49 protein-coding genes and 2 riboswitches are annotated in these 57,262 nt (G+C 71.5%); of the genes, 16 read left to right on the top strand and 33 right to left on the bottom strand.

All coding sequences use genetic code 11. The features are described from left to right. Positions 1-181: 181 nt before the first annotated feature. Entirely contained in the window at positions 182-1,171 is a 990-nt protein-coding gene (locus tag ADK60_RS23780; protein WP_045939107.1) for a tetratricopeptide repeat protein, read from the top strand. Positions 1,172-1,213: 42 nt separating this feature from the next. Next, positions 1,214-1,852 (top strand): peptide deformylase, encoded by a 639-nt coding sequence (gene def / locus ADK60_RS23775; RefSeq protein WP_078896337.1) that lies wholly within the window; start codon positions 1,214-1,216, stop codon positions 1,850-1,852. 73 nt (positions 1,853-1,925) lie between these two features. Here the strand turns inward: def and ADK60_RS23770 are convergent, their stop codons facing one another. Next, positions 1,926-2,984, bottom strand: coding sequence for a ferritin-like domain-containing protein (locus ADK60_RS23770; protein ID WP_053648766.1), 1,059 nt, complete (start codon positions 2,982-2,984; stop codon positions 1,926-1,928). A gap of 167 nt (positions 2,985-3,151) precedes the next feature. Continuing rightward, entirely contained in the window at positions 3,152-3,586 is a 435-nt protein-coding gene (locus ADK60_RS23765) for an ATP-binding protein (RefSeq protein ID WP_045939108.1), read from the bottom strand. A 229-nt stretch (positions 3,587-3,815) separates the two neighbouring features. Between ADK60_RS23765 and ADK60_RS23760 the strand changes: the two genes are divergently transcribed. Further along, the gene (locus ADK60_RS23760; protein ID WP_045939109.1) at positions 3,816-4,673 is read left to right on the top strand and encodes a helix-turn-helix domain-containing protein; all 858 of its coding nucleotides are present in this window, start codon (positions 3,816-3,818) and stop codon (positions 4,671-4,673) included. Positions 4,674-4,675: 2 nt separating this feature from the next. Continuing rightward, positions 4,676-4,984, top strand: a complete 309-nt coding sequence (locus tag ADK60_RS23755; protein ID WP_353651770.1) for a DUF397 domain-containing protein — start codon at positions 4,676-4,678, stop codon at positions 4,982-4,984. A 64-nt stretch (positions 4,985-5,048) separates the two neighbouring features. On the opposite strand, the gene ADK60_RS23750 is transcribed toward ADK60_RS23755, so the two are convergent. From ADK60_RS23750 to ADK60_RS23715, 8 genes are all read right to left on the bottom strand, one after another. Beyond that, the gene (locus ADK60_RS23750; RefSeq protein WP_053648764.1) at positions 5,049-6,065 is read right to left on the bottom strand and encodes a ribonucleotide-diphosphate reductase subunit beta; all 1,017 of its coding nucleotides are present in this window, start codon (positions 6,063-6,065) and stop codon (positions 5,049-5,051) included. Further along, a complete protein-coding gene (locus ADK60_RS23745) occupies positions 6,065-8,515 on the bottom strand; it encodes a ribonucleoside-diphosphate reductase subunit alpha (RefSeq protein ID WP_502687450.1) in 2,451 nt (816 codons plus the stop codon). The genes ADK60_RS23750 and ADK60_RS23745 overlap by 1 nt, the downstream gene beginning before the upstream one ends. Positions 8,516-8,675: 160 nt before the next feature. Next, positions 8,676-8,837: riboswitch (cobalamin riboswitch) on the bottom strand. A 61-nt stretch (positions 8,838-8,898) separates the two neighbouring features. Beyond that, positions 8,899-10,146, bottom strand: coding sequence for a GH12 family glycosyl hydrolase domain-containing protein (locus ADK60_RS23740; protein ID WP_053648762.1), 1,248 nt, complete (start codon positions 10,144-10,146; stop codon positions 8,899-8,901). A gap of 97 nt (positions 10,147-10,243) precedes the next feature. Beyond that, positions 10,244-11,647 (bottom strand): glycoside hydrolase family 26 protein, encoded by a 1,404-nt coding sequence (locus ADK60_RS23735; protein ID WP_053648760.1) that lies wholly within the window; start codon positions 11,645-11,647, stop codon positions 10,244-10,246. Continuing rightward, a complete protein-coding gene (locus ADK60_RS23730; protein WP_053648759.1) occupies positions 11,647-13,668 on the bottom strand; it encodes a glycosyltransferase family 2 protein in 2,022 nt (673 codons plus the stop codon). The genes ADK60_RS23735 and ADK60_RS23730 overlap by 1 nt, the downstream gene beginning before the upstream one ends. A 226-nt stretch (positions 13,669-13,894) precedes the next feature. Further along, a complete protein-coding gene (locus ADK60_RS23725; protein WP_053648757.1) occupies positions 13,895-14,911 on the bottom strand; it encodes a DUF2510 domain-containing protein in 1,017 nt (338 codons plus the stop codon). A gap of 97 nt (positions 14,912-15,008) precedes the next feature. After that, positions 15,009-15,503 (bottom strand): GNAT family N-acetyltransferase, encoded by a 495-nt coding sequence (locus ADK60_RS23720; RefSeq protein ID WP_053648755.1) that lies wholly within the window; start codon positions 15,501-15,503, stop codon positions 15,009-15,011. Continuing rightward, positions 15,446-15,829 (bottom strand): hypothetical protein, encoded by a 384-nt coding sequence (locus ADK60_RS23715; protein WP_053648753.1) that lies wholly within the window; start codon positions 15,827-15,829, stop codon positions 15,446-15,448. The genes ADK60_RS23720 and ADK60_RS23715 overlap by 58 nt, the downstream gene beginning before the upstream one ends. A 93-nt stretch (positions 15,830-15,922) precedes the next feature. Here ADK60_RS23715 and ADK60_RS23710 point away from each other — a divergent pair, with 93 nt between their 5' ends. Continuing rightward, on the top strand, positions 15,923-16,894 hold the full coding sequence (locus ADK60_RS23710) for a helix-turn-helix domain-containing protein (RefSeq protein ID WP_053648752.1): 972 nt from the start codon (positions 15,923-15,925) through the stop codon (positions 16,892-16,894). 18 nt (positions 16,895-16,912) lie between these two features. Here the strand turns inward: ADK60_RS23710 and ADK60_RS23705 are convergent, their stop codons facing one another. From ADK60_RS23705 to ADK60_RS23690, 4 genes are all read right to left on the bottom strand, one after another. Continuing rightward, positions 16,913-17,722 carry a histidine phosphatase family protein gene (locus ADK60_RS23705; protein ID WP_107094701.1) on the bottom strand — a complete coding sequence of 270 codons (810 nt, stop codon included), beginning with the start codon at positions 17,720-17,722 and terminating at the stop codon, positions 16,913-16,915. Positions 17,723-17,894: 172 nt separating this feature from the next. After that, positions 17,895-19,508, bottom strand: coding sequence for a monocarboxylate uptake permease MctP (mctP, locus tag ADK60_RS23700; protein ID WP_053648750.1), 1,614 nt, complete (start codon positions 19,506-19,508; stop codon positions 17,895-17,897). Continuing rightward, positions 19,505-19,786: a DUF3311 domain-containing protein gene (locus tag ADK60_RS23695; RefSeq protein WP_078896340.1), complete on the bottom strand. Its 282-nt coding sequence runs from the start codon at positions 19,784-19,786 to the stop codon at positions 19,505-19,507. The genes mctP and ADK60_RS23695 overlap by 4 nt, the downstream gene beginning before the upstream one ends. A gap of 293 nt (positions 19,787-20,079) precedes the next feature. Then, a complete protein-coding gene (locus ADK60_RS23690; protein ID WP_030392873.1) occupies positions 20,080-20,877 on the bottom strand; it encodes a GntR family transcriptional regulator in 798 nt (265 codons plus the stop codon). Positions 20,878-21,213: 336 nt separating this feature from the next. Between ADK60_RS23690 and ADK60_RS23685 the strand changes: the two genes are divergently transcribed. The 7 genes from ADK60_RS23685 to ADK60_RS23655 all read left to right on the top strand — a co-directional run bounded on the left by ADK60_RS23685 (position 21,214) and on the right by ADK60_RS23655 (position 31,085). Further along, positions 21,214-22,512, top strand: a complete 1,299-nt coding sequence (locus tag ADK60_RS23685) for an extracellular solute-binding protein (protein ID WP_045939118.1) — start codon at positions 21,214-21,216, stop codon at positions 22,510-22,512. A gap of 89 nt (positions 22,513-22,601) precedes the next feature. After that, positions 22,602-23,630 (top strand): carbohydrate ABC transporter permease, encoded by a 1,029-nt coding sequence (locus ADK60_RS23680; protein WP_045939119.1) that lies wholly within the window; start codon positions 22,602-22,604, stop codon positions 23,628-23,630. Continuing rightward, positions 23,627-24,454 carry a carbohydrate ABC transporter permease gene (locus tag ADK60_RS23675; RefSeq protein ID WP_045939120.1) on the top strand — a complete coding sequence of 276 codons (828 nt, stop codon included), beginning with the start codon at positions 23,627-23,629 and terminating at the stop codon, positions 24,452-24,454. Before ADK60_RS23680 ends, ADK60_RS23675 begins: the two co-directional genes overlap by 4 nt. A gap of 7 nt (positions 24,455-24,461) precedes the next feature. Then, on the top strand, positions 24,462-26,015 hold the full coding sequence (locus ADK60_RS23670) for a glycoside hydrolase family 3 protein (protein WP_053648748.1): 1,554 nt from the start codon (positions 24,462-24,464) through the stop codon (positions 26,013-26,015). Positions 26,016-26,462: 447 nt separating this feature from the next. Beyond that, positions 26,463-27,755: a type 2 periplasmic-binding domain-containing protein gene (locus ADK60_RS23665; RefSeq protein WP_053648746.1), complete on the top strand. Its 1,293-nt coding sequence runs from the start codon at positions 26,463-26,465 to the stop codon at positions 27,753-27,755. A gap of 246 nt (positions 27,756-28,001) precedes the next feature. Beyond that, complete coding sequence (locus ADK60_RS23660; RefSeq protein WP_045939123.1) at positions 28,002-29,054, top strand: SIS domain-containing protein; 1,053 nt, start codon at positions 28,002-28,004, stop codon at positions 29,052-29,054. A 510-nt stretch (positions 29,055-29,564) separates the two neighbouring features. Continuing rightward, positions 29,565-31,085 (top strand): sensor histidine kinase, encoded by a 1,521-nt coding sequence (locus ADK60_RS23655; protein WP_234371228.1) that lies wholly within the window; start codon positions 29,565-29,567, stop codon positions 31,083-31,085. A 449-nt stretch (positions 31,086-31,534) separates the two neighbouring features. On the opposite strand, the gene ADK60_RS23650 is transcribed toward ADK60_RS23655, so the two are convergent. Both ADK60_RS23650 and ADK60_RS23645 read right to left on the bottom strand, forming a co-directional pair. Beyond that, a complete protein-coding gene (locus ADK60_RS23650; protein ID WP_014138019.1) occupies positions 31,535-31,786 on the bottom strand; it encodes a WhiB family transcriptional regulator in 252 nt (83 codons plus the stop codon). Positions 31,787-32,154: 368 nt separating this feature from the next. Beyond that, positions 32,155-33,126, bottom strand: coding sequence for a diacylglycerol/lipid kinase family protein (locus ADK60_RS23645; RefSeq protein ID WP_045939124.1), 972 nt, complete (start codon positions 33,124-33,126; stop codon positions 32,155-32,157). Between the two features lie 50 nt (positions 33,127-33,176). Here ADK60_RS23645 and ADK60_RS23640 point away from each other — a divergent pair, with 50 nt between their 5' ends. After that, on the top strand, positions 33,177-33,605 hold the full coding sequence (locus ADK60_RS23640) for a hypothetical protein (protein WP_053648744.1): 429 nt from the start codon (positions 33,177-33,179) through the stop codon (positions 33,603-33,605). Between the two features lie 79 nt (positions 33,606-33,684). On the opposite strand, the gene ADK60_RS23635 is transcribed toward ADK60_RS23640, so the two are convergent. The 7 genes from ADK60_RS23635 to sodN form a co-directional block, all read right to left on the bottom strand. Further along, positions 33,685-34,752, bottom strand: a complete 1,068-nt coding sequence (locus ADK60_RS23635) for an RNA polymerase sigma factor SigF (RefSeq protein WP_234325889.1) — start codon at positions 34,750-34,752, stop codon at positions 33,685-33,687. Between the two features lie 164 nt (positions 34,753-34,916). Beyond that, positions 34,917-35,327, bottom strand: coding sequence for an ATP-binding protein (locus tag ADK60_RS23630; protein WP_045939126.1), 411 nt, complete (start codon positions 35,325-35,327; stop codon positions 34,917-34,919). 316 nt (positions 35,328-35,643) lie between these two features. Then, positions 35,644-36,120 carry a GNAT family N-acetyltransferase gene (locus ADK60_RS23625; protein WP_045939127.1) on the bottom strand — a complete coding sequence of 159 codons (477 nt, stop codon included), beginning with the start codon at positions 36,118-36,120 and terminating at the stop codon, positions 35,644-35,646. Positions 36,121-36,190: 70 nt separating this feature from the next. Continuing rightward, positions 36,191-37,186: an ABC transporter substrate-binding protein gene (locus tag ADK60_RS23620; RefSeq protein WP_053648741.1), complete on the bottom strand. Its 996-nt coding sequence runs from the start codon at positions 37,184-37,186 to the stop codon at positions 36,191-36,193. Positions 37,187-37,277: 91 nt separating this feature from the next. Further along, positions 37,278-38,072, bottom strand: coding sequence for an ABC transporter ATP-binding protein (locus ADK60_RS23615; protein WP_502687449.1), 795 nt, complete (start codon positions 38,070-38,072; stop codon positions 37,278-37,280). Continuing rightward, positions 38,069-39,160, bottom strand: coding sequence for a FecCD family ABC transporter permease (locus ADK60_RS23610; protein WP_045939129.1), 1,092 nt, complete (start codon positions 39,158-39,160; stop codon positions 38,069-38,071). Before ADK60_RS23610 ends, ADK60_RS23615 begins: the two co-directional genes overlap by 4 nt. Positions 39,161-39,257: 97 nt before the next feature. Continuing rightward, positions 39,258-39,392: riboswitch (cobalamin riboswitch) on the bottom strand. A 98-nt stretch (positions 39,393-39,490) separates the two neighbouring features. Then, entirely contained in the window at positions 39,491-39,886 is a 396-nt protein-coding gene (gene sodN, locus ADK60_RS23605) for a superoxide dismutase, Ni (protein ID WP_030392857.1), read from the bottom strand. Positions 39,887-40,207: 321 nt separating this feature from the next. Here sodN and sodX point away from each other — a divergent pair, with 321 nt between their 5' ends. Then, positions 40,208-40,585 (top strand): nickel-type superoxide dismutase maturation protease, encoded by a 378-nt coding sequence (gene sodX / locus ADK60_RS23600; protein WP_078896343.1) that lies wholly within the window; start codon positions 40,208-40,210, stop codon positions 40,583-40,585. Here the strand turns inward: sodX and ADK60_RS23595 are convergent. From ADK60_RS23595 to ADK60_RS23575, 5 genes are all read right to left on the bottom strand, one after another. Then, positions 40,582-41,169, bottom strand: a complete 588-nt coding sequence (locus tag ADK60_RS23595) for a CGNR zinc finger domain-containing protein (RefSeq protein ID WP_053648739.1) — start codon at positions 41,167-41,169, stop codon at positions 40,582-40,584. The genes sodX and ADK60_RS23595 overlap by 4 nt on opposite strands. 121 nt (positions 41,170-41,290) lie before the next feature. Beyond that, complete coding sequence (locus ADK60_RS23590) at positions 41,291-42,103, bottom strand: amino acid ABC transporter ATP-binding protein (protein ID WP_353651769.1); 813 nt, start codon at positions 42,101-42,103, stop codon at positions 41,291-41,293. Then, positions 42,100-43,050, bottom strand: a complete 951-nt coding sequence (locus ADK60_RS23585) for an amino acid ABC transporter permease (protein ID WP_234325901.1) — start codon at positions 43,048-43,050, stop codon at positions 42,100-42,102. The genes ADK60_RS23590 and ADK60_RS23585 overlap by 4 nt, the downstream gene beginning before the upstream one ends. 57 nt (positions 43,051-43,107) lie before the next feature. After that, positions 43,108-44,043: an ABC transporter substrate-binding protein gene (locus ADK60_RS23580; protein WP_053648737.1), complete on the bottom strand. Its 936-nt coding sequence runs from the start codon at positions 44,041-44,043 to the stop codon at positions 43,108-43,110. Between the two features lie 418 nt (positions 44,044-44,461). Then, positions 44,462-45,385 carry an ABC transporter substrate-binding protein gene (locus ADK60_RS23575; protein WP_045939229.1) on the bottom strand — a complete coding sequence of 308 codons (924 nt, stop codon included), beginning with the start codon at positions 45,383-45,385 and terminating at the stop codon, positions 44,462-44,464. 622 nt (positions 45,386-46,007) lie between these two features. Here ADK60_RS23575 and ADK60_RS23570 point away from each other — a divergent pair. Together ADK60_RS23570 and ADK60_RS23565 are read left to right on the top strand one after the other, a co-directional pair. After that, on the top strand, positions 46,008-47,204 hold the full coding sequence (locus ADK60_RS23570) for an NAD(P)-dependent malic enzyme (RefSeq protein ID WP_045939228.1): 1,197 nt from the start codon (positions 46,008-46,010) through the stop codon (positions 47,202-47,204). A gap of 93 nt (positions 47,205-47,297) precedes the next feature. After that, positions 47,298-48,260, top strand: a complete 963-nt coding sequence (locus ADK60_RS23565) for a zinc-binding dehydrogenase (RefSeq protein WP_053648735.1) — start codon at positions 47,298-47,300, stop codon at positions 48,258-48,260. Between the two features lie 117 nt (positions 48,261-48,377). Here the strand turns inward: ADK60_RS23565 and ADK60_RS23560 are convergent, their stop codons facing one another. The 5 genes from ADK60_RS23560 to ADK60_RS23540 form a co-directional block, all read right to left on the bottom strand. After that, a complete protein-coding gene (locus ADK60_RS23560; RefSeq protein ID WP_045939226.1) occupies positions 48,378-49,457 on the bottom strand; it encodes a PadR family transcriptional regulator in 1,080 nt (359 codons plus the stop codon). Position 49,458: 1 nt separating this feature from the next. Beyond that, positions 49,459-50,388 carry a DUF4097 family beta strand repeat-containing protein gene (locus ADK60_RS23555; RefSeq protein ID WP_045939225.1) on the bottom strand — a complete coding sequence of 310 codons (930 nt, stop codon included), beginning with the start codon at positions 50,386-50,388 and terminating at the stop codon, positions 49,459-49,461. Positions 50,389-50,629: 241 nt separating this feature from the next. Further along, the gene (locus ADK60_RS23550; protein ID WP_030392846.1) at positions 50,630-50,809 is read right to left on the bottom strand and encodes a DUF6104 family protein; all 180 of its coding nucleotides are present in this window, start codon (positions 50,807-50,809) and stop codon (positions 50,630-50,632) included. A 47-nt stretch (positions 50,810-50,856) separates the two neighbouring features. Continuing rightward, the gene (locus ADK60_RS46875) at positions 50,857-52,896 is read right to left on the bottom strand and encodes a serine/threonine-protein kinase (RefSeq protein WP_053648733.1); all 2,040 of its coding nucleotides are present in this window, start codon (positions 52,894-52,896) and stop codon (positions 50,857-50,859) included. A gap of 291 nt (positions 52,897-53,187) precedes the next feature. Next, positions 53,188-56,952 carry a multifunctional oxoglutarate decarboxylase/oxoglutarate dehydrogenase thiamine pyrophosphate-binding subunit/dihydrolipoyllysine-residue succinyltransferase subunit gene (locus ADK60_RS23540; protein ID WP_053648732.1) on the bottom strand — a complete coding sequence of 1,255 codons (3,765 nt, stop codon included), beginning with the start codon at positions 56,950-56,952 and terminating at the stop codon, positions 53,188-53,190. Positions 56,953-57,262 lie beyond the last annotated feature (310 nt).

Genomic DNA, 57,262 nt, shown 5'->3' with positions numbered 1-57,262 from the left:
GGGCAGGCTGGGGTGGGGGCCGGTTACGGGCAACCTCGGCGGTGGGGAGCGCGGGCGGCGGCCGTCGTGGTTGGATGCGGTCGTAGCGTGGAACACCGACCCGGGGCGCCGGGCCCGTGACGCGGGAGCGGACACGGGAGCGGACGCGGGACTTGAGCGGACGACGACGGCAGGGACGAACGTGAGGATCTTCCACCGGGCACGGCACCGGCCGTCCGCCACCTGGCGGCAGACGACCGATCGGGCATTCACGCTGATCGGCGACGGACGCTACGAGGACGCCGGCGCGCTGCTGGTGATGGCGGCCGACCTGGAACCGTGGCTGTCGGACTCGTGGTTCAACCTGGCGCTGCTGCACAAGTTCCGCCGCGACTGGGAGCAGGCCCGGGCCGCCGGGCTGCGGGCGGTGGCGCTGCTGGACCGCGAGCAGGGCGCCCCCGACTGGTGGAACCTCGGCATCACCGCGACCGCGCTCCAGGACTGGCCGCTGGCCCGCCGGGCCTGGCAGGCGTACGGGCTGCGGCTGCCGGGCGGCCCGAACGCGCACGGCGACGGCCCGGTCAGCCTGGACCTGGGCACCACCCCGGTGCGGCTCTCCCCGGAGGGCGAGTCCGAGGTGGTCTGGGGCCGACGGCTGGACCCGGCCCGGATCGAGGTGCTGTCGATCCCGCTGCCGTCCTCCGGCAGACGCTGGGGCGAGGTGGTGCTGCACGACGGCGCCCCGCACGGGGAGCGGGTCACCGACGGGGTGGCGTACCCGGTGTTCGACGAGATCGAGCTGTGGGCGCCGTCACCGGTGCCGACCTACGTGGTGCTGCTCCAGGCGGCGACCGAGGCGGACCGGGACGCGCTGGAGCGGCTGGTCGCGGACGCCGGCTACGCGGCCGAGGACTGGACGTCCTCGGTGCGGCTGCTGTGCCGGGCCTGTTCGGAGAGCCGGATGGCCACGGACGACGGGCACACCGCCCACCACGACCCGCACGACGACGGGGACGCCGCGCACCCGGGCCACCTCAGCCATCTCAGTCCGGGCGCGGGCGGGATGTCCTGGCTGGCCGAACGCGAGTGCGGGATCGCCGCGCCCGCGCACCTGGTGCGGACCCTGCTGGACCGCTGGGCGGCGGCCGCCCCCGGGACCCGGGCGTACCGGGATCTCGAAGAGGTCTGCTGAGTACCCTGGTGAGGTACGCGTAGACCTATGGAAGCGGAAGACATGGCCGAGCAGCACGACCACGAGCACGAGCACGACGTGGAGGGGGCGGCGCCCGAGGCGCCCGTGAAGGTGGTCGGATCGGAGCCGGACCTGACCAAGGGCACCGCGCGTCCGATCACGGTCTTCGGCAACCCCGTGCTGCACCGTGAGGTGAAGGACGTGACCGCCTTCGACGGCGAGCTGTCCGCACTGATCGACGACATGTTCCAGTCGATGTACGCGGCGGAGGGCGTGGGCCTGGCCGCCAACCAGATCGGTGTCGACCTCAAGGTCTTCGTCTACGACTGCCCGGACGACGAGGGCGTGCGCCACATCGGGCACATGATCAACCCGGTGCTGGAGGAGTTCCCCAAGGACCGCCAGCGGGTCCTGGACGACGGCAACGAGGGCTGCCTGTCGGTGCCGACCGCCTACGCCGAGCTGCCCCGCCCCGAGTACGCCGCGGTGACCGGCCAGGACAAGGACGGCAACCCGATCCGCGTCGAGGGCACCGGCTTCTTCGCCCGCTGCCTCCAGCACGAGACCGACCACCTGTACGGCTTCCTCTACATCGACAAGCTGTCGAAGCGCGACCGCAAGGACGCGCTGAAGCAGATGGGCGAGGGCACGCCGCGCTACGCGACCGTCCCGAACGTGTAGTCGGAGCGCGGGAGCCGGCGAAGGCCGGTGCGGGCAGAGCGCCCGCACCGGCCTTCGTGCCTTTTGTGGTGCCCTAGGTTGTGACGAACAGCCACTCCGGGCCATAGGTGAAGTGGGGGCTGGCGGGGAGCTTGACGGCGTTGATCTTCTGGGCGGTGCGGCGCAAGTCACCCATCAGGCCGATGGCCGGGAAGATGTCCGCCGCGCTGGGGCTCCAGGCGTCCTCCAGGGCTCGCAGCATGTCGCTGTACTGCTGGTTGAAGGTGTGCAGCAGGTCCGCGGTGGTGGCGTCGGGCTCGTTGCCGGGGGAGTTGACCCAGCCGCCCTGGGGGACCCGGCCGACCGGGGAGGTGTCCGGCAGTGGCACGTCGGGGCCGACGAAGTCGAACTTCCCGTCCTGTCCGGTGGGGACGAACTTCTTGCCGACGGCGATCTCCTTGAACGCGTAGTAGTGGGCGAGTTCGCCCGGGGTACCGGGAAAGGGGTTCTCCGGGGAGGCGTCGGTGCCCTCGCCCTGGCTCTGGATGATGTGGATGGCGCCCAGGACGTCGTCGATGGTGTTCATCGCGACGATGTTGTTGCCGGCACCGTGGCCCGACCCGAGCGGGAAGGTCACCTGCTGGCGCCCGGTGAGCAGGTCGGCGAACTTGGGGAAGACATTGGCGATGCGCTGGTAGAAGGCGCCGATGGTGTTGCCGTCCGCTGCGAAGCCGAGCGGGTTCTCGGGCTTCTCGATGTCGGCGAAGAGCGCGGCGGACTCCCGGGTCAGCCCGCTGAGGAACACCTCCAGGCCGGGGTTCACGCCGCCGGGCAGCTCACCCGGGTACTTCGGGACTGTGAGCGGGTCGGTGAGGACGACCGTGCCGCCGATGCTGGTGAGCATGTTGCAGACCAGGCCGAAGTGCGACATCTCGTCGAAGACGATCTCGCGGATGGTGTGCCGGACCGGCTTGTTGTTGTCCGGGTCGGTGATCGACCAGAGGGCGGTGGCGTAGGGCGGGATGGTGGAGAGCTCCAGCATGATCGCCCGTTGGAGCGCGTCCTTCAGCTCCTGCTCCGTCCAGTCGTCCTCGGCGATGTTCATGAGCTGGACGATCGCGTCGCTCTCGTAGTCCAGGATTCCGCTCGTCACGGTGAGCCCCTTTCGTTCGGCCGTGGGGCGGACCGTAGTCGGGGGCGGGTCGTGTACGGACGCATGTCGCCGGTGCGGCCCGGGAGTTCATCCGGACGGGCGGCGTGAGGGGTCGTCGGGTGCGAAAGAGGCGCCCCCGTCCGGCGGCCCGGGCGGGGGCGCGTGCCTCAGGCGGCCGCCTCGGCGGAGATGTGGCACCAGACGAACTTGCCGATGCCGCCGGCGCGGGGGCAGCAGCCCCACTGGGCGGCCAACTCGTGGACGAGGAGCAGCCCTCGGCCGGCCTCGTCGGAGTCCGAGGCGTCGCGGAGGGCGGGCTTCTCACTGTCGGCGTCGTGGACCTCGATGCGGAGGAGGCTGTCGGCGAGGCCGAAGCGGATCTGGATCAGGCGCCCCCGGGCCGTGCGGGCGTGCTGGACGGAGTTGGTGACCAGCTCGGAGAGCAGCAACTCGCCGGTCGGGAGCAGGTTTTCGCTGTCGGGGTGGTCGGCGAGGAAGGAGCGCAGCTCCCGGCGGGCCGCGCCGGGGGACTTCCGGTGGCGGGGGAGCCAGCAGGTGTGTTCGGCGGGGGAGGGGGGAGTGGCGGAGACGGTTTCAGGCATGGCGGGGCCACCTCCGAGGGGCGTGGGGTGAAGACGGCTGAAGAAGGCATGGGAATGCCCGGGTGCCGAGCCGCCATGATCACCTTGTGTCATATGGCGGACTACGTTGAGTGGCATGCTCCTGGCGACTTCTAAGGTGCAAGTCCCCACTTTGGAAGTGATCAAAGATTGTTGACGGATGGCAGGGGAGGGCAGACTGGCAGATCACAGAAGTGGGGAGGTCGCGACGGTGCCCGTGAACCGGAATCCGACCGTTCGGCAGCGGCGGCTGGCCCGAACGCTCAAGGAGATGCGGACAGAAGCGGATCTGACGATCGCCCAGTCGGCCAGGCAACTTGCCTGCGCCGAGAGCAAGATCAGCCGAATCGAGGCCGCGCAGTCGGGTATCCGTCTGGTGGATCTTCGGCTGCTGCTTGATCTGTACGGGGTAGCGGAGCCGGCGACGCGAAGTCGGCTGGAGGCCCTATCGCGCGAGGGGCGTCTGCGCGGATGGTGGGATCGGTACTCGGACACACTGTCGCCGCTCTATGCCGACTTCATCGCGCTGGAATCCGATGCGTCGGACATGTACAGCATCCAGACGTTTCTGGTGCCGGGGCTGCTGCAGACGGAGGACTACACGCGCGCGGTGGTCCGTGCCCAGATAGAGGATGCGACTCCGGAGCAGGTCGAGCGGCTCACGAAGGTTCGTCAGGAGCGACGTGCAGTACTGACGCGGGAGGCTCCACTGCGGATGTGGGTAGTCCTCTCGGAATCCGTGCTGAAACACCGGATCGGTGGCCGGTCGGTCATGCGGGAACAGCTCGATTTCCTGGTGGCGAGTGCCGATCAGCCGAACATCAACATCCAGGTCCTGCCGGAGGAGTCTGACGTTCATGCCGCGCTCTTCGGACCTGTCGCGATCCTGAGCTTCCCCGAAGCGACGGAGACGGACGTGGTCTACGTCGACAGTCTCCTCAGCACGCTCTACATCGAGGAGCCGGAGGAAGTGTTCAAGTACACCAACCTGTTCCGCCGTGCCCTGGCGGAATCGCTGCCGCGCACCGAATCGGTCGCACTCATCGAGCGCGCAAAGGACAAGGTCTAGAAATGGCGAGTATGTTCCTGCTGTCTGCGTCCGCTGCCGGACTTGGGTGGCACAAGTCGTCCTACTCGGGTGCGCAGAGCGACTGCGTTGAGGTAGCGGAGGTCGTTCCCGCCATGATCGTCGGAGCTGGTTGGCGCAAGAGCAGTTACAGCGCCCAGGCGAACGACTGTGTGGAGACCGGGCCTTTGGTGCTGGGCGGTATGGCAGTCCGTGACTCCAAGGACCCGGACGGGCCCGCGCTGATGTTCCCCGCGGATGCGTGGGCAGCCTTCGTGGGAGCGGTAAGGGGCGGGGAGTTTCCGACCGGCTGAAACGACAGAGGTGCCCCGCACGGGCTGTGGCCGTGCGGGGCACCTCTATCAGTTCTTCTGCTTCTTAGAAGTCGTCGTCGAAGGCGACCGAGCCCTCGACCGCGACCTGGTACGCCGACACCCGGCGCTCGAAGAAGTTGGTCAGCTCCTGCACGTTCTGGAGCTCCATGAAGCCGAACGGGTTCGTCGATCCGTAGCGGATCGGCATCCCCAGGCGCGCCAGACGCTGGTCGGCCACCGCCTGGAGGTACTCCCGCATCGACGCGGTGTTCATGCCGGGCAGACCCTCGCCGCACAGGTCCTGGGCGAACTGGAGCTCGGCCTCGACGGCCTCCTCCAGCATCTCCGTCACCTGCTGGGCCATCTTCTCGTCGAAGAGGTCCGGCTCCTCCTCGCGCACGGTGTCGACCACCGACATCGCGAAGTCCATGTGCATGGACTCGTCGCGGAACACCCAGTTGGTCCCGGTCGCGAGACCGTGCAGCAGACCCCGGCTCCGGAACCAGTACACGTACGCGAAGGCGCCGTAGAAGAACAGCCCCTCGACACACGCCGCGAAGCAGATCAGGTTCAGCAGGAACGCCCGCCGGTCGTCCTTGCTCTGCAGCGAGTCGATGTGGTCGACCGCGTTCATGTACTTGAAGCAGAACTGGGCCTTCTGGTGGATCGACGGAATGTTCTCCACCGCCGCGAAGGCCGCGTTGCGGTCCTCCGGGTCCGGAAGGTAGGTGTCCAGCAGCGTCAGGTAGAACTGGACGTGCACCGCCTCCTCGAACAGCTGACGGCTCAGGTACAGCCGCGCCTCCGGGGAGTTGATGTGCTTGTACAGGCTCAGCACCACGTTGTTGGAGACGATCGAGTCACCGGTCGCGAAGAACGCGACCAGCCGGCCGATCATGTGCCGCTCGCCCTCACTCAGCTTCGCCAGGTCGGCGACGTCCGAGTGCAGGTCCACCTCCTCCACCGTCCAGGTGTTCTTGATGGCGTCGCGGTACCGGTCGTAGAACGACGGGTAGCGCATCGGGCGCAGCGTCAGCTCGAAGCCGGGGTCGAGCAGCATCTTCTCGCGGTCGTCTGACATTACTGGCACGCCTCGCAGGACTCGGGGTTCTCCAGGGAGCAGGCCAGCGCGGCCTCTTCCTCGGGGGTGAGGGTCGGGGTACCGACCGGGATCGTGTCGGCCGTCACCGGCACCGGCGCGGCGGTACGGGCGGCGCCCGAGGCGGCCTGGGCGATCCGGGTGGCCGGGCGCGAGCGCAGGTAGTAGGTGGTCTTCAGACCGACCTTCCACGCGTAGGCGTACATCGAGCTGAGCTTGCCGATGGTCGGCGCGGCCATGAACAGGTTCAGCGACTGGCTCTGGTCGATGTACGGCATCCGGGCGGCGGCCAGGTCGATCAGCGCGCGCTGCGGCAGCTCCCAGGCGGTGCGGTACAGCGAACGCACCTCGGCGGGCAGCCAGCCGAGCTCCTGCACGGAGCCGTTGGCGTCGCGCAGCGCGTCCCGGGTCTGCTGGTCCCAGACGCCGAGCTCCTTGAGCTCGCGCACCAGGTACGGGTTGACCTGGAGGAACTCGCCGGAGAGGGTCTCGCGCTTGAACAGGTTGGACACCTGCGGCTCGATGCACTCGTAGACGCCGGCGATCGAGGCGATCGTGGCGGTCGGCGCGATCGCCAGCAGCAGCGAGTTGCGCAGGCCGGTCGTGGCGATTCGGGTGCGCAGCGACTCCCAGCGGTCGGCCCACTCGGGCGCGGCGCTCGGGAAGTGGTCGATGTGCAGCTCGCCGCGGGCGGCGCGGGTCTCCTCGTACGCCTCGTGCCGGCCCAGCTGCTCGGCCAGGTCGGCGGAGCGCTCGTAGGCGGTGAGCATGATGCGCTCGGCGATCAGCGTGGAGAGGTTCTTGGCCTCGGCCGAGTCGAAGTCGATCCGCAGCTGGAAGAAGACGTCCTGCAGGCCCATCACGCCGAGGCCGACCGGGCGCCAGCGGGAGTTGGAGGCACCGGCCTCGGGGGTCGGGTAGAAGTTGATGTCCACCACGCGGTCGAGGAAGGTGACGGCGGTGCGCACGGTGGCGTCCAGCCGGTCCCAGTCCATCGCGTTCAGCAGGTCGGCGGCGGTGGCGCCGGCGGCGACGTGGGCGCCGAGGTTGACCGAGCCGAGGTTGCAGACCGCGGTCTCGGAGTCGTCGGTGACCTCCAGGATCTCGGTGCAGAGGTTGGAGCTGTGCACCGTGCGGCCGGGCAGCGCGGTCTGGTTGGCGGCGCGGTTGGAGGCGTCCTTGAAGGTCATCCACCCGTTGCCGGTCTGCGCCAGGGTGCGCATCATCCGGGCGTAGAGGGTCTGCGCGGGGATGGTGCGGACGGCCTTGCCGGCCAGCTCGGCCTTCAGGTACGCCTCGTCGAACTCGGCGCCCCACAGGTCGACCAGCTCGGGGACGTCGGCGGGGGAGAACAGCGACCAGTCGGCGTTGGCGTTGACCCGGCGCATGAACTCGTCCGGGATCCAGTGCGCCAGGTTCAGGTTGTGGGTGCGGCGCGCCTCCTCACCGGTGTTGTCGCGCAGCTCGAGGAACTCCTCGATGTCCGCGTGCCAGGTCTCCAGGTAGACACAGGCCGCGCCCTTGCGGCGGCCGCCCTGGTTGACGGCGGCGACCGAGGAGTCGAGGGTGCGCAGGAACGGCACGATGCCGTTGGACTTGCCGTTGGTGCCGCGGATCAGCGAGCCGCGGGAGCGGATCCGGGAGTAGGACAGGCCGATGCCGCCGGCGTGCTTGGACAGCCGGGCGATCTGCGCGTAGCGGGAGTAGATCGAGTCCAGGTTGTCCAGCGGCGAGTCCAGCAGGTAGCAGCTGGACATCTGCGGGTGCCGGGTGCCGGAGTTGAAGAGGGTCGGCGAGGAGGTCAGGTACTCCAGCCGGCTCATCAGGCGGTACAGCTCGGCCACCTCGCGCACCGACTGCTCGGTGTCGCCGACCGCCAGGCCACAGGCGACACGGAGCAGGAAGTGCTGCGGGGTCTCGACGACCTTGCGGGTGATCGGGTGGCGCAGCAGGTAGCGGCTCTGGACGGTGCGCAGACCGAAGTACTCGAAGCGGTCGTCGCCCTTGGCGTCGATCAGCGCGTCCAGGGTGGCGGTGTGCTTGGCGACGAAGGCGGCGGTGGTGTCACCGATCAGGCCCTCGGCGTGGCCGACGGCGATCGAGCTGGAGAACGAGACCACCTGCTGGGTGGCCGCCTCGTCGACGATCTCCAGCGCGAGCAGTCGGGCCGCGAGCTTGGAGTACTGCGGGTCCTCGGCGATCATCGACGCGGCGGCGTCGACGGCCAGTCCGCGCAGCTCGGCGAAGTCCGAGCCGGCGTGCCGGCCGCGGAGCGCGGCGGCGGCGACATGACCGGGGTCCACCTGGGGGAGGTCGGCGCTGCGGTCGGTGAGAAGGCGCAGGAGCGCACCGCCGGGATCGGCGACCGTCGGGTCGGCGGGGACGGAGCTGGAACCCTGGGCGGGCAGGACGACTGAGGCAGCGGTGGTCAAGGCGCTTCTCTCCTGGCGGCGGTCGACGGCGGTGGATCGGGGGCCGGGCCGTTCGGGCAGGGGAGTACGCCGCGCGGGCCCGTGGGCGTCGCGCGCGATTCGTCCCCGGCCCGCCCGCGAGGCCCGGAAGTGGTGCTGGTGCGCATGGCCTCTGCGGGGAGGCGCCGGCACGCCGTCGGCAGGTACTCGGACTCGCGGGCTCCCTGGGGAGGCGGCCGCACACCGCTGCGGGGCAGTCCCGGATTCGCACCGGGTTCCCCTGCTTCGACAGCAGGAGTGAGCATACATCTAGTGGCGCTCGTCCGACGAAGCCCCACATGTAGTGTCGCGAGGCTGCGTGTCGTGGGTCGGTTGCGATAGGCTGCGGGGGCTTTCGGCGCCCCTCAGAGCGGCCTGTGCCACTCCTGGGCGGGCTTGGCGGCGCACAGCCGCATCCGCACCTGGGGGCCGTTCCCGGTGCCCGTGGGGCCGGTCGCGGGGTTCTCCAGACACTTCCCGGAGTCCTCGTTGATCAGCTGCCCGCCGTCGGTGGCGCGCCACCGCTGGTCGGGTCTGCGGGTGCAGCCGGTGAGGACCGGGAACCCGAGGTCCGGGTCCTCCAGACAGCGTCCGGCCTGGCCGACCGAGCCGTCCTCGCCCATGGTCCAGCTCTGCGCCGGGGAGCCGTCGCAGGTGGCGGCGCCGACCGCGGCCGGGTCGCCGGCCACCCGGCTGTCCAGGCAGTAGCCGGGCACCGCGGAGGTGACCGCGCCGCTGGGACGGCCCGCGGCGACCTCGAACGAGAACGCGTCGGTGCCGAGGCCCGCGCCGCCCTCCCAGATCTCGAAGCCGGCCTGGACGGCGCACAGGTACGAGCCGGCCGGCACGTAGCCGCGCTGGACCGCGTCGCGGGTGAAGGCGCGCAGGTCGAGGTCGGTGACGACATTGGTGGCGGAGGCCGCCTCGTAGGTGATCAGGGTGTGGCTGCTCTTCTTCGGCGCCTCGTACACCCGGTAGGCCTGGCCGCCGCTGCGCAGCTCACCGGACTGCTTGCCGAACGGCGAGGTGCCGTTGCCGCGCAGCCAGATCATCACCTCGGCGCTCTCGGTGAACGAGCAGCTGCCCCGGGTGGTGCTGTACCAGAGGTCGTAGGAGGCGTTCCAGACGCCGCCGTCCACCTGGGTGGTGCGCCAGGTGCTGGTCGCGTACCGCAGGTTGTCGACGGCGATGGGCAGCGGGCTGACGCCGTCGTTGCCGAGCGGGGTGCTGATGTGGGGGTAGGCGCCGGGACCGCGGGCCGGGTCGGTGAGGTTGCCCCGGGCGACGGCGCTGCGGGTGACGGCGAAGGCGGCGCTGTCGTTGCCGCCGTGCACGCACAGGCCGCCGGTGGCGTTCCACTCGTTGGGATTGATGACGTAGCGCCCGGAGTCCACCGGCTGCGAGGGGTAGCGGTTCTGCGCGGTGGAGCACAGTTCGCCGGGCTCGGGAGAGGTCAGCGGCGGCGGGGGCGGGGCGACGGCGGCGGTCGAGGGGGCGCTCTCGCGCGGGATCAGCACGGCGCACAGGCAGAGCACCAGAAGGGCGGTGGGCGCGAGCCACCACCAGGCGCGCGGCCGGGGACGCCCGGGGCCGGGCAGGAACGGGCGGACCATGCTCTTCGCCTCCCAACGGGGTACTGGTGTTCGGTGTACGGGCCGGCCGGTGCCCCGGCGGCCTCCTGCGGGCGGACGGGCCCGCGGTCGGTCGAGGCTATCCGGCGGCGCCCGACGGGGAGCTCCGGGGCTTGGTGGTGGCCGGCTTCCGGCTCGGGGCGGTGGACCCGGACGGCTTGGTGCCGGTCCCGCCGGTCGGCTTGGCGCTCGGCGAGGGCACCGCCGGGGCCGGGGCCGAGGGCGTGGCGGCGGGCGGCGTGGTGGGCGGCGGCACGGTGAGCAGCGGCTGCGAGCGGACGGTCCACTGCCCGGCGTACCGGGGCGCGGCGACCCCGGCGGCGTACGCCGCGCTGGCCGCGGTGGACGCGGTGACCCGCCAGTCGACCTCCTTGACCGCCTCGTACCAGATCAGGCCGATGATGTCCGGGTGCCGGGGCAACTGCTCGAACATCTCGGTGATCCAGCGGGCCTTCTGGCCGGAGCTGTCGGTGGCGGCGGTCTCGGTGATCACCACGGGCTTCGGGCTGAAGGTCCGCAGCTTCTTCAGCGTCGGCTCGAAGATCTGCTCGAAGGAGGCGTACTTCTCCAGGCCGACGGTGCCGTAGTAGCCGGACAGGCCGATCCAGTCGACGTAGTCGTCACCGGGGTAGAGCGAGTCCAGCGAGGTGGCGTTCTCGTAGTCGATGTTCGGGCTCCACACCCAGACCACCTTGTCGGCGCCGGCCTGCCGGAAGAGGTCGTGGACGTGCTTCCAGGCCTGCACGTACTGGCCGCGGCGGTTGCCGTTGGCCTGCTCGGCCCACGGGTACCAGTAGCCGTTCATCTCGTGGGCGAAGCGCAGGGCGATCGGGTAGCCGAGGCTCTTGACGCCCTCCGCCCACTGCTTGATGTAGGGGTCGAACTCGCCGCCGATGATGCGGCTCAGCGCGTAGTCGGGCTGTTCGCCGCGGAGCTTGTCGACCTTGGACTCCTTGTGGAAGTCCCAGGGCTCCCAGGCGACCATCGGCATGATGCCGCGTTCGGCCACGGTGTCGAAGACCCGGCGGTCGAACCGCTTGTCCCACCAGCCGACGGAGAACTCCAGCACGTTCGGCCGGTGCTTCACGGCGGTGGCGAACTCCTCGACCGGGTCGAGGTCGTAGGGGCCGGCCTTGGTCATGAGGCCCATGAAGGCGCCGCCGGGTGCCGGGAACGGGGCCGCGGCCGGTTCGACCGGTGCCGGGGCGGGGCTGCCCGTGTCCTCGCCGCCCGTCGGGGCGGGCGTGGGGACGGGCGTCGCGACGGGTGTGTCGGTGGGAGCCGCGGTGGCGGCGGCGGTCGGGGCCGGTGCCGCCAGGGCGGCGACCAGCCAGTCCGGCATCGCCGTCGGCGCCTTGCCGGAGAAGGCGTACGGCTCGGGCGCGTGGCGGGCGTTGTACTTCGGCGCCAGCACGAAGGCGTAGCTGGCCAGCAGCGCGAGCGCGAGCAGGCCGACGATCCTGGGCACGGTGATCCGCAGCATCAGCGACCGCCCTTCCGGCCGCCGCCGGCCGGGGCCGGCTCCAGCAGTTCCGCGAGTTCCCGCTCGGGGCCCGTCCCGGGGCCTCCCGCGGCTGTTCCGTCCTCGTCCGGTCCGACGGGCTCGGCCTCGTCGCCGGCGTCGTCCATGCCCTTGAGGGCCTCGAGGGCATGGTCGCCGGCGTCGTCGGAGCGGCGCGGGGCGGGCAGTCCGGCGGCGGCCCGGCGCTCGGCCCGGGCGACCCGGCGCGCGCTGACGAAGGAGATGACCGGCGGCGCGATGCCGGTGAACATGCTGACGCCCGCCCAGAACCGCAGCAGCCAGATGCCGTGGTGCAGGGCGAAGCTCGCGGCGAGCAGCCCGGCCGCGACGGCGGCCCACAGCAGGTGCAGCCGGAAGGTCGACAGCCGCTCGGCACTGCGCAGGTCGCCCTTGGCGGTCACCGCGTAGGCCAGCGGGCGGCGCAGCAGCGCGGCGATCGCGGCCGCGAGGTACACCGGTCCGGCGAACAGGGCCAGGCCCATGCCGGCCATGCCGATCTCGCGCCGCTCGTGGGCGGCCAGGTTGAAGCGCCGCAGCCAGAGCCAGAGCAGGAACCAGCTGCCCATGCTGGCACCCCAGAGCGAGCCCCAGAGCACGGTGTCGAGCTGGATCGAGGTGATTCCGCAGGCCAGGTAGACGGCGGTGGCGAGGCTGCCCAGGACGGTGGTCACGGCCACGCTGGGGTAGTAGAACTGGACCAGTCCGTACAGCACCCGCTGGCGCGTCCGCAGCCGGATGCCCTTGCGCAGCCGGGTCTTCAGCAGGATCTCCCAGATGCCGAACGCCCAGCGCTTCTGCTGGTTGAAGTAGTCGGTCCAGGAGGTCGGGCCCTCGCCCACGGCCAGTACGTCGGGGGTGTAGACGCCCTTCCAGCGGCGTCCGGTGGCCGGGTTCTCGGTGGCCTGCACCCGCATGCTGGTCAGGTGGTCCTCGATGATCGAGTCCTGGTAGCCGCCGATCTGCTGCCAGGCGGCGGGCCGGTAGAGGTGGTTGGTGCCGATCAGCAGCGGGGCGTCCATGCCGTTGCCGCCGCGCTCGACCAGGCCGGAGAAGAGGTACTGCTGCACGGAGGCGCCGTGCGCGACCCAGTTGTCGTACATGTTGCCGTACACCTGGGGGGCGACCACGAAGGCGGTGTCGGGGTCGCGGAAGTAGCCGAGGGTGCGTTCCAGGAAGCACGGCAGGGGGACGTGGTCCGGGTCCATCTGGGCCACCACGTCGTACTTGTGCTCGTGCTCGGCCCGCCAGGAGTTGTGGTTGCCGGACTTGGTCTTCGCCCGGAACTCGCCCTCGGTCCGGTTGTACTCGGGACGGCCCTTGCGGCTGAAGTGGTGCACGCCGAGCCGGGCGGCCATCGCCTTCACCCGGTCGTCGTCGCCCTCGTCGAGGATCCAGACGTCGACCTCGCCGTCGTACTCGATCTCCAGCATGGCCGCGAGGGTCTGCTCGACGATCTCGATCGGCTCCTTGGACGGCACGATGGTGGTGAGCACCGCGACCTTGAGGCCGGGCCGGGCGGTCACGGGTATCGGGTCCTTGGCGCGGAAGGCGAACACCCAGACCGCGAGGTTCTGGACGAGCCGCACCAGTTCGACGGTGACCACGGCGCAGAAGCAGAGCCGGGCGACATTGACCCGCCAGTCCGGGGACCAGCCGACGCCCGGCCCGGGTATGTGCGAGGGCAGCAGCAGCCAGCCGACGAACACCAGGCCGGCCACCGCGTTCAGGGCGACCAGCAGGGTCAGGACGACCTTGACGCCGAGCGAGGAGACGGCGCGGTAGCGGACGGTGTCGACGCTCTCGCCGTCCTGCAGCGGGCCGGTGGCCTCGGCACAGGCCAGGTAGTTGCGCCGGGCCGAGGCGTTGCGGGACTGGCTGCGGGTCGCGCGCCGCTCGTGCGGGGCCTCGGGGAGGAGCCTGCTGTGGCGCCCTCGTCCGCGCCGGCCGCCGCTGGTCGTCGTCCGTTCGTCGGTGGAGTCCACCAGCCCAATCCCCCGTTGTGGGCCGTCCCGCGGTCGGGGCGGCTTCGGTTGTCCTCGTTCTGGCCGGTGCGTTCGTGGTGCCCGCCGTGTGGGCGACGGGCCCGGTGGCCCCGCCGTGTGGGCGGCGGGCCCGATGGCCGCTAGTGAGCATAAGGGCACCCCCCGGTGACGGGTCACCGGGGGGCGGGGACATCGTCCGGACGCTGTTCGTCCGGATGTTTCCGAATCAGGGGGTGATCTTCACCGAGTTGGCGATCTGGTCCATCAGCGTCAGGGCCGGGGCCTCGGTGGCCTGGTCGAGGCAGATCTGCAGCACCGGCACGGTGGTGGCGCCGGCCGTCGGGGTCACCTCGAGGACGCCGCAGTAGGCGTCGGGGGTCGAGGAGCCGCTGGACATCGGCACGTGCCAGAGCGCCAGGTAGCCGTCCATGCCCTGGATCTTGACGGCGGACTGCTTCAGCGGCTCGGGCGGCGTGGGCGCGTCGGAGCCGAAGCGGGTGTTGTAGAGCAGCTGGCCCATGCCGAGGACCATGGACTTCGGGTCGGCCCAGCCGCCGTTGAAGACCCGGAGGTTCTGGACCACCAGGCCGCGGGTGCAGGCACCGCTGCCGTGGCCGACGCAGGCGTACGGGGAGACCGCGTAGCGCACGTCGGTGGGGTTCTTGGCGTCGCTCTGGACCTGCCAGTCGGCCGGCAGCAGGAAGTTCATCTTCGACTCCTGGCCGGTCACCGGCTTCCCGCCGGGGTACTGCTGACCGCCGGTCAGGGTGGCGCCCATGAAGCCGTTGGGGCTCTTGGGGTCGGCGGTGGTGGTCGGGCTCGCGCCGGCGCCGGCCTGCTTGGCGGTGCCCTTGTCGGCGGTCCGGTTGCCGACGACGTAGCCGGCGCCGGCCATGACCACGGAGAGCAGCACGGCGCCGACGCCGAGCAGCAGCTTGCGGCGGCCGGTGTTGGGCTCGACGGTCTCGAACACGACGGAGGTCGGCGTGAACGGCTGCGGCGCGGCCGGCGCGGCGGCGGGCGTGACCACCGTGGGGGTCGCGGAGACCGAGGGGGCGGGACCGAACGCGCCCGGCGCGCTCTGGCCGGCGGCGCCGCCGGTCCCGGAGCTCACCGTCGCGGCGTCGGCCGCGGACTTCGGCCGGGTGCGGCCGCTCCACGCGGAACCGTCCCACCAGCGTTCCGTATTGGGCTGGCCGGAAGGATCGTCGTACCAGCCAGCCGGCGTGTTCCCCGTCGTCATGCGGCGGATCCTAGCAGCGCCCAAATCCGATCGTCATACCCGATGGTGGATCGCAACCTCGGCCTCGGAAGTCGGCCGGTCGGCGTCGGCCGGACGCTCAGAACGCCATGCTGTAGACCATCAGATCGATACCCGGCACCGGGGACCAGTCCCGCTCGGGGGCGCGACCGAAGCCGACCCGCTCGTAGATCCGGTGGGCGGTGGTCATCGCCGGCTGGGTGGAGAACGCCATCCCGGTCAGGCCGAGTTCGCGGCTGCGGGCGAGCGCGGCGCGGACCAGGGCCTCGCCGACGCCGCGCCCGCGGGCGGCCGCCGCGGTCGCCAGCATCCGGATCTCGCCCTCCTCGGGGGTGGCGATGTCCGCCCAGGTGGTGCCGCCGGCGGCGAAGGTGACGCAGCCGAGGACGGTGCCGGCGGCCGAGTCGACCGCGACCAGGAGTTCGGCCTCCTCGGCCCGGCGGGCCGCGTCGCGCAGCCGGTGGACGTAGTCGCCGTCGGGTGCGGTGTGGCCGTCGCCGACGAAGGCCTCGACGGTTATGCGGCCGGCTTCCTCGAACTCCTCGGGCCGGGCCGGGCGGATGACGATGTCCATTCGGCCAGTCTGCCGGAGCCGCCGGGGAGGACGGTGAGCGGGGGCCCGGCATCGGCGCCGGTGGGGGAGGTGGCGGTGGTCGGGGCGGCGGTGCGGACGGGGTCGGTGGCGGGGTCGGCGGACGGGCGGAGCGAGGCGGCGGGCATGGTGCCGTGGAGCCGGTCGGGCAGGGCGGGGTCGACGGGGTAGCCCCCCTGACGGTGCCAGTTGTCGCGTCCGGTGGCCTTCTGCGCGGCCACCTCGCGTCCGATCAGGGCACCGAGCAGGCCGAATCCGCCGACCGTCCCGAGCAGGGCCAGTGCGCTGGCGAGCGTGTCGGAATCCATGTCTCCACTCTCCCGTCGGCGCCGGTGCCGGACGAGTGGCAGGAATGCCCGAATGCATCGAAAAACTGCCAACGCCGGGGCTACCCTGTCGGCATGCTCAAGAACGTGGTCGCGGTCGTGATGGAAGAGGTCCACCCCTTCGAACTCGGGGTGGCCTGCGAGGTGTTCGGCCTCGACCGGACCGAGGACGGACTGCCCGGCTACGACTTCGCGATCGCCGGCGCCCGCCCCGGTCCGCACCGCACCCACGCCGGTTTCACCATCGACGTGCCGCACGGCCCCGAGCGGCTCGCCGCCGCCGACCTGGTGGTGGTCACGGCCACCACCGTCAGCCGGGAGTACCCGGAGCCGCTGCTGGAGGCACTGCGGGCGGCCCACGCCCGCGGCGCCCGGGTGCTGTCCATCTGCAGCGGCGCGTTCGTGCTCGGCGCCGCCGGACTGCTGGACGGCCGCCGCTCCACCACGCACTGGCGGTACAGCGCCGAACTGGCCGCCCGGTACCCGCGGACCACGGTCGAGCCGGACGTCCTGTACGTGGACGAGGATCCGGTGATCACCTCCGCCGGTACGGCGGCCGGCATCGACGCCTGTCTGCACCTGGTCCGCCGGGTGCAGGGCGCCGAGGTGGCCCGGGGCATCGCCCGCCGGATGGTGGTGGCCCCGCACCGGGAGGGCGGGCAGGCGCAGTTCGTCTGCCGGCCGCTGCCGGAGGGGGACGGCGACTCGCTGTCCCCGCTGCTCGACTGGATGCGCCACCACCTGGACGAGGAGTCGACCGTCGAGCAGCTGGCCGCCCGGGTCCACATGTCGCCGCGCACCTTCGCCCGGCGCTTCCACCAGGAGACCGGCACCACCCCGCACCGCTGGCTGATCGGGCAGCGGCTGCTGTTCGCCCAGCGGCTGCTGGAGTCGACCAGCGAGCCGGTGGACGCGATCGCCGCCCGCTGCGGCTTCGGCAACGCGGCCACCCTGCGGCACCACTTCGGCCGCCGGCTGGGCACCACGCCGCTGGCCTACCGGCGCTGCTTCGCCGAGCCCGCCGCCAGGGTCGCCGTCCGGGTCTGAGCGCCGCTGCCCGCCGGTTCAGTCCGTGTGCTCCAGGTGCCCGGTGCCGTTCCAGTGCTCCGGCCGCAGCCGGCCGGCCTCGGCGCGCCAGAGGCTGGTGGAGCAGTTGCGCACCGGCTCCAGCGCGGTCAGCTGATCCTCGGAGAGCCGGTCCAGCGCGTAGCGGAGCATGAGCACCGTGCAGTCGTGCGCGACCAGCAGGACCGGCCGCCCGGCGTCCTCGGCGCAGACGTCGCGCAGCACGCTGCGCACCCGCAGGGCCACGTCGGCCCAGGACTCGCCGCCGGGCGGGCGGTAGTACAGCTCGCCCATCTTCCGCCGCCGGGCCGCCTCCTCGGGGTACTCGGCCTCGATGGCGGCCCGGGGGAGCATCTCCAGCACGCCGAGTTCGCGGTCGCGCAGCCGCTCGTCGTAGCGGACGGCGAGCGAGACCGGGACGGCGCCGAGGCCGGCCGCCTGGGCGAGCGCGATCCGGGCGGTCTCGGCGGTGCGCACGTACGGCGAGCACCAGACGCTGCGCGGCCGGTCGGCGCTGGGCAGCCCGGCCCACCAGCGGCCGAGGGCCTGCGCCTGCTGCTGGCCGTGCATCGAGAGCGGGATGTCCGCGTCCCGGCAGCTGATCGGGACACTGAGCGCGCCGGCCGCCTCGGCGTGCTGGAACTCGACGTTGGCGGTGGACTCGCCGTGGCGGGTGGCGATCAGGACGGAGGGGACGGAGGACAGGCCGGGGGCCGCGGTGGCGCCGGCGGGCCGGTGCGGGGCGGCCGTCCGGTGCCGTCCGTCGGTGTGGTGGTGCTGGCCGTTGAGGGTGGTGCCGAGTTCTGCCATTGCCGCCGCTCCCCGTGGGTCGATCAGTTGCCGGCCGGCCGGCTGTCGGTCCGGTCTGGTTGGTGCCCTGGTGTGGTGCCCAAATCACGCGGCCGTTCATACATATGATCGCGCCGTCCCCTCCAGTGTTGACGGAGGGGACGGCGCGAACACAGGGCGCGCACAGCACGTATCAGTGCGCTGCCACGGGCTCCGGCGCGTTCTTCGGCTCCACGTCGCCGCTCTCGGCGCTGTAGTCGCCCGGCCGGGTCTCGTCCGGCCCGTCGGGCGCCTTGACAGCGCGCAGGACCAGCGTGAGCACCACCGCGACCAGCAGGTTGAGGACGAAGGCGGTGAGCCCGATGTAGCCGATCTCGCCGATGCCGGGGATCTCGGCCGCGTTCCCGCCGAAGTGCTTGGTCTTCGGGCTGGCGATCCCGTAGGCCTTCCAGGTGCCGTAGACCATGCCGGCCGCCCAGCCGGCGAGCAGCGCCCAGTGGTGGAACCAGCGGGTGAACAGGCCGCCGACGATGGAGACGAAGGTCTGCAGGATCCACAGGCCGCCGAGCAGCTGGAGGTTGATCGCCGCCTGCTTGTCCATGCCGAGCACGAAGACCAGCGCGCCGACCTTGACCAGCAGCGAGACCAGCTTGGCGACCCGGGTCTCGTCGGCCGGGGTGGCGGTGGGCCGCAGGAACTCCTTGTAGACGTTGCGGGTGAACAGGTTCGCCGCCGCGATGGACATGATCGCGGCCGGCACCAGCGCGCCGATCCCGATCGCGGCGAAGGCGACGCCGGTGAACCAGTCGGGGAACATGTTCTCGAACAGCTGCGGCACCGAGAGCTGGGTGTTGAAGCCCTTGTCGCCCTTGCCGACGCCGGCCGCGATCGCCATGAAGCCGAGCAGCGCCAGCAGGCCGAGCATCAGCGAGTAGGCGGGCATGATCGCCATGTTCCGGCGCACGGTGTTGCGGGACTTGCTGGCCAGCACGCCGGTGACCGAGTGCGGGTACATGAACAGGGCCATCGCCGAGCCGAGCGCCAGCGTCGCGTACGTCCACTGCTTGTTCTCGGGCACGGTCAGCGAGCCGCCGGACTTGGGCGCGGCGAACTTCTCGCCGACCGTGTCGAAGATGTGGCCGTAGCCGCCGAGCCGGATCGGGATGTAGATCACCGCGACGATGATCACCACATAGACGAGGGCGTCCTTGACGAAGGCGATCAGCGCCGGCGCGCGCAGCCCGGAGGAGTAGGTGTAGGCGGCGAGCACCCCGAAGGCGATGAACAGCGGCAGGTCCTTGACGAACCAGTTCGCGTTCTCGCCGCCGCCGACGCCCAGCACGTCCAGCACCGCCTGGATGCCGACCAGCTGGAGCGCGATGTACGGCATGGTGGCGAGGATGCCGGTCAGCGCGACCATCAGCGACAGCGGCCGGGAGCCGTACCGTCCGCGCACGAAGTCGGCGGGGGTGACGTAGCCGTGCACCCGGGAGACCGACCAGAGCCGGGGGAGGAAGAGGAAGACCAACGGGTAGGCGATGATCGTGTAGGGGACGGCGAAGAAGCCCGCCGCGCCGGTCGCGTAGACCGCGGCGGGCACGGCCACGAAGGTGTAGGCGGTGTAGAGGTCGCCGCCGAGCAGGAACCAGGTGACCCAGGTCCCGAAGCTGCGTCCGCCCAGGCCCCATTCGTCCAGGTGGTGGGCGTTGTCGGCCCGCCGCCACCGGGAGGCCAGGAAGCCCATCACGGTGACCAGCAGGAAGAAGAGGACGAAGACCGTCAGCGCGGGCACGTTGACCCCGTTCATCGGACCTCACCCGCCTTCCCGGCGCGAGCGGCCCGGCGGGCCTTCTCGTCGCGGTTGATCAGCAGGTAGGCCGCGACCGTGAAGACGGCCGAGGCCGGCACCCAGAGCAGCTGGTACCAGTAGAAGAAGGGGACGCCGCCCGCCTCGGGGCCGAGCTTGTCGTACGAGCCCACCCAGAGCATCGCGACGATCGGCACCAGCAGGGCGAGCACGGCCAGCACCCGCTCGGGGGTCACCACCGGCAGGGCGTGGCCCGGTGGCTCTTCTGGCTCGGGCATGACAGGTCGGTCGGTGTCAAGGTCTGACGACATGGTTCGGCTCCGCTCCGGAGGGTCTCACCTCGCCGGCGCCGCAGCCCCGGGGGACCGCACAGCCCCGTGGCCCGCCGAGCAGCACCACTGGTGATCGGCAGTCAGTATGGATGCGGAATCTAGAGCATTGCGTGATCCATGTCACCGGATTCGGCGCAGATTCCCGCCATCCGGACCTGCCGCGCGCCCCTGGTGCGCCACGGGCCCCGGCGCGTACGCCGGGGCCCGGAAGCAGTGGGGGTGGTGCGGGAGGGCGTTCGCTACGCCGGCTCGGGCCGCTGGAGGCGGGTGATGAACTTGTAGCGGTCGCCCCGGTAGATCGAGCGGACCCACTCGACCGGATCGCCCTCGGCGTCGAAGGAGTGCCGGGACAGCTGGAGCATCGGCAGACCGAGGTCGGAGCCGAGCAGTCCGGCCTCGCGCGGGTCGGCCAGGGTGGTCTCGATGGTCTCCTCGGCCTCGGCCACGGTCACCCCGTAGACCTCGCGCAGGGCCGTGTAGAGGGAGTTGTGCTTGGCCAGGTTGCGGCGCAGGGCCGGGAAGCGCTTGGCGGACAGATGGGCCACCTCGATGGCCATCGGGTCGCCGTTGGCCAGCCGCAGCCGCTCGATCCGCAGCACCCGGCCGCCGGGCTTGATGTCCAGCAGCGGGGCCAGCCGGTCGTCGGCGGTGATGTAGCCGATCTCGATCAGCCGGGAGGTGGGCTCCAGCCCCTGGGCGCGCATGTCCTCGGTGTAGGAGGTCAGCTGGAGGGCCTGGGCCACCTTGGGCTTGGCGACGAAGGTGCCCTTGCCCTGGATGCGCTCCAGCCGCCCCTCGACGACGAGCTCCTGGAGGGCCTGCCGGACGGTGGTGCGCGAGGTGTCGAACTGCGCCGCCAGTGCCCGTTCGGGCGGTACCGGGGTACCGGCGGGCTGGGTCTCGGTGAGCTGCAGCAGGTGGCGCTTGAGGCCGTAGTACTTCGGCACCCTGGCGGTCGGGTCCGTACCGCCCTGGGCCGCGGGGCTCTTCACCTGGGGGTCGTTGACCTGGGCCGTGCTGCCCCCGTCGCTGCTCATCGGACGTGTCTCCCGCTTCTCGCGGGGCCCCTGGGGGGCCTCGCCACTTCATTAACGGCTCACATCGTTGCATGTATGGCTACGGAACGAATACCTCATCACGCGATGAACGATGTGCGGTGTCGGCTTGATAACGGGTGGTCCTGATCGGTCGAACAGCCGTTGACAGGCCCATTGGTCTAGGCCAAGCTCCAGGCATCTGGTCTACACCACTAGGCCGGTCACTATGAATCCCCCCACCCGTTCGCTGGAGTCCGCGGCACCATTCCTCCCACCTCGTGTGGGTATGCCGCTGCCACCCGACGGGGGTAACCAGGCATCCCTCAGGAGGATGGCGTGAAGCGTCAGCTCATCGCGGCGGTCGGCGTCGCGGCCATGGTTGTTGGTCTCGCGGCCTGTGGCTCGGACGCCAAGAAGGACGACAGCAACAACTCCGCGTCCGGCAGCTCGTCCGCCGCGGCCGGCGGCAAGAAGGACTACAACGGCAAGACGCTCAAGGTGTGGCTGATGACCGGCTCGGCCCCCAAGGGCTGGGAGGACTCGGTGAAGGCCGAGTTCGAGTCCACCTACCCGGGCTCCAAGGTCGACTTCCAGATCCAGGAGTGGACCGGCATCGGCCCCAAGGTCACCGCCGCGCTCTCCGAGGGTTCCGTCGACGTCCTCGAGGTCGGCAACACCCAGACGGCGGGCTACGCCGCCACCGGTGGTCTGCTGGACATCACCAAGGACAAGGCCGCCATCGGCGGTGCCGACTGGGCCGCCAACCAGAGCGAGTCGGCGATCCTGGACGGCAAGCAGTACGCCGCCCCGTGGTACGTCACCAACCGCGTCGTCTCCTACAACAAGGACCTCTGGGCGAAGGCCGGTCTGAGCGTCCCGAAGACCCTGGACGAGTTCTACACCGCGCTGGACAAGCTCAAGACCACCGACGGCGTCGCCGACCCGATCTACATGCCGGGCCAGGAGTGGTACGTCTACTTCGGTCTCCTCACCAGCGAGGGCGGCAAGCTGGCGAAGAAGGACGGCGACAAGTGGACCGGCGGTCTGTCGTCCCCCGAGGCGCAGAAGGCCTTCGAGACCTACAAGAAGCTCCAGAGCTACTCGGCCACGGGTGCGAAGGACAAGGACGAGGCCAAGCCGCAGCAGAAGGACGTCTTCGGCAAGGGTGACGTCGGCTCGATCATCGGTCTCGGCTGGGAGCTCCCGGACGAGAAGGCCATGGCCAAGGACAAGATCGGCTTCTTCCCGCTCCCGGGCAAGACCGCCGACAAGCCCTCCGGCGTGTTCCTCGGCGGCTCGAACCTGGCCGTCGCCTCGGCCAGCAAGAACACCGACATGGCCAAGGACTTCCTGAAGGTCGCCCTCAACGACAAGAACGAGGGCGCGGTCGCCGCCTCGGGCCTCATCCCGAACAAGGCCTCGCTGAACGACAAGGTCGTCGGCGACTTCGCCTCGGCCGCGAAGCTGGCCGCGGGTGTCGGTGGCATCACCCCGACCACCCCGAACTGGGCGAGTGTCGAGAACGACCCGAACCCGATCAAGGAGTTCCTGACCGCGGCCCTGACCGGCGACTACGCCGCCGCCGCCAAGAAGGCGGACGACGAGATCGCCAAGCGTCTCAACGCCAAGCAGTAGCAGTCGAGCGGCGTCGCTCACCGGCCCCCGGCGGGGGGCCGGTGGGCGACGCCTGTCCGTCGTGGTCGGGTTGTCAGGAAGAGAGAACGATGGCTGTGCATTCGGAGCGGGTGCAGACACAGTCCCCGGAGTCAGGGAAGGCTGCTGTGGCCACTATTGAGACGAGCGCCGCCCGTGGCAACGGCGCCGGCACCGCGAAGAAGAGCGCCAGACGGGCGGACGGGCCGGGCCTCGGCTCACGGTTCGCGCCGTATCTGCTGCTCCTGCCCGCCACCGTGGCCACCCTGGGCCTGTTGGGCTGGCCCCTGCTGAAGACCGTCCTGGTCTCGTTCCAGAACCTGAACGCGCGCCAGCTCGTCCAGCACCTGACCGAGTGGAACGGCTTCGAGAACTACACCGAGCAGCTCAAGGACGAGCAGTTCTGGGCCGTCACCGGCCGCTCGGTCGCCTTCACCGTGCTGAACGTCTTCCTGATCATGGTCGGCGGCGCGCTGGTCGGCCTGCTGCTCAACCGGCTCGGCAAGAAGATGCGGCTGCTGCTGTCGATCGGCCTGCTGTTCGCCTGGGCGATGCCGGTGGTCGCCTCGACCACGGTCTACACCTGGCTGTTCGAGACCAGGTTCGGCGTCGTCAACTGGGTCCTGGACGCCCTGGGCTGGCACTCGATGGCCGACTACAACTGGACCGGCAGCCAGTACTCGACCTTCTTCGTGATCCTCCTGCTGCTGGTCTGGGGCTCGATCCCGTTCGTGGCGTTCAACATGTACGCCGCGCTGACCACCATCCCCAAGGAGCTCTACGAGGCGGCCCGGATGGACGGCGCCGGATCGGTGAAGATCTTCACCGCGGTGATGTTCCCCAACCTCAAGCCGTTCTTCCTGGCCACGACCTTCCTCGAGGTCATCTGGATCTTCAAGGCCTTCACCCAGATCTACGCGATCAAGGCCGGCGGCCCCGACGGGCTCACCCGGACCCTGCCGATCCACGCCTTCCTGGAGGGCTCCGGCCGCCAGCACTACGGCACCGGTGCCGCGATCGCGGTGCTCACCATCCTGATCCTGGGCGTCCTGATGGCGTACTACTTCCGGATCATTCTCAAGCAGGAGGACGAGCTGTGAGGCGCTCGCTCATCGGACGTACCTGGCCCAACGTCGTCGCGGTCGTCCTCTTCGTCTTCTTCGCGTTCCCCGTCTACTGGATGATCAGTACGGCCTTCAAGCCGACGAAGGACATCATCAGCAAGACGCCGGTGTTCGTGCCGCTGGACGCGACCCTGGAGCACTTCAGGACCGCGGTCAACGTGCCGAAGTTCTGGACGTACACCGCCAACAGCTTCATCGTCACCATCCTCGCGGTGGTGATCTCGCTGGTGATCGCCACGCTGGCGTCCTTCGCCATCGCGCGGATGCGCTTCCGCGGCCGCAAGGTCTTCGTGCTGGTCATCATGGCCGCGCAGATGGCGCCCTGGGAGGTCATGACCATCGCGGTCTACCTGGTCTCCCGCGACAACGAGATGCTGAACAGCCTCGTCCCGCTCACCGCCTTCTACATGATGATGGTGCTGCCCTTCACCATCTGGACCCTGCGCGGCTTCATCGCGGCGGTCCCGAAGGAGCTGGAGGAGTCGGCCATGGTGGACGGCTGCACCCGCACCCAGGCCTTCGTGAAGGTGATCTTCCCGCTGCTGGCGCCGGGCCTGATGTCCACCTCGCTGTTCGGCTTCATCACGGCGTGGAACGAGTTCCCGCTCGTCCTCATCCTCAACAAGACCGACGGCCAGACCCTGCCGCTGTGGCTGTCCTCGTTCCAGACCGCCTTCGGCAACGACTGGGGCGCCACCATGGCGGCGTCGACGCTGTTCGCCCTCCCGGTGCTGATCCTGTTCGTCTTCCTGCAGCGCAAGGCGGTCGGTGGCCTCACCGACGGCGCCGTGAAGGGCTGATCCCATCGTGAGCATCCTCGTTCCCACCCTCCCGGCCTCCGACCAGCTGCACCGTGACGCGCTGACCGTGCTCCAGCCCGGCTTCGTCGGCACCGAGCCGCCGGAGTGGCTGCGCCGGCACCTCGCGGCCGGCCTCGGCTCGGTCGCGCTGTTCGACCGCAACGTGGCCGACCTCGGCCAGCTGGCCGCCCTCACCGCCGCGCTGCGGGCCGAGAACCCCGACCTGCTGATCGCCATCGACGAGGAGTCCGGCGACGTCACCCGGCTGGAGGCGGGCTCCGGCTCGTCCTGGCCGGGCAACCTCGCCCTCGGCGCGATCGACGACCCGGCGCTGACCCGGGACGTCGCCCGTGAGCTGGGCCGGGCCCTGGCCGCCGCCGGCGTGAACTACAACTGGGCGCCCACCGCCGACGTCAACTCCAACCCGCGCAACCCGGTGATCGGCGTCCGCTCCTTCGGCGCCGACCCGGAGCTGTGCGCCCGCCACACCGCCGCCTGGGTCGAGGGCCTGCAGTCGGCCGGCGTCGCGGCCTGCTCCAAGCACTTCCCGGGCCACGGCGACACCGCCGTCGACTCGCACCACGGGCTGCCGGTCATCGACGTCGACCTGGACGTGCTGCGTGCCCGCGACCTGGTGCCGTTCCAGGCCGCCATCGCCGCCGGGACCAAGGCCGTGATGACGGCCCACATCATGATCCCGGCGCTCGACCCGAAGCTGCCCGCCACGCTCAGCCCCACCGTGCTGCGCGACCTGCTGCGCGCGGCCCCGCAGGACGGCGGCCTGGGCTACCAGGGCCTGATCGTCAGCGACGCGATCGAGATGGGCGCCATCGCCGACACCTTCGGCATGGGCGAGGGCACCGTGCTGGCCCTGGCGGCCGGCGCGGACGCGATCTGCGTGGGCGGCGGGCTGGCCGACGAGGCCACCGTGCTGATGCTGCGGGACGCCATCGTGGCGGGCGTGCAGTCCGGCCGGCTCCCGGAGGAGCGGCTCGCCGACGCGGCCGCCCGGGTGCGCGCGCTGGGCAGCTGGGGCCGGATCGCGGCCCAGGGCGAGCGGCCGGAGGCGGACCTCGCGGTCGGCCTGCGGGCGGCCCGCCGGGCGCTGCGGGTGGTCCGGGCGCCGGGCCGGGAGGTCCTGCCGGTGACCGAGCGTCCCTACGTGGCCTCGTTCTCCGCCGAGCCCAACATCGCCGTCGGCGACGTCACCCCGTGGGGCGTGGCCGGCATGCTGGCCGACCGCTTCCCGGGCACCCGGACCCGTGAGGTCGGCCCGGAGGCCGCCGCGCCGCAGGTGCTGGACGCGGTGGTGGCCGAGGTGCTGGCCGAGGCCGCGGACCGCCGCCTGGTGCTGGTGGTCCGGGACGTCCACCGGCACGAGTGGATGTCGGCCGCGCTGGCCCGCCTGGTGGCGGCCCGGCCGGACGCCGCGGTGGTCGAGATGGGCCTGCCGCAGTCCGAGCCGGTCGGCGCGCTGCACATCGCCACCCACGGCGCGGCCCGGGTCTGCGGCCTGGCCGCCGTCGAGGTGCTCACCGGGCAGCCGGGGGCGATCGGCTGAGTCCCCGCCGGACCGTGACACCGGGGGCCGCGAGGCACCCCGCCGACGGGCCCGTCATGCGCATGGCGCATGGCGGGCCCGTCGGCGTCCCCGGGGCCGCGGCGGGCAGGTTGACCTGCCGATTCGGCCGACCTGACGGTGTTCCCTCAAATCCGTCTTAAGACACCCTTAAGTCCTACTTAGGGTGACCGTCGCGCAACTGATCGCCCACGGGGTACAACAGGTCTGCAACGGCCCTTCCTGCCAGGCCATTTGGCGTTGACACCAGCAGTGGTCTAGGCCAGGCTCCAGTCCATCCGGTTCGAATTTCAATTTCACCGGATGTGGTATTGGCCCACCCCGAAGCTCTTCGCCGCCCTCCCCGGACACCGTCCCGTCGGGCGCCAGCACGCTGCCGGCGGGCACAGCTCAAACACCTCGGAGGATGGCGTGGGAAAGCGTCGGTTCATGGCGTCGGTCGGCATCATGGCGCTGGCCGCGGGTCTGACGGCCTGTTCGTCGGGCGGTCCGGCCTCCAACGGCAAGTCGGCCTCGGCGGACCCGCAGTCCGCCACCGGCACCGTCACGGTCTGGTTGATGGACGATGCCCAGAAGAACTGGCCGGACCTCGTCCAGCGGGTGAACGACGAGTTCGCGGCCAAGTACCCGAAGGTCACCCTGCGGCTCGCCTACCAGGGTTGGGCCGACAAGGTCGCCAAGCTCGACAAGGCGCTCGGCGACGGCACCGCCCCGGACGTGGTCGAGCTCGGCAACACCGAGACCATGAAGTACGTGCTCTCCGGAGCGCTGGCGCCGGTCGAGCGGAACACCTTCGACAACGCCGACAGCTGGATCAAGGCGCTCGCCAACACCTGCACCTACCAGGACAAGCTCTGGTGCGTGCCCTACTACGCGGGCGCCCGGGTCGCGATCTACAACTCGGCGGCCCTCCAGCAGGCGACGGGCAGCGCCGACTTCCCGAAGACCGAGGACGAGCTGCGCACGGCCCTGGACCGGATCGCCGACAAGAACAAGGCCGACCGCACCTACTCGCCGCTCTACCTGCCCGGCCCGTACTGGTACGCCGCGATGAGCTACGTCTCCGCGTACGGCGGCGCCATCGCCCGCTTCGACAGCGGCGGCAACTGGCACGGCACCCTCAACGACCCCAAGTCGCAGCAGGGCATCACCCACTTCGTCGACCTGGTGCGCAAGTACAACAAGGGCGATCTGACGCTCAACGAGCAGAACCAGTACGAGGCGATGGCCCGCGGCCACGCGGCGACCTTCTACGGCAACGGCTACGAGGCCGCCAGCGTCGCCGCGCCGGTCACCGGCGACCCGGGCCTCAAGGACGCCGTCAAGGTGGCCACGATGCCCGGACCGGGCGGCAAGCCGCTGCCGACCTTCATCGGCGGCTCGGCGCTCGCCGTCACCGCGAAGTCGCCCGCCGCGGCCCTGGCCACCGACTGGGTCCGGATGTTCACCAGCACCAAGTCCGAGCAGGCGCTGGCGGACAAGGACATCCTGCCGAACAACCTCACCCAGCTGAACCCGCTGAAGACCAAGCCCGCCACCGCCGCCGCGGCCAACGCGGTGCCGGACGCCTGGTTCACCCCGCTGGCCCCCGGCTGGGGCCTGGTGGAGAAGCAGAAGATCCTGCCGGACATGCTGACCGCCGTCCTCAAGGGCAAGTCGGTGGACCAGGCCACCAAGGAGGCGGACGCCGCCATCGACCAGCTGATCAACAAGGCCGGCTGAGCAGTCGCCGCCCCGGATCCGGAGCCCCTCCCCGCACCGCCGGGAGGGGCTCCGCACTCCCGGCGGCACCCCCGGCGGCCGCCGGACCCGGCGCGACCACGTCCTCGGATGTGCCGCACCCGGGCGGCCCCCGTAGGATTGCCGCAGCAATCACCGGAGCGAGTGTGCGGACTCGCCGCCGTAGAGGTCCCCGCCGGGCATTCCCGCCCGGGCGGGGTGGAACCATCTCATCGGAGGCACCCCACGATGTCCGACACGCAGACCGTCCCTGGCCGGATCATGGCGGCGGAGATGGCCGAGCAGCCGGCCGTCCTGCAGCGCATCCTCGACGAGGGCGCCCCCAAGATCTTCGAGATCGCCGGGCAGATCGCCGCCCGCAAGCCGCGCTTCGTCCTGCTGACCGCGCGCGGCACCTCGGACAACGCGGCGCTGTACGCCAAATACCTGATCGAGATCCTGCTCGGCAAGCCGGCCGGTCTCACCTCGATGTCCACCACCACCGCGTACGGGGCCCAGCCGGACCTCACCGACGTGCTGGTGATCACCGTCAGCCAGTCGGGCGGCTCGCCCGACCTGGTCGCCTCCACCAAGGCGGCCCGCGAGGCCGGGGCCATCACCCTGGCCGTCACCAACAACGCGGGCTCGCCGCTGGCCGAGGTCTCCGAGTTCCACATCGACGTGCTGGCGGGCCCGGAGAAGGCGCTGCCGGCCACCAAGACCTACACCGCCGAGCTGCTCGCGCTCTACCTGCTGATCGAGGGCCTGCGCGGCGGCGACGGCGCGGCCGCCAAGGACCTGCCGGAGCTGGCCACCGGGATCCTGGCCCGCCAGGACGAGGTCAAGGCGCTGGCCGAGCGCTACCGCTTCGCCCAGCGCCTGGTCATCACCTCGCGCGGCTACGGCTACCCGACCGCCCGCGAGGCGGCGCTGAAGCTCATGGAGACCACCTACATCCCGGCCTCCCCGTTCTCCGGCGCCGACCTGCTGCACGGCCCGCTGGCCATGGTCGACAACGTCTCCCCGGTCATCGCGATCGTCCCGGACGGCAAGGGCGGCGAGGCCCTGCAGCCGGTGCTGGACCGCCTGCGCGGCCGTGGCGCGGACCTGGTCGTGGTGGGCCAGCAGGCGCAGGTCGAGTCCGCCTCGGCGGGCTTCGCGCTGCCGGCCGGCGTGCCGGAGGAGGTGCAGCCGATCCTGGAGATCCTGCCGCTGCAGCTGCTGGCCTACGAGGTCACCATCGCCCGCGGCCAGGACCCGGACGCCCCCCGCGCCCTCGCCAAGGTCACCGAGACCCACTGACGCGGAAAACGCCGAGACCCCCGTCCACAGCCTGTGGACGGGGGTCTCGGCGTTTCGGCCTCTCCGCCGCCGGGGCGGAACGGGCCTGGAAAGCACTACGGGCCACGGCGCCGACACGGGACCCTCAACCCTCCCTCCTTGCCCGCCAGCGGGCAGGAGGGGCCCATGGCACCGCAGCCCGGGCCTGGAAAGCACTACGGGCCACGGCGCCGACACGGGACCCTCAACCCATGCGGCACCGCAGCCCGGAGCTGTCGTCGGGCGCCGTGTATGACCGAGAACTGTGCGGGGTCCTCGCTCGGCGGCGTCCGACCGAGGAGGGGCCTCGCGCGGTCAGGGCAGTTGCGCGGTGGGCCTCTCCTTGGTGCCCTTTCATTGTGGACTAGACCAATCTGGCTTGTCCAGGCCGACCCGAAAATTGGTCTGGACAACTTGGGGGCCCGGTCGCGGCACCCGCCGGCCGGGGGTGCGACCGGGCCGTCCGCGCGCCCCTGGAGCTACGCTCACCCTGTGCCCTCGCTGAACGAACTCGTCCGCCGCCACACCACCCTGACCGGTGCCGATGTGGAGTGGCTGCACATGCTGGTCTCGGAGTGGCAGCTGCTCTCCGACCTGTCTTTCGCCGACCTGGTCCTGTGGATCCCCACCTGGGACGGCATCCGGTACGTCTCGGTCGCCCAGATGCGGCCCAACACCGGCCCGACCTCCTACCAGGACGACATGGTCGGCCACCTCGTCCCGCGCGGCCGCCGCCCCCTGCTGGACGCCGCCTACGACGAGGGCCGGATCGTGCGCGAGGGCGACCCGGAGTGGCGCGAGGAGGTGCCGGTCCGGGTCGAGTCCATCCCGGTGCGGCGCGAGGGCAAGGTGCTCGGGGTGATCGCCCGCAACACCAACCTGCTGACCGTCCGCACCCCCAGCCGGCTGGAGCTCACCTATCTGCAGAGCGCCTCCGACCTGGCCCAGATGATCGCCGCCGGCACCTTCCCCTACCCCGGGGTCGAACAGACCGACATGGACGCCGCGCCCCGGGTCGGCGACGGCCTGATCCGGCTCGACGCGGACGGCGTGGTCACCTACGCCAGCCCCAACGCGCTCTCCGCCTACCACCGGCTCGGCCTCACCGCCGACCTGGTCGGCAGCCACCTGGGCCGGGCGACCGCCGAACTGGTGCCGCCCTCCCGGGCGGCCGTGCACGAGGCACTGGTCAAGCTCGCGAGCGGCTGGGCGCCCCGGCAGACCGAGGTGGAGGTCCAGGGCGGGGTGGTGACCCTGCGGGCCATCCCGCTGAAACCCAAGGGCACCCTGACGGGTTCGCTGGTGCTCTGCCGGGACGTCACCGAACTGCGCCGCCGCGACCGCGAACTGATGACCAAGGACGCCACCATCCGGGAGATCCACCACCGGGTGAAGAACAACCTGCAGACGGTCGCCGCGCTGCTGCGCCTGCAGTCCCGCCGGATGGACTCGGACGCCGGCCGGGCCGCGCTGGACGAGGCGGTCCGCCGGGTCGGCTCGATCGCGATCGTGCACGAGACGCTCTCCCAGGCCCTGGACGAGAAGGTGGCCTTCGACGAGATCGCCGACCGGGTGCTGGCCATGGTGGTGGAGCTGTCCCAGGACGGCCGGGTGGCGACCCGGCGCAGCGGCAGCTTCGGCATCCTCTCGGCCGAGGTGGCCACCCCGCTGGCGATGGTGCTCACCGAGCTGCTGCAGAACGCGCTGGAGCACGCCTTCGGGCCGAGCGCCTCCGGCAGCCTGGAGGTCAGCGCGCTGCGCGGCCGGGCGCCGGCCACCGGGATGGGCTGGTCGGACAGTTGGAACGGCGGGGCGCGGCCGGAGGAGTACCTGCTGATCACCGTGCAGGACGACGGCAAGGGCATGCCGGAGGGCTTCGACCCGCAGCAGGCGGGCAACCTCGGGCTGCAGATCGTCCGGACGCTGGCCACCGGGGAGCTGGGCGGCACCTTCGACATGGTGGCGGGCCCGACCGGCGGCACCAAGGTGGTGCTGGAGATCCCGGTGCGCTGAGGCGCATCGAGGTGTGGGGGGAGCGTGCGACTGGCGTGAGCGCCGGTGGTCCGCTCCTTCACCACCGGCCGCTTCACCGTCCGCGGTGTGAAGACGGCAGGGGACGGCAGGAGACGGCGGAAGACAAAAACGAGGCCCTGTCGACCGGGGGGGGGGGGGGTCGACAGGGCCTCTCAACCCGTTCCGGCCGTCGGGGGGAGTCGGCCGGAACGGGGGCTCTAGTGTGCGCCACTCGCCGGTGCGTTGCACACGGTGAGCGCCACAGCTCCACAATATTGCTCTAAGTGAACAGTATCAAGTGGCTGGGCGGGCAAGTGTCGCGGGACCTTGTCGAGCAAGGCCCTTTGTGCGGAAGGCTTCACCAGGAAGTGCAGGCGAAGCCTTTGATCATGTGTTGATCGTTGCGGTGGTCACTGCTGGTACTACGGCGTGTGATCAGGCGGTGCGGGTCAGGCCGTGCGGGCGCGGTTGCGGGCGGCGCGACGCTTCATCGCACGACGCTCGTCCTCGCTCATGCCGCCCCAGACGCCGGCGTCCTGGCCGGTCTCGAGGGCCCACTGGAGGCACTGCTCCATGACCGGACAGCGGCGGCACACGGCCTTGGCTTCCTCGATCTGCAGCAGAGCAGGACCGGTGTTCCCGATCGGGAAGAACAGCTCCGGGTCCTCTTCGCGGCAGACAGCGCGGTGGCGCCAGTCCATGGTCGTCCAACTCCTCCTGCCGACGGGGGTCACCCGCACGGCACATCGATGGCTTGTGAATGTGAACGCTTTCACGAATCCCGCAACAGCAAAAGAGACCAAAGGCCCATCGGGCCCGGGAGGTCTGTGCTGGGGAGGGATTCGGCGATTCGAGGGACACTCCGCGGTCGGCATCCAACAGGTTCTGAGGTTGCCGTCGCTGCGATGTGTCCCGATCGCCATGTAGAGGTTCGCAAACCTCGGGCCCGGATACAACCCCCTTCAGGGAGGAATTTTTGATTCTTCGGTGTCGCCTAGCTCACAGCCAGTACTTCTATGGAGTGAAGGGGGCTTGTGCGTTCGAGAAGAAGGGTGAAGGGCCCTTCTAGTCACACAATCACACGCAGTGCCCGCCGTACGCCTGTGAAACTGACGCGACTCCTGGACCCAAGGTGGTCCCCGTCGACCTGGAACGGGGCCGGTTCCTCCGAAACCAAGGTGAAGTGACGGACGTCGTGATAGGAGACGACGTGCTTGCCGGAGGGGCCCGGCGATGCGGCGCCGTCGCTCGAAGGCCCGTGCGACCGCAGGATCTGACGGACCGTTCGAGCAGTGCCGAACGCTGTCATCCGGGTGATGCCGAAGACGTCGAGGTCCGCGTCGAAGGAGGCCAACGGCGAGGGATAGACCGGGCGGTTGCCCAGGAACGTCCACGGCGAGGTGTTGCTGACTATCGCCAGCGCCAGGCCGGGCACCGGCCCGCGGCCCGCCAGTTCCAAGGAAACGGGGCCCGATCTGCGCTGCTCACGCTGGGTGACGAAGTGGCGGAGCGCCTGGGTGACATAGAGCGCGTGCGTGGACTTGCGCCCCGCCCGGCGCTGCTCCTCGACCCGGCCGACCACTCCGGCGTCGAAGCCGAGCCCCGCGGTGAAGGTGAACCAGCGGTCCGGCAGCCCCTCGGTCATCGCCTTGCCCAGCCCGATCGGGCGCTCCCGCCGGCTCTCCAGGGCGTTCAGCAGCGCGCCGGTCGCCTCCACCGGGTCGTTCGGCAGGCCCAGCGCGCGGGCGAACACATTGGTCGAACCGCCCGGCACCACGGCCAGCCGGGGGACCTTCTCGCCCGGGCCGTGCGAGAGCAGGCCGTTGACCGCCTCGTTGACGGTGCCGTCGCCGCCCAGGGCCACCACCAGGTCGACCGCGCCGTCCTCCACCGCCTCGCGGGCCAGGTCGCGCGCGTGGCCCCGGTACTGGGTCTGCGCCACCTCCAGCTTGAGGTCGCTGCGCAGGGCGTGGATCAGGACGTCCCTGGTGCGGCCGCTGGTGGTGGTCGCTTTCGGGTTGACGACCAGGAGAGCGCGCATGTGCTCAGCCTACGGGTCGGTACGGACCTCCCGGCGGCTACCCTGCTGGAGTGACCGCAGAATCCTCCGCACCCGTACCCGCGCCCGGTGCCGGCCGTCCGACCGCCCTCACCGTGGGCGCCGCCATCACGGCCGTCGCGGGCGCCGCGCTGGCCGTCGTGGGCGTCTGGGACATGGTCGCCGCGCTGTCCGGCCAGTCCAAGCAGCTCGCCCTGAACGAGTTCGGCGGCCTGGTGATCGTGCTGCTCGGCGTGCTGCCGCTGCTCGCGGCCCGGGCGCTGCTCCAGGGCCGCCGCTGGGGCCGCAGCCCGGCCGTGCTGACCAACTCGATCTGCCTGCCGGTGGCCTACTACATGTGGCAGAGCGGCGGCACGATGGCCGCCGTCGGGGTGGGCGTCGGCCTGCTCGGCCTGGCCGGCATCGGCGCGCTGCTCAGCCCGAAGTCGACGGCGGCCCTCTACGCTCCGCACGAGGGCTGAGCGCGGAGGGCCGCCGCCTTCCGGTGCCGCACCGACCGACGGCCGCCGCCCGGCGGCCGTCGGTCCTGCTTTCCCGGTCCTACTCCTCGACCAGCAGCTTCTCCCGCAGCTGCGCGAGCGTCCGGGCGAGCAGCCGGGAGACGTGCATCTGGGAGATGCCCACCTCGGCGGCGATCTGGGACTGCGTCATGTTCCGGAAGAACCGCAGCACCAGGATCTTCTGCTCCCGGGGCGGCAGTTGGGCGAGCAGCGGCTTGAGCGACTCGCGGTACTCGACGCCCTCCAGGGCCTCGTCGGTGGCGCCCAGGGTGTCCGCGACGGCCGGCGACTCGTCGTCGTTGTCCGGCACGTCCAGTGACAGCGTGGAGTACGCGTTGGCGGACTCCAGCCCCTCCAGCACGTCCTCCTCGGAGATCCCGAGGTGCTCGGCCAGCTCGTGCACCGTGGGGGAGCGGCCGTGCCGCTGGGAGAGCTCGCTGGTCGCCGTGGTGAGCGACAGCCGCAGCTCCTGGAGCCGGCGCGGCACCCGGACCGCCCAGCCCTTGTCGCGGAAGTGCCGCTTGATCTCGCCGACGATGGTCGGCGTCGCGTAGGTGGAGAACTCGACCCCGCGCTCGTGGTCGAAGCGGTCCACCGACTTGATCAGTCCGATGGTGGCGACCTGGGTGAGGTCGTCCAGCGGCTCGCCCCGGTTGCGGAACCGCCGGGCCAGGTGCTCGACCAGCGGGATGTGCATCCGCACCAGCTGGTTGCGCAGCTCGACGCGCTCCGGGGAGCCCTCGGGCAGCGCGGACAGCCGGACGAACAGGGCCCGGGCCGCTTCGCGGTCCGGGGCACCGCTGCGCTGCGGAGCCTGGGCGGGCACCGCGGCGCGCAGCGCCCGGGCCGCCTCCTCGGCGGCCCCGTCCTCCGGGCCGTCGCTGTCCGGACCCCCGTCCGGGCGGTCGGCCGGCGGGAGGTCCGCGGCCGACGGCACGGGCGGGGGCGACTGATCGGGCGACGACTCGGGCGTCGGCTCGGTCGGCTGGCTCATCCGGTGGGCGTCCTTCGGGTGCGCTTCGTCGTTGGCGGCGAGGCCGGGGACGCTCGCCTGGGTCGGTACGGCAGGGCCCGCCGTCGCGAGGCCGGTACGGTCCAGATCACTCACGGCCATTCCCCCGTTCCGTTCCGGGAGCACCGGGACCGCCGGTCCCGGTTCGTCTCGATGGTCGTACCGCCGGGTGGGGGCGGTACCGGGAGCCGTCCGCCCGGCCCGTTGGTGCCGGGCGGACGGCCCTTGTTCGGTGCTGCTGCCGCGCTGCCGCGGCGGACCTAGTGGGCGGCGGAGCCGCCGCGCTTCTTGTGCAGGCTGATCGACACGGTCTTGTCCTCGGCGACCGTGGACTCGACCTCGCCGGCCAGTGCGGAGAGCACGGTCCAGGCGAAGGTGTCGCGTTCGGGTGCCCGGCCGTCGGTGGTGGGCGCCGAGACGATCACCTTCAGGGAGTCGCCGACCAGGCGGAACTCGCAGCAGAGGATCGAGCCGGGGACAGCCTGCTGGAGCAGGATGGCGCAGGCCTCGTCGACCGCGATCCGCAGGTCCTCGATCTCGTCCAGGGTGAAGTCCAGCCGGGCCGCGAGGCCCGCCGTGGCTGTACGCAGGACCGAGAGATAGGCCCCGGCCGCGGGCAGCCGGACCTCCACGAAGTCCTGGACTCCGGGCTCGCCGTCGATCTGGGACACCCTCACCTCCTGGGTGACGCGCTGTGCTTCCGGGCCGGTGGCCGCGGCACTGTCTGTTGCTTGGCTCAACTGCTTCGCCCCAACTGTCCAGAGGGGTGGTGCGGTACGTACCGGTCATACCCCTCGGGGGTCGCCCGGACGCCGCCGTCCGCCCGAGACGTTACCGCGTTCGTGCCCCGGAGCGGGAGTCACTCATGGTAAGGCATCGCGACTCAGGGTGGCAGGGGTCCGACGAGGAGCTTGTGCGCCCTCCGCGTACGCCCTCCGCGCGCCCGGTCCGGTGCACCGGTTCGGCGCCCCCGATCAGCGCTCCGGATCAGCGGGAGCCGGCGGCGGTGAGCGCCTCGCCGGTGAGGCGGTAGACGGTCCACCCGTCCATCGGGACCGCGCCGAGTGCCTTGTAGAAGTCGATCGAGGGCCGGTTCCAGTCCAGCACCGACCACTCGACCCGGGCGTAGCCGCGCTCGACGGCGATCCGGGCCAGCTCCAGCAGCAGCGCCTTGCCGTGGCCGCCGCCGCGGGCGGTCGGGTCCACGTAGAGGTCCTCCAGGTAGATCCCGTGGCTGCCGCGCCAGGTCGAGAAGTTGAGGAACCAGAGCGCGAAGCCGACCGGCTCGCCGGTGGTGTCGTCCTCGGCGATCAGGCCGAACACGGCCGGCTGCTCGCCGAACAGGGCGGCCCGCAGCTGCTCCTCGGTGGCGATCGCCTCGTGGGCGGCCTTCTCGTACTCGGCGAGTTCGTGGATCATGCGGTGGACCACGGGGACGTCGGCGGGGACTGCGGTGCGGATCATGGCTCCGAGCCTACTTGGGCCGCCCCGTTCCCGTCCCGGGCCGGGCCGGGGGCCCGGGACGGCCGGTGCCTCAGCGGGCCGGGACGGTCCGCAGGTAGGCCGCCAGCGCGGTGACCGCGGCCGGGTTGCGGGGGCTCTCGACCAGGTCGACGTAGTCCAGTACGAAGATCCGGTCGTTGCGGACGGCCGAGACGCCGGCCAGCGGCGGGAAGGACTTCAGGAACTGCCGCTTCGCCTCGGCGTCGGGGGTGCCGTAGTTGTTGATCACGATCACCTCGGGGTCGCGCTCGACCACGGTCTCCCAGCCCACGGTGGCCCAGGAGTCGGCGAGGTCCCCGGTCACGTTCCGCCCGCCGGCCTTGGTGATGATCTCCTCCGGGGCGGCGAACCGGCCGGAGGTGAAGGGCTTGTCCTCGCCGCTGTCGTACAGGAAGACGCCCGGGCGGTACGCGGGCTCGGGGACGGCCGCGATCTCCGCCTTGAACCCGGCGATCAGCCGGTCCGCCCGGTCCCGGACGTCGAAGATCTCGCCCAGGTTGGCGAGGTCCGTGTACAGCGCGTGCAGCGGGGACATCACGCCGCGCTCCGTGCCCTTGCCGCTGCGGCAGGACTCGCTGAGCACGTAGGAGCCGATGCCGAGGCCGGCCAGGGCCTGCGGGGTGACGCCCCGGCTCTCGTCGAAGCCGTAGTGCCAGCCGGCGAACACCAGGTCGGCCCTGGCCTCCAGTGCGATCTCCTTGGTGATCTGCTGCTTGGAGAGCCACGGGGCGCGCTGGTAGGCGTCCTTCCAGGCGACCTTGTCGACCTGGCCCTTGTCGTCCGGCATCACATAGCCGGCCATCCGGTCCTCCAGCCCGAGCGCGAACATCAGCTCGGTGATGCCGACGTCGTTCGTGACCACCCGGGCGGGCTTCTGCCGGAAGGTGACCGGGGCGCCGCAGTTCTCGACGGTCACCGGGTAGTGGGCGGAGGCGGCGGCGCCGTCGCCGCGCGGGGCGATCTCGGCGCCGCAGCCGGTGAGGGCGAGGGCGAGCAGGGCGGCGGCGGCAACGGCCTTGGTGCGCATGGTGGGTCCTCGGGGCGGTGGGCGGTCGGTGGTACGGAGAACGGTCGGTCGTACCTGGAGACGGTCCGGGCCGGGCGTTCGGACGGGTCGGTCAGGGCAGGCGGTCGAACAGCAGCTGGACGGCGCCGGTGACCGGGTGCCGGACCGGCGTCGCGCGGACCTTGAACACCTCGGCCAGCAGCCCCGGTTCGAGCACCTCGGCGGGCGGTCCGGAGGCGACGATCCGCCCCTCCGCGAGCACGTACAGCAGATCGCAGTGCCCGGCGGCCAGATTGAGGTCGTGCAGCGCGGTGAGCACCGTCGTCCCGGCCTCCCGGACCAGCGCCAGCACCTCCAACTGATGGGTGATGTCCAGGTGATTGGTGGGTTCGTCGAGCACCAGCACCCGGGGCTCCTGGACCAGCGCGCGGGCGATCAGCACCCGCTGCTTCTCGCCCCCGGAGAGGCTCAGGAAGCCCCGGCCGGCCAGGTGCCCGGCGCCGACCCGGCCCAGCGCGGCGGCGCAGTGCTCCTCGTCGGCCGCGGACGGGCCGGCCAGGGCGCCGCGCCGGTGCGGCAGCCGGCCCATGCCGACCACCTCGGCGACGGTGAAGTCGAACTCGGCGGAGTGCTCCTGCGGCAGCGCCGCCACCCGCCGGGCGGCCTCGCGCGGGGCGAGCCGGTGGACCTCCTCGCCGCCCAGCAGGACGGCCCCGGCGGCGGGCCGCAGCGCCCGGTAGACGCAGCGCAGCAGGGTGGACTTCCCGCTGCCGTTCGGGCCGACCAGGCCGACCACCTGGCCGGCGGCGGCGGTCAGGGTGACCTCGTGGACCAGCCGGACGCCGGCCAGGTCGACCGAGACCCGGTCGACGGCGAGGTCCAGGGCCCCGGTGCCGGCGGCGCTCACCGGCCGCCCCCGAAGGCGTAGCCGCGACGGCGCATCAGCAGCAGGAAGCAGGGCACCCCGACGGCCGCGGTGACCACGCCGACGGGCAGTTCGGCGGGGGCCAGCAGGGTGCGCGAGACGATGTCCACCCAGACCAGCAGCAGGGCCCCGGCGAGCGGCGCGACCAGCAGCAGCCGGCGGTGGCCGGCGCCGACCAGCATCCGGGCCAGGTGCGGGACCATCAGTCCGACGAAGCCGATTGCCCCGCTGACCGCGACCACGGTGCCGGTGACGGCCGCGGTCACCACGAACAGCGCGCGCCGCAGCCGGTCCGGGTCCACACCGAGCGAGGCGGCCGTCTCGTCGCCCATCGCCAGCGCGTCCAGCCGTCCGGCGGCGCGGGCCAGGTACGCCAGCCCGGCCAGTACGGTGACGGCGGCGATCGGCACCGAGCCCCAGGTGGCCCCGCCGAGGCTGCCGAGCAGCCACATCATGGCCGAGCGGGCGGCCTCGCCGCGGGCGGCGGCGAAGACCATCAGCGCGGTCACGGCGGAGAAGCCGTAGGACATCGCGGTGCCGGTGAGCACCAGCCGCAGCGGGGTGAGCCCGTGGGCGGTACGGGCCGTCAGATAGACCAGCACCATGGCCAGCAGGGCCGAGACGAAGGCGGAGGCGGAGAGCGCCCAGACGCCGAGCGAGGCGAAGGCGCCGAACATCAGCACGGCGTTGGCGCCGACCGAGGCCCCGGAGGAGATGCCGAGCACGAAGGGGTCGGCGAGCGCGTTGCGGACCATCGCCTGGACCGCGACCCCGGTGGCGGCGAGTCCGGCGCCGACCACGGCCGCCAGGACGGCGCGCGGCAGCCGGATCTCCCAGACGATGGCGTACGCGGCGGCCTCGTCGGCCTCCAGCCGACCGCCCGTCAGGCCGGCGCCCAGGAGCCGCAGGACCTGGCCCCAGCCGAGGCCGGCGGAGCCGACCGCGACGGCGCAGACCAGCGAGCCGAGCAGGGCCGCGGCGAGTGCGGCGGCCAGCGGGAGGGCGGGTGTCCGGCGGGGGCCCGGTGGGGCCGCGGCGGTGGCCGGTGCGGCCGCGGTGGTGCTGCTCACTGGTGGCACGCCTTGCCTCGGGCCGGGTGCGGCGAGGGGCGGCGCGTCCGGGCGCGGGTGTGCCGGGGCGCCATCCCCTCGCAGTCCGCGGCGAGTTGTCGGGAGGTCGGCGTCCCCGGGCGATCGGGCTCACGGCCGCGGGGGCCGCTTACCGTTGCGGGTCAGCGCCGGATTCGCACCGGCTTCCCCCGCGGGACGCCCTGGCAGCATAACAAGCACTCACCAGCTATGACCCTTACCGTTCGAACGGTCGTGCCCGTCCGGCCCCGAACGCGCGACCGCCCCCGTCCGGATCCGGACGGGGGCGGCCGAAAGGCGACCGGGCGGGGATCAGCCCTGCTTGGTCTCCCAGAAGATCTTGTCCACCTCGGCGATGAGGTCGAGCAGCGCCTGGCCGGTGGCCGGGTCGGTGGACGCCTTGGCGGCCGAGGCGGCCTTCAGGGTGTCGTTGATGAGCTGGTGCAGCTGCGGGTACTTCTCGAAGTGCGGGGCCTTGAAGTAGTCGCTCCACAGCACCGAGATGTGGTGCTTGACCGCCTCGGCGCGCTGCTCCTTGATGATGACCGCGCGGGCGCGGAAGTGCGCGTCCTCGTTGGCCTGGTACTTCTCCTGGGTGGCCTTCACCGACTCGGCCTCGATCCGGGCCTGGGCCGGGTCGTAGACACCGCAGGGCAGGTCGCAGTGGGCGTGGGCGGTGGCGCGAGGTGCAAACAGACGAGAGAACATGGGAGTCCTTCCTTAGATCGTCTTCCCGCGCCCGAGATTACCTGCCGGACCGTCCGGTTTCCCGGCCGGGCGGCCCGCCCAGGGCAAAAGACGGAGCCGGAACCGGATGAATCCGGACATCGGCGGCCGACGGCCGGTGCGGCAGACTGGTGCGCGACAGCGCGACAGCGCGACAGCAGGACAGCAGGACGCGGCGGGAGCCGGACGGGACACGGCGGACGCGAGCCGGGAGGAGGAGCCGTGGCACGGAGCGCGGAACCGGAGGACGGTCCGCCGGGCGGCGGCGCGCCGTTCGGGCTGATCGACGTGGCGGGGGACTCGATGGTGCCGACGCTGCGCGACGGGGACCAGCTGCTGGTCCGCTACGGCGCGCGGATCCGGCCCGGCGCGGTGGTGGTGTTCCGGCACCCGTTCCAGCAGAACCTGCTGGTGGTCAAGCGGGCCGACGGCCGTCGCCCCAAAGGCTGGTGGCTGCTCTCCGACAACCGGCCGGTGGACAGTGACAGCCGCAGCTACGGAGCGGTGCCGGACGAGCTGGTGCTCGGCCGGGTGCTGCTGCGGCTGCGCCCGCGCCCGGCCTGGCTGGCGCCCGGACGGCGGCTGGAGCGGCTGCTGCTGGCCGCCCCGCTGGCGCGGGTGCCCGGGCTCGCCCGCCGCCTCGGCGTCTGGATCCGGCCGGAGGAACTCCCGGTCCGCTAGTGCCCGGCCGCCGCGGCCTCCTGGGCCTCCAGGCGCTTGCGGGCCCGGTAGGCGGCGACATTGGCGCGGGTGGCGCAGCGGTCCGAACAGTACCGGCGGGACCGGTTGGTCGAGGTGTCCAGATAGGCGTTGCGGCAGGGCGCGGCCTGGCAGATGCCGAGCCGGTCGGCGCCCAGCTCGGTCAGGTGGACGGCCAGGCCCATGCAGGCGACGGCGCTGAAGTGCGCGGTGGCGGTCGGCGAGTTGTCGGCGAGGTGCAGGTGCCAGCGGGGCCGGCCGGCCGCGTCGAGGTAGTCGTGCCCGGAGACCAGCGGGCTGACCGGGAACTCCATCAGCAGGCTGTTCAGCAGGTCGACGCTGCGCACCTCCTCGCCCTCGGCGGCGGCCTCGAAGACCCCGCGCAGCCGGGTGCGGACGGCCCGCAGCCGGGGCAGGTCCGACTCGTCGGCGAGGTTGCGGGCACGCGAGGAGTCCGAGAACAGGGCGCGCACCCCGTCCACCGAGGTCAGCGAGTCGGTGCCGCGCTCGGGCTCCTCGGTGTTCACCAGCCGGACGGCCAGATCGGCGTACGAGGCGAGCTCCACGGTGGTCCTTCCAGAGATCGGTAACGGGCTGATTGCCTCCAGCCTATTACCCGCGGGGCGAAAGCGGGAAAAGCGCGGCGCCCGGCAGGTTCGGCCTGCCGGGCGCCGTCGACGGCTGTGCTCAGAGCACCTTGGAGAGGAAGGCGCGGGTGCGCTCGTGCTGCGGGTTGGAGAGGACCTCGCGGGGGGTGCCGGACTCGACCACCACACCGCCGTCCATGAACACCAGCGCGTCGCCGACCTCGCGGGCGAAGCCCATCTCGTGGGTGACCACGATCATGGTCATGCCCTCCTCGGCGAGCCCGCGCATGACGTCGAGCACCTCGCCGACCAGCTCGGGGTCGAGCGCCGAGGTCGGCTCGTCGAAGAGCATCAGCTTGGGCTTCATGGCGAGCGCCCGGGCGATCGCCACCCGCTGCTGCTGGCCGCCGGAGAGCTGGGAGGGGTAGTTCCCGCTCTTGTCGGCCAGGCCGACGCGCTCCAGCAGGGCCATCGAGCGCTCCCTGGCCTCGGCCCTGGACTCACGCTTGACCTGGACCGGCGCCTCCATCACGTTCTCCACCGCGGTCATGTGCGGGAAGAGGTTGAAGCGCTGGAACACCATGCCGATGTCCCGCCGCTTGAGCGCGACCTCGCGGTCCTTGAGCTCGTAGAGCTTGTCGCCCCGCTGCCGGTAGCCGACCATCTCGCCGTCCACCCAGAGGCGGCCGCCGTTGATCTTCTCCAGGTGGTTGATGCAGCGCAGGAAGGTGGACTTGCCGGAGCCGGACGGGCCGACCAGGCAGAACACCTCGCTCTGCTTGACCTCCAGGTCGATGCCCTTGAGCACCTCGACCAGGCCGTAGGACTTGCGGACGCCCTCGGACTTCACCATCGGGCCGCCGCCCGGGCCGCTGCCGGGCTCGTCGGCGGGGGTCTTGGTCAGGTCGGTCATGCGTGGCCACCTCCCTCGAGTCCGGGGACCACGTCGTTCTTGGCCTTCGGGGTGGGCCTGCCGCCGAACAGCAGCCGCAGCCGCTGGACCGGCGTGGGCGGCAGGGTCCGGTTCGCACCTCGAGCGTAGTGCCGCTCGATGTAGTACTGCCCCACGGTGAGGATCGAGGTCATGAGCAGGTAGTAGATGCTGACCGCGACCAGGACCGGGATGGTCTGGAAGGTCCGCGAGTAGATGTCGTGGCCGGCCGTGAACAACTCGGCCAGCGAGATGACCTGGACCAGCGAGGTGGTCTTGAGCATCGAGATGGTCTCGTTGCCGGTCGGCGGGATGATCACCCGCATCGCCTGCGGGAGCACGATCCGGCGCAGCGTGGCCGCGCGGCTCATGCCGAGCGCGTGGGCGGCCTCGGTCTGGCCCTCGTCGACGGACTGGATGCCGCCGCGGACGATCTCCGCCATGTACGCCGCCTCGTTGAGGCCGAGGCCCAGCAGGGCGGCGGTGAAGGTCGGGATGAGGGTGTTGGTCGACTCGGACCAGAGTTCGGGTCCGAACGGGATGCCGATCGACAGCTTCGGCCACAGGGCGCCCAGGAAGTTCCAGAACACCAGCTGCACCAGCACGGGGGTGCCGCGGAAGATCCAGATGTAGAACCAGGCCGTCCCCGACAGCAGGGGGTTCGGCGAGAGTCGCATGATCGCGAGGAGCACGCCGCCGACCACGCCCATCAGCATGGACAGGGCGGTCAGTTCGAGCGTCACCCAGATGCCGTGGATGATCTGCTCGTTGGTGAGCGTGTCTCTGACGACGTCCCACTGGAACGCGGGGTTGAAGATCAGGGCGTGGAGCAGCATCGCCGCGAGGACGACGATCACTACTGCTCCGGCCCAGCGTCCGGGGTGGCGCACCGGGACGGCCTTGATGGTCTCAGGCCGTCCCGATTTCACCGCCCCCTGCTCGGAAGATTTCACCTTGGGGCCTCAGGGGTGTGGTGGTGCGGAGGATCAGCTCTTGGCGGCGTTGATCTCGGACTTGTCGATCGCGCCGGCCTCGACGCCCCACTTCGCCAGGATCTGCTTGTAGGTGCCGTCGGCGATCAGCGACTGGACGGCGCCCTGGACGGCGGGGGAGAGCGGGGAACCCTTGTCGACGACGACGCCGTAGGGCGCGCTGTCGTAGGTCTCGCCGAGCTTCTCCAGCTGGCCGTTGGTCTGCTTGATCGCGTAGTCGACGACCGGGGAGTCGGCCATCATCACCTGGTCGCGGCCGGAGACCAGCGCGGTGGTGACGTCGGTCTGGAGGGTGAACTTGTCACCGTCGTTGGGGATGGCCGGCTTGTTGGCCTTGGCGCACTCCGGGTTGCGGACGTCGGTGATCTCCTGGGCCTGGGTGGTGCCGGTCTGGACGGCGACCTTCTTGCCGCAGAGGTCCTTGGGGTCGATCTTGTCCGGGTTGCCCTTCTTGACCGCGATGGCGCTGCCCGCGGTGAAGTAGGTGACCATGTCGACGGTCTGCTCGCGCTCCTTGGTGTCGGTGAAGGAGCTCATGCCGAGCTGGTACTTCTTCGCCGTGATGCCCGGGATGATCGAGGTGAAGTCGGCGTTCTGCACATCGGCGGTCAGGCCGAGCTTCTTGGCGATCGCGTCGGCCAGGTCGACGTCCAGGCCGACGATGTTGCCCTTGTCGTCCTTGAACTCGTTGGGCGCGTAGGAGGCGTCGGCGGCGACGATCAGCTTGCCGGAGGACTTGATGTCGGCGGGGACGAGCCCGGCGAGCGCGGGGTCGGCGGACACGGCGGCGACGCTGACGCTGGGGTTGGCCGCACTGCTGCCGCCGCTGGAGGAGGACTTGCTGCTGCCGCAGGCGGTCAGCACGAGCGACGCGGACGCGAGCACCGCCGCTGAGGCGAGGAGGCGGGTGCGCTGGGTACGGGCGATCATGGGGGATCTCCTCCTGAGGGAGAGGTCGGACGGGCGTGCCACGGGGGAGCGGCGCGCCGGAGCAGCAGGGCCGTACGGCGCTGTACGGCCGGGCAGGGAGAACACACAGGGTGGTACCGGGTACTGCTCTCCGCCACCGTCCGCCGAGGTGGGCGTTGACCGAACCGCCTCGACCAGTGGCCGGCTCGATCCGAGATGGGGGGAATCCTGCCATCTGATGACGCTCGGGTGGCCCTCATTCAGATCAAAATCGGATAACGGGGGCCCGCGCTGTCCGCTATTCGGACGAATACCGTGTCCCTGTCACCCTGCGTATAAGTATGCAGATCTCCCTGCGGTCTGCCCGGAGGCCCGGCCGCGCACTCGCCCGATCGTGCGCCCGCTCCGCGGCGGTCCGGACCCCCCGTCCGGACCCGGCTCAGATGCCTCCGTTGACCACCGCGTTCTGGGCCGCGCCGGCGGAGACGTTCCACTTGGCGAGGATCTTGTCGTACTCGCCGCTGCGGATCAGCTGGTCGATCGCCTTGGCCAGGACGTCGCGCAGCTCGGTGTCCTCCTTGCGCAGCGCGATCCCGTACGGGTTGGACCGGGACTGCGCGCCGCTCACCTCGAAGCGGTTGCCGCCGTCGGTGTTCTTCGCCGCGTGGGCGGCCACCGGGAAGTCGTTCAGGCCCGCCTGCGCCGCGCCGCCGGCGACCTCGGCCAGGGCCTTGGCGTCACTGTCGAACTTGTGGACGGTGAGCGGCTTGTTGGCGCGGGTGCAGGCGGTCACCTGGCGGGCGACGATCTCGTCCTGGGTGGTGCCGCTCTGCACCGCGACGGTCCGGCCGCAGAGGTCGTCCAGGCCGTGGATGCCCTTGGGGTTGCCCTTCGGCACCACGATCGAGGTGCCGGCGATGAAGTAGTCCACGAAGTCCACCGCGAGGCCGGTCGACTTGCCGGCCTCGTCCACGCCGTCCCGGCGCTGGCGGATGTCGCTGAGCGCGGACATCGCGACGTCGTACTGCTTGTGGTGGAGGTTCGGTATGAGCTTGTCGAAGGGAGTGTCGACGTACTCGATCCGGAGGTCGAGGATCCGGCCGAGGGCCGCTGCGATGTCCGGGTCCAGGCCGTCGGGCTTGCCGTCGCTGCCCCGGAACTCCACTGGCGGGTAGTTGACGTCCATCCCGATCCGGAGCACCTTGCCCGACTGCTGGGCGCTCGGGACCTTCGCCCGGAGCTGCTGGAGCGGGTCCTCGGCGGCGGTCCTGTCCCCGACGCAGCCGGTCAGCAGAAGGGTTCCGGCGGTGGTGAGGGCGAGCGCGGCGGTGGCCCGGCGGCGGGACTGGGCACGGTGGTGCATCGGTTGCTCCTGAGGGAGGGTGGGGAGGCGCCGCGGCATCGCGGAGGTGGACGCGAGATGGCGGAACAACGGATCCTCCCATCCCGACCTGCCGCGTCCGTGGGCGGGTGTGTCAGAATTCGGTACCGGGTGACCCCCGACGCTCGAACCGGACCGCCGGGCCGCAAACAGGCCCGGGGTGCACAGGAACGGAAGTCCAGAACGTCGACTCCGTATCCGGCGGCACCGGCCTCCATACCGTGTCCGTGTTCACTCCCGCGGGTGTGCGTACGTGTGCGCCATTGCCGCGGCCGGGGTCCGGTTCTCATGGTTCCTGGTGCCCACAGGTGGCCGTGAGGCGCATGACAACCATGTGACTTGGACGAAAAGGCATGGGTGCGATGCCCTCGTCCGACCTACGCTCGGCCCGGAAGCACAGCGCGGTCCACACGCGGACAACTCCATAAACCCTCATTTCGAGGCGCCCGTTCGACGGCGGCGCCCCGACCCAGCCTTCCCCCGGGGGCGCTTCGGCGTTCCCGGGTTCCGCTGACCGGCCGCCGGTCACCGGATGCCGGGACCGGCCGGGTCGTCCGCCCCGTCGGCCGGGTGTCCTCGCTCGATCAATGACGAAGAGGTCATCGTGGCAGCGGAGATCATCCACAGCAGTACTCAGGACACCGACGATCCGGTCGACGCCGTGTTCGCGCTCCACCGCGGCGGCAAGATGGAGGTCCGGGCGACCGTCCCGGTGCGCGACGCGGACGACCTGTCCCTCGCCTACACCCCCGGTGTCGCCCGCGTCTGCACGGCCATCGCCGAGCAGCCCGAGCTCGTGAACGACTACACCTGGAAGGCCAACACGGTGGCCGTGGTCACCGACGGCACCGCCGTGCTGGGCCTCGGCGACATCGGCCCCGAGGCCTCGCTGCCCGTCATGGAGGGCAAGGCGATCCTGTTCAAGCAGTTCGGCGGCGTGGACGCGGTGCCGATCGCGCTCGCCTGCACCGACGTGGACGAGATCGTCGAGACCGTGGTCCGGCTGGCCCCGTCCTTCGGCGGCGTCAACCTGGAGGACATCTCCGCCCCGCGCTGCTTCGAGATCGAGCGCAGGCTCCAGGAGGCCCTGGACATCCCGATCTTCCACGACGACCAGCACGGCACCGCGATCGTCACCACCGCCGCGCTCTGGAACGCGGCCAAGGTGACCGGCCGCGAGATCGGCTCGCTGCGTGCCGTCATCTCCGGCGCCGGCGCGGCCGGCATCGCCATCGCCAAGATGCTGCTGGCGGCCGGCATCGGCGACGTGGCCGTGTGCGACCGCAAGGGCGTGGTGCACCAGGGCCGCGAGGACCTGACCGACGTCAAGGCGGAGATCGCCGGGCTGACCAACCGGACCGGCCTCAAGGGCACCCTGGCCGACGCGATGGCCGGCGCCGACGTCTTCATCGGCGTCTCCGGCGGCACCGTGCCGGAGGAGGTCGTCGCGACCATGGCCGAGGGCGCGTTCGTCTTCGCCATGGCCAACCCGAACCCGGAGATCCACCCCGAGGTCGCGCACAAGTACGCCGCCGTGGTGGCCACCGGGCGCAGCGACTTCCCGAACCAGATCAACAACGTGCTGGCGTTCCCGGGCATCTTCGCCGGCGCGCTGCAGGTCCGGGCCACCCGGATCACCGAGGGCATGAAGCTGGCCGCCGCCAAGGCGCTGGCCGGCGTGGTGGCGGACGAGCTGACGCCGCAGAAGGTCATCCCCTCGCCGTTCGACGAGCGGGTCGCCCCGGCCGTCAGCAAGGCCGTCGCCGAGGCCGCCCGGGCCGAGGGCGTCGCCCGCCGCTAGCCGGTCCGAGACCGAACCCCGCCCGGGCCCGGGACACGCGTCACACTCACGCGTTGTTCCGGGCCCGGGGGCGTTCTGGCTATCGTCCGGTGCATGTTTGCTGCCTATGCCGCACGAATCGACGCCGACGACCCGCTGAGCGGGCTGGAGTTGGGCGAACGCCCCGAACCCGTGGCCCGGCCGGGCTGGAGCGTGGTCACGGTCCGGGCCGCCAGCCTGAACCACCACGACCTCTGGTCGCTGCGCGGGGTCGGGCTGCCCGCCGGGAAGCTGCCGATGATCCTCGGCTGCGACGCCGCCGGCATCGACGAGCACGGCAACGAGGTGGTCCTGCACTCCGTGATCGGCCAGACCGGCCACGGGGTCGGCCCGGACGAGCCGCGCTCGATCCTGACCGAGCGCTACCAGGGCACCTTCGCCCAGCAGGTGGCCGTCCCCACCTGGAACCTGCTGCCCAAGCCCGCCGGACTCTCCTTCGAGGAGGCCGCCTGCCTGCCCACGGCCTGGCTGACGGCCTATCGGATGCTGTTCACCAACGCCGGGGTGAAGCCCGGCGACACCGTGCTGGTGCAGGGCGCCGGCGGCGGGGTGTCGACCGCGCTGGTGGTCCTCGGCAAGGCGGCCGGCCTGCGGGTCTGGGTCACCGGCCGGGACGGGGCCAAGCGGGACCGGGCGGTGGAGCTCGGCGCCGACGCGGCGTTCCCGAGCGGGGCCAGGCTGCCCGAGCGGGTGGACGCGGTGATGGAGACGGTCGGCGCCGCGACCTGGTCGCACTCGGTGAAGTCGCTGCGCCCGGGCGGCACGATCGTCATCTCCGGGGCCACCTCGGGCCCCAGCCCGGCGGCCGCCGAACTGAACCGGATCTTCTTCCTGGAGCTGCGGGTGGTCGGCTCGACCATGGGGACCAAGGAGGAGCTGGCCGGGCTGCTGTCGTTCTGCGCCACCACCGGGGTCCGGCCGGTGATCGACTCGGTGCTGCCGCTGGACGGGGCGCCGGACGCGCTCGCCCGGCTGGCCAAGGGCGAGGTGTTCGGCAAGCTCGTCCTGACGCCGTGAGCCGCTGAGCCCGTGAGCCCGTGAGCCCGTGACGCCATGAGCCCGTGACGCCGCGACGCGCCGGTGCCCGGCTCCCTGTACGGGGAGCCGGGCACCGGCGCGTCGCGGCGGGCCCGGTCAGGAACGGTCGAGCAGGCGCTTCAGCCGCTCGCCGGCGGTGCCGAGGACGGCGCGGGCCTCGGCCAGCCGGGCGGGGGTCACCCCGCCGTCCCTGGCCGCGTCGCGGACCTGGTCGCGGAAGCGGTCGAGCAGCCGCTCCAGCTCCCGGGCCGGGTCGCCGGCCGGGTCGACGGCGGTCCACCCGGGCAGATCGGCCGGGACGGCGCCGGCCGGCCCGTCCAGGTCGGTCTTGTCCAGGTCGATCCGGGTGACGGTGACCCGCTCGGCGGCGGCGTCCTCCTTCGACTCCCCGTGCTGTCCCCAGCGGGCCGCGTCGGCCAGCCCGGCCAGGCCCTTGGTCAGCTCGGAGAGCCCCTCGGCCAGCCCGGTCGGCCAGTCGCCGCGCGCCGCGTGCTCGCGGACCTGCTGCTCCACCCGGCGCTTGATCCGCAGCGCCTCCTGCTGGGCCGCGGTCCGGGCCGCCCTGGACTGCTCGCGCAGCCGGCGGGCCTCCTCCTCGGCGGCCTTCGCCTTGGCCTTGGCGGCCTTCTCCTGCTCCTTGGCGCGCTTGGCCTGCTCCTTGGCCTGCCGCTTGAAGGCGGCGAACTCCTCCTTGGCGCGCTGCCAGGCGGCCTGGTCGCCCCACGGCCCGGCCCACGGGTTCCCGGCGTTCTCCGGGCCCTGCTCCCCGGAGTCCGGGGCGCCGCGCCTGGCCTGCTCGGCCGCCGCGCCCCAGAGCTGCTCGCGCAGGTCCTGGGCGCTGTCCCGGACGTCCTCGCGGATCGCCCCGGCGAGCTGGGTCACCGAGTCGTGGATCTCCAGCTCAAGATCGTCCAGCTCGCCCTGCCGGGTGGCGAGTTCGGCGCGCCCGGCGTCGGTGAGCCGGTAGACCTTGCGACCGCCCTCGGTGCTGTGGGCGACCAGCCCCTCCTGCTCCAGCTTGGCGAGCCGCGGGTAGACGGTGCCGGCGGAGGGCGCGTACAGGCCCTGGAAGCGCTCCTCCAGCAGGCGGATGACCTCGTAGCCGTGGCGCGGGGCCTCGTCGAGCAGCTTGAGCAGGTAGAGCCGGAGCCGGCCGTGGCCGAAGACGGGGGTCATGTCAGGCCTCCTTGGTCAGGTCGGGGCCGGTGCCGGGGGCGTCGGACTTGGTGAGGTCGGGGGCGGGCAGCTCCCGGGCGGCGCGGGTGTCGTCCTCGGCCTCCGGCCGCTGGAGCACGGTGACCGCGCCGGAGACGGTGGTGACCGAGAGGCTGCCGCTGCCGTCGCCGAGCTGGCCGGAGAGGCGCTTGGTGCCCCAGCTGCCGGCGACGGTGAGCTCCTCGAAGCCGGAGGAGAGGTCGCCGCTGGTGGTGCCGGCCTCGACCTTGGTGTCGGTCAGCGGGGGCAGTCGGACGCCGACCGCGCCGCTGACCGTGTTGACCTTGATCTGCGCGGGGGTGGCGGCCGCGAGGTCCAGGGTGACCGCGCCGGTGACGGCGTTGGCGCTCACCTTCTCGGCGGTGCCGGCGAGTACGGTGAGCCGGCCGGAGACGGTGTTCAGCCGCAGCTGCCCGGCCACCGACTGGGCGTCCACGTCGCCGGTGACGGTGCTGGCGTCGGTCCGCCCGGCCAGGCCGACCAGGGTGATGTCGGCGTTGGCGGTCTGCGTCGAGACGTGCTCGGTGAAGCCGGAGACCGTCGTCGCGGCGGAGACGGTGCCGACCTTGACCTCGGTGCCGGCCGGGACGGTCACGGTGACGGCGGCGGTCCGCTTGCGCTTGAAGGAGGAGAAGAAGCCCTTCACCGACTCGACCGACTTGAGCACGTCGCCGAACTCGTTCCAGCTGCTGAGGTCCTTGTAGGTGACGGTGAGGACGCCGTCGACCAGGGTGACGTGCAGCGGCTCGCCCTTGAGCTCGGTGACCTCCAGCCGGGCGGGGCCCTCGGCGGCGACCACGTTGACCGTGCCGTCGATGATCCGCACCTGGAGCGTCCGGACCGTCTCCTCGATGGTGATCCTGTCGGGTCCTTCGACCGTCCACTGGCTCATCTCTGCCGCCTCCCGTTGATTCGACTCGCGATGTATCGCGTCCTCTTCCAAAGACGATATATCGCGTGACGGCGAAGTCAAGGGAGTCCGACCCCGAGGCCGACCCGGAGCGGACCCGGAGCGGACCCCGAGACCCGCCCCTACGGGGAGCAGACGCGAGGGCCCGGAGGCGGTTGCCTCCGGGCCCTCACAATCACCGTTTCACCGTTTCACCGTTTCACCGTTTCACCGGGTCACCGGGTCACTCGTCGTCCTCGTCGTCGAGCCTGGCCAGCCAGGTGGCCAGCCGCTCGACCGGGACCTCGAAGTCCGGGTTGAGGTCGACGAACTCGCGCAGGCGCTCGGCCAGCCACTCGAAGGTGACCTCCTCGTCGCCGCGCCGGCTCGCCAGCTCCTCGATGCCTCGGTCGGTGAAGTACACGGTTCGCTCCGGTCCGGTGGGGATTCGACCTGGTCAGGATAGACGGGTCAGCTGGCGCGCCAGGTGCTGACGGTGAGCTTGACCGCGCCGGTGGTGACGTCGGCGACCTCGACCACCGCGATGGCGATGTTGCGGGTGACCCGGTCCCGGATGCAGAGCAGGCGGCCCGGCGAGACCCGGTTGAAGGACAGGTCGGTGTCCGGCCGGGAGTCGATCGCGACGGCGCACTGGTCGGGCGTCACGGTGGACTCGGTGATCACCGCGAAGTCCGACTTGTTGTCGCCCGCCGCGACGAAGGAGTTGGCCTTGCTGCTGCTGATGCTGCCGCTGGCGTTCAGGCCCAGGCCCCACTTGAGGTCGGTGCCGCGCGGCACCACCGTCCCGGCGTCCAGGTCGATCCGGTAGGAGTCGTAGTAGGCGTCGGTGCCGGGGATGGACAGCGGCTTCTGCACCAGCAGCGGGGAGTAGCCGGTCGGCCGGGCCGGCGCGGTCACACCGGTGCCGGACGTGGCCGACGGGGCCGAGGTCACCGCCCCGGCGGCGGAGCCGGCGGGCTTGGTCGCGGACGGGGTGGGGGTGGTCGCGGGGGTGGTCGCGGCCGCGGAGGCGCTGCCCGCCGGCGGCGCGGCCGGCTGGGAGCTTCCCGAGCCCGCGCTCGACTGGTGGGCGGAGTTCTTCTTGTCGTCGTCCTTGAACTTGGCCATCAGCACGACACCGCCAGCCGTGCCGCCGACCGCCATCACCAGGGCGACGGTCAGCAGCACCTTCCAGGAGACACCGCCCTTGCGGGCCGGCGCCGGCGCGGGCGCCGGGCTGTCGGTGACCACCGGGCCGGGCGGCGGGGTGTCGTAGGACGGCGGCTCCGGCCGCAGCTGGACGGTGGGCGGGGCGCCGAGCAGCGGGCCGGTGGGGGCCTCGCCGGTCGGCTGCGCGCCGCCGTACGCGCCGAGCGGCGGCGGGACGAAGCCGGGCGGCGGGGTGTCCGGACGGACGGGGCCGAAGCCGGGCGGCGGCGGGCCGAAGGAGGGCGCGGTGGCCGCATGGGTGGCGGGCGCCCCGGCCGGCGGCGGCGGAGTGAGCGGGGACTGCCCGGTCGGCGGCCCGGAGGGCTGCGGGGGCGCGGCCGGCAGCGGGGTGGGCGGAGTCTTCGGCAGGTCCGAGCGGCGGGGGATCTCGGTGTTGACCTGCCGGGGCAGCCAGTCGTCGGCGAAGCGCAGCTGGCCGCCGACCGACGGGTGGTTGCGGGCGATCTCGATGATCTCGGCGGGCTTGGGCCGGTCCTCCGGGGACTTCGCGAGGCAGCGCAGGACCAGCTCGCGCAGGTCGGCCGGCACGGCGTCCAGTTCGGGCTGCTCGTGCACCACCCGGTAGAGCACGGCGGTGTCCGGGCCGTCGCCGAACGGCGCGCTGCCGCCGGCCACGTACGCGGCCAGCGCGCCGAGCGCGAACACGTCGGTCGCCGGGCTGACCGGGCGGCCCTGGGCCTGCTCCGGGGACATGAAGGCGGGCGAGCCGATCCGGTAGCCGGTGCCGGTCAGGGCGGTGGCGTCGGCGGCCCGGGCGATACCGAAGTCGATCACCCGCGGGCCGTCGCCGGCCACCAGCACATTGGCCGGCTTGAGGTCGCGGTGGACCACCTCGACGCTGTGGATGGCCTGCAGCGCCTCGGCGATGCCGCCCATCAGCAGCAGCACGGTGCGCACCGGCAGCGCGCCGTTCTCGCGGACCACCTGCTGCAGCGACGGCCCGGGGACGTAGGCGGTGACCAGCCACGGCGCGTCCGAGTCCAGACCGCCGGAGTCGATCACCTGGGCGGTGTAGAGGCCGTGGATGCGCTGGGCGTTGGAGACCTCCTGGGCGAACCGGCGGCGGAACTCGCTGTCCTCGGCGAACTCCGGGCGGACCACCTTGAGCGCCACCGGCCGACCGCCGGGCGTGTAGGAGAGGTAGACGCGGCCCATGCCGCCGGCCCCGAGGCGGGCGAACAGCCGGTAGCCGCCCACCTCCCTGGGGTCGTCGGGGAGCAGCGGCTGGAAGACCGGCGGGAGGGGTGAGGCGGCGGCGTCCCGTGGCGTGTCGGCGGTCATGCGGTTTTGATCCCCCTGGGAGAGCGGTGAGGTCCACCGGATTCCGCCGGTGGGCGCGACGACGGGCACCCGGCCGACGGTCCGGCGAGGCTTAACCTATCGATCCGTCAGCCGCCCGCGCAGGTCGGTGCCGCTTTGGTTGCAGAGCTGGGACCTTCGCACACGGCGCGGACACGGCCCGCCCGGGCCCTCCGCCGCGCCCGGGGACGACGGCGGCCCCCCGCTTCCCTGGGATCCAGGGAGGCGGGGGGCCGTTGCCGTGCGTGCGGCCGACCGGTGGGAACCGGTGCGTCAGATCGTGAAGATCTCCTCCAGCAGCGCCTGCTGCTCGGCGCCGTGGCGCTTGGCCGAGCCGACCGCCGGGGCCGAGGAGGCCGTGCGGGCGACGCGGCGCAGCCGCGAGCCGTCGGCGCTGCGGCCGACGACGACCTGGAGGTGGTCGACCAGGTTCATCGCGATGAACGGCCAGGCACCCTGGTTGGCCGGCTCCTCCTGCGCCCAGACGAACTGGACGTCGTCGCCGTACTTGGCCAGCTCCTCCTGGAGCTCGGCCACCGGCAGCGGGTAGAGCCGCTCGACCCGGACGATCGCGGTGTCGGTGATGCCGCGCTCGGTGCGGGCCGCCTCCACGTCGTAGTAGAACTTGCCGGCGGTGATGACGACCTTGCGGACGTTCGCCGGGTCGACGGTGGTGTCACCGATGACCGGGCGGAACGAGCCGGACAGGAACTCCTCGGTGGCACTCGCCGCGGCCTTCAGACGCAGCATCGACTTCGGGGTGAAGACGATCAGCGGCTTGTGGTGCGGGTTGTGCGCCTGCCAGCGCAGCAGGTGGAAGTAGTTCGACGGCAGGGTCGGCATGGCGACCGTCATGTTGTCCTGCGCGCACATCTGCAGGAAGCGCTCCGGGCGGGCGGACGAGTGGTCCGGGCCCTGGCCCTCGTAGCCGTGCGGCAGGAGCAGGGTGACGCCCGAGTGCTGGCCCCACTTCTGCTCGGCGGAGGCGATGTACTCGTCCACCATGGTCTGCGCGCCGTTGACGAAGTCGCCGAACTGCGCCTCCCACATGACCAGCGCGTTCGGGCGGGTCAGCGAGTAGCCGTACTCGAAGCCCATCGCCGCGTACTCGGACAGCAGGCTGTCGTACACGGTGTAGCGGGCCTGGTCCTCGGTGAGGTACTGCAGCGGGGTGTAGTCCTCGCCGGTGGCCCGGTCGATCAGGACGGCGTGCCGCTGGCCGAAGGTGCCGCGGCGGCTGTCCTGGCCGGCCAGGCGGACCGGGTGGCCCTCCATGAGCAGCGAGCCGATGGCGAGGGTCTCGCCCATCGCCCAGTCGATGGTGTTGTCCTCGACCGAGCCGGCGCGGCGCTGCAGCTGCGGCAGCAGTCGCGGGTGGACGGTCAGCCAGTCCGGCAGGTTGACCTGCGAGGCGGCGATCCGCTTGACCATCTCCTCGGAGATGCCGGTCCGGATGGTGACCGGGAAGTCGGCGACCGGCTTGCCGTTGGTGGCGGCGGCCGGGGTCTGGGCGGCGTCGCGGACCTCGGCGAACACCTTCTCCAGCTGGCCCTGGAAGTCCTGGAGCGCCTGCTCCGCCTCTTCCATGGTGATGTCGCCGCGACCGATCAGGCCCTCGGTGTACAGCTTGCGCACCGAGCGCTTCTTGTCGATCAGGTCGTACATCAGCGGCTGGGTGAACGACGGGTTGTCGGCCTCGTTGTGACCGCGGCGGCGGTAGCAGATGAGGTCGATCACGACGTCCTTGTGGAACTCCTGGCGGAACTCGAAGGCGAGCCGCGCGACGCGGACCACGGCCTCCGGGTCGTCGCCGTTCACATGGAAGATCGGGGCCTCGATCATGCGGGCCACGTCGGTGCAGTACATCGAGGAGCGGCTGGAGGCCGGGGCGGCGGTGAAGCCGACCTGGTTGTTCACCACGACGTGCACGGTGCCGCCGGTGCGGTAGCCGCGCAGCTGCGACATGTTCAGGGTCTCCGCGACGACGCCCTGGCCGGCGAAGGCCGCGTCGCCGTGGATCTGGATCGGCAGCACCGGGAAGGTCGTGCCGCCCTGGTCCAGGATGTCCTGCTTGGCGCGGGCGATGCCCTCGACGACCGGGTCCACGGCCTCCAGGTGGGAGGGGTTCGCGGCCAGCGAGACCTTGATGGTCTCGCCGTCCAGGCCGGTGAAGGTGCCCTCGGAGCCGAGGTGGTACTTCACGTCGCCGGAGCCGTGCATCGACTTCGGGTCGAGGTTGCCCTCGAACTCGCCGAAGATCTTGCCGTACGGCTTGCCGACGATGTTGGCCAGCACGTTGAGGCGGCCGCGGTGGGCCATGCCGATGACGGCCTCGTCCAGGCGGTGCTCGGCCGCCGAGTCGATGGTGGCGTCCAGCAGCGGGATGAGCGACTCGCCGCCCTCCAGCGAGAAGCGCTTCTGCCCGACGTACTTGGTCTGCAGGAAGGTCTCGAAGGCCTCGGCCGAGTTCAGCCGGCGCAGGATGCGCAGCTGCTCCTCGCGCTCCGGCTTGGTGTACGGCTTCTCCAGGCGCTCCTGCAGCCACTTGCGCTGCTTCGGGTCCTGGATGTGCATGTACTCGATGCCGACCGTGCGGCAGTACGTGTTGCGCAGCAGGCCGAGGATGTCGCGGAGCTTCATCATCCGCTGGCCGCCGAAGCCGCCGACCGCGAACTCGCGCTCCAGGTCCCACAGGGTGAGGCCGTGGGTGGTGACGTCCAGGTCGGGGTGCTTGCGCTGCTTGTACTCCAGCGGGTCGGTGTCGGCCATGAGGTGGCCGCGGACCCGGTAGGAGTGGATCAGCTCGATGACGCGGGCGGTCTTGTTGACCTCGTCGTCGTGCGTGGTGGCGACGTCGGTGGCCCAGCGGACCGGCTCGTACGGGATCCGGAGCGACTCGAAGATCTCGTCGTAGAAGCCGTTCTGCCCGAGCAGCAGCTGGTGGATCGTGCGCAGGAACTCGCCCGACGCCGCGCCCTGGATGACGCGGTGGTCGTAGGTCGAGGTCAGCGTCATGATCTTGGAGACGCCGAGCCGGGCCAGGGTCTCCGGGGCGGAGCCCTGGAACTCGGCCGGGTACTCCATGGCGCCGACGCCGACGATGGTGCCCTGGTTCTGCATCAGGCGCGGCACGGAGTGCACGGTGCCGATGCCGCCGGGGTTGGTCAGCGAGACCGTGACGCCGGTGAAGTCGTCCATGGTCAGCTTGTTGGCGCGGGCCCGGCGGACGATGTCCTCGTAGGCCTGCCAGAAGCCGAAGAAGTCGAGGGTCTCGGCCTTCTTGATCGCCGCGACGACGAGCTGGCGGTCGCCGTTCGGCTTGACCAGGTCGATGGCCAGGCCGAGGTTCACGTGCTCGGGCTTGACCAGGTAGGACTTGCCGTCCTCCACCTTGTAGCTGTGGTTCATGCCCGGGGAGGCCTTGACGGCCTGGACCAGGGCGTAACCGATCAGGTGGGTGAAGGAGACCTTGCCACCGCGGGCGCGCTGCAGGTGGTTGTTGATGACAATGCGGTTGTCGATCAGCAGCTTGGCCGGGACGGCGCGGACCGAGGTGGCGGTCGGCACCTCCAGCGAGGCGTCCATGTTGGTGGCGACGGCCTTGGCCGGGCCGCGGAGCTGAACCAGCTCGGGGCCCGCGCTCGCGACGGCCGGCGCGGGCGCCGGGGCGGCGGCCTTGGGCGCCGGGGGCGCGGCCGGAGGGGCGGCGAGCGGCGCGGGAGCCGCAGGGGCCGCCGGAGCCGTCGGGGCCTGCTGCACCGGCGCGGGGGCGGCCGGGGCTGCGGGGGCCTGGACGGCCGGAGCGGACGCGGGGGCGGCGGCGGGGGTCGGCGTCACGCCGACCTGGGTCGCGGCCTGGGTCACTGGGGTCACCTCGGTACCGGGCTTGTAGTCGGCGAAAAAGTCCCACCAGGCTCGGTCGACCGAGTTCGGGTCCTGGAGGTACTGCTGGTAGATCTCGTCGACGAGCCACTCATTGGGGCCGAAGCCAGTGGAGCTAGCCGAGCTGTTGGGGTGTTCAGGGGACTGTGGCGACACGGCGGCAACCGCCCTCTTCCGCTTCCTTTTGGGATGTTTGGACAGCGGGGATTAAGGCTACGCCTCCGATCAGTGATCGCGCAGTCCCCGGGGGGCAGGCGTCGCCCAGATCACAGTCCTGACCTGCGGTTTGGCTGGAAATGTGCGTTAGAAAGCCACATCGGCGGGGAACCGACCGCTTCCGATCGCCATCCAAACGCTGACAAATACGGACAAAGGCGGGCGTCGGTCCTCTTTGTGCACTGTGTCGGATCTGTGACATCCGTCCCGGTGCCTGTGACATCCGCCCCGGTGCCGCCGGTCCGTCCGC

It is taken from the genome of Streptomyces sp. XY431 (assembly GCF_001279805.1).
GTDB classification, from domain to species: domain Bacteria; phylum Actinomycetota; class Actinomycetes; order Streptomycetales; family Streptomycetaceae; genus Kitasatospora; species Kitasatospora purpeofusca.
The sequence above is the reverse complement of the archived record's forward strand: the minus strand, read 5'-3'. Positions and strand labels throughout refer to the sequence as shown.

Bases quoted from the DNA above. Each gene is read 5' to 3' on its own strand.
- ADK60_RS23680 (WP_045939119.1), top strand. From the start codon at position 22,602: ATGGCTGTGCATTCGGAGCGGGTGCAGACACAGTCCCCGGAGTCAGGG.
- sodN (WP_030392857.1), bottom strand. From the start codon at position 39,886: ATGTTCTCTCGTCTGTTTGCACCTCGCGCCACCGCCCACGCCCACTGC.
- ADK60_RS23575 (WP_045939229.1), bottom strand. From the start codon at position 45,385: ATGCACCACCGTGCCCAGTCCCGCCGCCGGGCCACCGCCGCGCTCGCC.
- ADK60_RS23720 (WP_053648755.1), bottom strand. From the start codon at position 15,503: ATGGACATCGTCATCCGCCCGGCCCGGCCCGAGGAGTTCGAGGAAGCC.
- ADK60_RS46875 (WP_053648733.1), bottom strand. From the start codon at position 52,896: ATGACCGCCGACACGCCACGGGACGCCGCCGCCTCACCCCTCCCGCCG.
- ADK60_RS23590 (WP_353651769.1), bottom strand. From the start codon at position 42,103: ATGACCGACCTGACCAAGACCCCCGCCGACGAGCCCGGCAGCGGCCCG.
- ADK60_RS23705 (WP_107094701.1), bottom strand. From the start codon at position 17,722: ATGGCAGAACTCGGCACCACCCTCAACGGCCAGCACCACCACACCGAC.
- ADK60_RS23690 (WP_030392873.1), bottom strand. From the start codon at position 20,877: ATGAGCAGCGACGGGGGCAGCACGGCCCAGGTCAACGACCCCCAGGTG.
- ADK60_RS23660 (WP_045939123.1), top strand. From the start codon at position 28,002: ATGTCCGACACGCAGACCGTCCCTGGCCGGATCATGGCGGCGGAGATG.
- ADK60_RS23650 (WP_014138019.1), bottom strand. From the start codon at position 31,786: ATGGACTGGCGCCACCGCGCTGTCTGCCGCGAAGAGGACCCGGAGCTG.
- ADK60_RS23765 (WP_045939108.1), bottom strand. From the start codon at position 3,586: ATGCCTGAAACCGTCTCCGCCACTCCCCCCTCCCCCGCCGAACACACC.
- ADK60_RS23695 (WP_078896340.1), bottom strand. From the start codon at position 19,786: ATGCCCGAGCCAGAAGAGCCACCGGGCCACGCCCTGCCGGTGGTGACC.
- ADK60_RS23555 (WP_045939225.1), bottom strand. From the start codon at position 50,388: ATGAGCCAGTGGACGGTCGAAGGACCCGACAGGATCACCATCGAGGAG.
- ADK60_RS23710 (WP_053648752.1), top strand. From the start codon at position 15,923: ATGCTCAAGAACGTGGTCGCGGTCGTGATGGAAGAGGTCCACCCCTTC.
- ADK60_RS23565 (WP_053648735.1), top strand. From the start codon at position 47,298: ATGTTTGCTGCCTATGCCGCACGAATCGACGCCGACGACCCGCTGAGC.
- ADK60_RS23645 (WP_045939124.1), bottom strand. From the start codon at position 33,126: ATGCGCGCTCTCCTGGTCGTCAACCCGAAAGCGACCACCACCAGCGGC.
- ADK60_RS23560 (WP_045939226.1), bottom strand. From the start codon at position 49,457: ATGACCCCCGTCTTCGGCCACGGCCGGCTCCGGCTCTACCTGCTCAAG.
- ADK60_RS23750 (WP_053648764.1), bottom strand. From the start codon at position 6,065: ATGTCAGACGACCGCGAGAAGATGCTGCTCGACCCCGGCTTCGAGCTG.
- ADK60_RS23735 (WP_053648760.1), bottom strand. From the start codon at position 11,647: ATGCTGCGGATCACCGTGCCCAGGATCGTCGGCCTGCTCGCGCTCGCG.
- mctP (WP_053648750.1), bottom strand. From the start codon at position 19,508: ATGAACGGGGTCAACGTGCCCGCGCTGACGGTCTTCGTCCTCTTCTTC.
- ADK60_RS23740 (WP_053648762.1), bottom strand. From the start codon at position 10,146: ATGGTCCGCCCGTTCCTGCCCGGCCCCGGGCGTCCCCGGCCGCGCGCC.
- ADK60_RS23580 (WP_053648737.1), bottom strand. From the start codon at position 44,043: ATGATCGCCCGTACCCAGCGCACCCGCCTCCTCGCCTCAGCGGCGGTG.
- def (WP_078896337.1), top strand. From the start codon at position 1,214: ATGGCCGAGCAGCACGACCACGAGCACGAGCACGACGTGGAGGGGGCG.
- ADK60_RS23755 (WP_353651770.1), top strand. From the start codon at position 4,676: ATGGCGAGTATGTTCCTGCTGTCTGCGTCCGCTGCCGGACTTGGGTGG.
- sodX (WP_078896343.1), top strand. From the start codon at position 40,208: ATGGTGCCGACGCTGCGCGACGGGGACCAGCTGCTGGTCCGCTACGGC.
- ADK60_RS23625 (WP_045939127.1), bottom strand. From the start codon at position 36,120: ATGATCCGCACCGCAGTCCCCGCCGACGTCCCCGTGGTCCACCGCATG.
- ADK60_RS23725 (WP_053648757.1), bottom strand. From the start codon at position 14,911: ATGACGACGGGGAACACGCCGGCTGGCTGGTACGACGATCCTTCCGGC.
- ADK60_RS23665 (WP_053648746.1), top strand. From the start codon at position 26,463: ATGGCGTCGGTCGGCATCATGGCGCTGGCCGCGGGTCTGACGGCCTGT.
- ADK60_RS23620 (WP_053648741.1), bottom strand. From the start codon at position 37,186: ATGCGCACCAAGGCCGTTGCCGCCGCCGCCCTGCTCGCCCTCGCCCTC.
- ADK60_RS23715 (WP_053648753.1), bottom strand. From the start codon at position 15,829: ATGGATTCCGACACGCTCGCCAGCGCACTGGCCCTGCTCGGGACGGTC.